Here is a 57,671-nt window from a genome sequence, read left to right as displayed (position 1 = left end):
ATCCCAATCACAAACATAAACAAGACCAGACCAATCTGACTCAATACTTGTAAATTCCCCAAGGAAGCCACCGGAAATAATGCTTCTTTTAATTCCGGAAAATACAGTCCAAACAACGATGGTCCGAGTACAATGCCGGCAATAATTTCACCGATAACGGAAGGCTGGCCTATTTTTCTGAAAATCCAACCAAAAATACGCGCCACAATTACGATGGCGATGATTTGTATGAGCAACAATGCCAACGGATGCTGCAAATTGTGAAACAGTGAACTCAAGAACTGAATCCACTGGCTGTCGGAAGATGTGGGCGAAACAATTTTGCGGCCTACTTCCAATAATTTCCCCTGTTCAATAATCCAATACATTAAGGCTGTAAAACCTCCGGTAATGAATAAATAAAATAAAGTGTTCTTTAAATTTCTCATCCAAAAAAGTAGTGCTTGTGCATACAAAGGTGGTAAAAAGTCACGTATTTTTTTTAACTTTTTTACATCGATAACTATTAATTAAAACAGTCCTTAAATTTAAAGCAAAAATTAAGAAAACTTTACTTTATATCATCCTAATTTTTTGAGGTTTTGATTACCTTTGCAACCCATTTTAGGTTTTATGAAAAAGTTGTTAGGTATTGGTTTTTGGGAATTAATAGCCCGAATTATTCTGAGAAACAGAATTGTCATTTTGGGCAGTATTATTCTGATTACCGTACTGCTTTCCCTACAGTGGAAAAACATCCGTTTTACCCAAACGGAAGCCAACTTGATTCCGGCAGACGATAAAGTAAATGTCGATTATCAAAAATTCCTGAATCAATTTGGCGAAGAAGGCAACTTGATTGTCATTGCCACCAAAGACAATCACTTGTTTACTCCTAAAGTTTATCAAGCCTGGAGCGAGTTGATGACAACCATTAAATCGCACAAAGAAGTGAGTTTGGTGGTTTCGGTAGACAACTTGCAAAAACTCACTAAAAACGATTCGCTGGAAACTTTCGAACTCAAACCTTTGGTTGATTCGAATAAAGTTCAAGATGAAAAGTATCTGAAAACCATCAAAACCGAATTGTATACACGATTGCCGTTTTACGAAGGCTTGCTTTTCAACAAAAAAACCGGCGCCATTCGTTCAGCCATTTACCTCGATAAGAAAATCGTTAATACTAAAGCCAGAAAAGATTACGTTTTAAATGATTTGATTCCGGCAATTGAAAAATTTGAAAAAGCCACCAAGTTAGACCTGCACACCTCGGGCATGCCTTACATCCGAACCTTGAATGCCAAAACCATAATTGATGAAATTGGGTTGTTCATAGGCGCAGCTTTGTTGATTACGTCATTGATTTTCTTCTACTTTTTCCGCTCTTTCCGCGCTACGCTAATCTCGATGATAGTAGTTATTATCGGCGTAATGTGGTCATTCGGATTGATGGGATTATTGGGCTACGAGATTACGGTTTTGACCGCTTTAGTACCAACGTTAGTGATTGTAATCGGGATACCGAATTGTATTTTCTTCATCAACAAATACCATCAGGAATACCACAAACACGCCAACAAAGCCAAAGCCTTACAACGCGTGATTACCAAAACCGGTACGGCCACTTTGATGACCAACATCACTACAGCGGTTGGATTTGCCACTTTCATCGCTACCAATAACGTATTGCTGAGAGAATTCGGTGTAGTTACGACCATTAACATTTTGGCGATTTACACCTTAAGTTTGTTGGTGATTCCAATCTTTTTCAGTTACATTCCTTCGCCTATTCCGAGACATTTAGGCCATTTGGAACGCGAATCGCTGACATCCTTCTTGAAATGGATTGTCAACACCGTAAAATACAACCGATTGGGAGTTTACATCACGGCGATTTGTTTGTTGATTTTTGGTCTTATCGGTATCAACAAGATAAGGATTTCGGGCAGCATCATTGAAGACATGCCTAAGAAAACGGATTTCTTTGAGGACATTCGCTTCTTTGAAAAAGAATTTGACGGCGTTATGCCTTTGGAAATCATGATTGATACCAAGCGCAAAAACGGCGCCATGAAAGGCAGCAACTTACGCAGAATGGAAGAATTGGAGCAAACCATCATCGACATTCCGGAGCTTTCCAAACCCTTGTCGATTGTAAACATTGCCAAAAGTTTCAACCAAGCGTATTACAACGGAAATCCCGATTTTTATACGTTACCGTCTTCAAATGAAGAAATGTTTTTATTGCCTTACATCAAAAATTCGATTAAAAACGCCAAGGACAATCAACTGAAAAGTTATATTTCTTCGGATGGAAGTGTAGCACGCATGACCACTTTTATCAAAGATGAAAACGGCGAAAAAATGGATGCCATCGAAGCACACATTCGCAATAAAGTCGATAAACTTTTCCCTTCGCCCAGATACGAAGTCATCATCACCGGAAAACCATCGGTGTTTCAAAAAGGAACGCAATATTTGCTCGACAACTTATTGTCGTCTTTATTATTCGCCTTTTTCCTTACCGGAGCATTAGTTGCCATTATGTTCCGTTCGTTTAAAATGGTGTTGGTTTCGATTATTCCAAACCTATTACCGCTAATCATGACTGCCGGTTTGATGGGCTTTTTAGATATTCCGTTAAAACCGTCAACCTTATTGGTTTTTGGTATCGCTTTCGGAATGTCGGTCGACGACACACTGCGTTTCTTAGCCCAATACCGTTTGGAATTGTCGCGCAACGATTGGAAAATCAAAAAATCTGTTTTTGCTACCTTTGATGATGCCGGAATCAGTATGTTTTACACGTCAATTGTATTGTTTTTCGGGTTTTCGGTATTCATGTTATCGAGCTTTGGCGGAACGGTCGCTTTAGGCGGATTGGTCGCTTTAACGCTTTCTTTCGGAATGCTGTCTAACTTGGTATTGTTGCCTTCGTTAGTACTGTCGTTAAATAAAACTTTGGCCAATCAGCAAGAATTGCCGGAACCAACCATCGACATCTTAGAACATACCGATGAAGAGATTGATGCACTAGAAAAAAACAATAAATAATTTATATTTGCGTTAAGATTCTAAAATCTACTATTTAAAATTTAATATCTGATATTCTAATGAGACATTCAAAAGTAAAAGACTTACTGAGCAGCGAGAAAACGAATTATGAGGTAACCGTTAAAGGTTGGGTAAGAACTTTTAGAAACAATCAGTTTATTGCTTTAAACGATGGTTCAACCATTCATAACTTACAGTGTGTAGTTGATTTTGAAAACACACCGGAAGCCACTTTGAAAAGAATCAACACCGGAACGGCTGTAGCTTTAACCGGAAAGTTGGTAGAAAGCCAAGGTGCCGGTCAAAAATATGAAATCCAAGTTGCCCAATTGGAAATTTTGGGCGATTGCGATGCGGAGAAATTCCCAATGCAACCTAAGAAACACTCATTGGAATTCTTGAGAGAAAATGCGCATTTGCGTGTACGTACCAATGCCTTCGGCGCTATCATGCGTGTGCGTTCGGTATTGGCACATGCGGTTCACACTTATTTCCAAGACAGAGGTTTTGTGTACGTGAACACGCCGATTATCACCGGAGCCGATGCTGAAGGTGCGGGCGAAATGTTCCAAGTAACCTCTTTGCCATTGGATAACTTGCCTAAAAATGAAGAAGGTAACATCGATTACAAAAAAGATTTCTTCGGAAAACATACCAATTTAACCGTTTCCGGGCAGTTAGAAGGCGAAACCTTCGCTATGGCATTGGGTCAAATTTATACTTTCGGACCAACGTTCCGTGCGGAAAACTCCAATACATCTCGTCACTTGGCTGAATTCTGGATGATTGAGCCGGAAGTAGCATTCAACGATTTGATTGACAATATGGATTTGGCAGAAGATTTCATCAAATTTGTGATCCGATATGCCGTTGACCGTTGCGGAGACGATTTGAAATTCTTAGAAGGCCGATTATTAGACGAAGAAAAACAAAAGCCTCAAGCGGAACGCAGCGAAATGGCCTTGTTAGAAAAATTGAACTTCGTTTTGAACAACGATTTCAAACGTGTTTCTTACACGGAGGCCATCGATATTTTAAGAGATTCAACCCCGAATAAAAAGAAAAAATTCCAATACCTTATTGAAGAATGGGGCGCCGATTTACAAAGTGAACACGAACGTTTCTTAGTAGAAAAACACTTCAAATGTCCGGTAATTTTGTTTGATTATCCGGCGAAGATTAAAGCGTTCTACATGCGTTTGAATGACAATACCGAGCCGGGCAGAGAAACTGTTCGTGCCATGGACATCTTGTTCCCGGGTATCGGAGAAATCGTGGGTGGTTCACAAAGAGAAGAGCGTTACGATGTTTTGGTAGAAAAAATGAAAGCCATCGGCATTGACGAAGAAGAATTGTGGTGGTATTTAGACACGCGTCGATTTGGTTCGGCCGTTCACTCCGGCTTCGGATTAGGCTTTGAACGTTTGGTACTTTTCGTAACCGGAATGACCAACATCAGAGACGTAATTCCGTTCCCGAGAACACCGCAAAATGCAGAATTTTAATAAAAAGGGGCTAAGGTGCTAAGACACTGAAGTTCTGGTATTTAAAATATTAATCAATACGAGAAAATTCAGTCAATCAGCGACTCAGTCACTCAACAACTATAAAAATGTTAAAACAATTTCTAAATCTTAAACTCACTCAGAAATTATCGCCTCAGCAAATCCAGCTGATGAAGTTAATTCAGTTGCCTACGCAAGCTTTTGAACAAAGGCTGAAAGAGGAATTGGTGGAGAATCCTGCTTTAGAAAGCGGGAAAGAAGAAGATGAGTTGTATGAGAAAGACGAATTTGACAACAATGACGACTACGATGAATTCGATGACAATGAAAACATTGATACCGATGAAATTAATATAGACGAGTATTTAAGCGACGACGAAACACCCGATTATAAACTACAAGCCAACAACTACAGCGACGACGATGACGACCGTGAAATGCCGTTTGCAGCACCGGTAAGTTTTCACCAGGATTTGATTAATCAGTTGAATACCTTCATTTTGACAGATGAACAACGCGAGATTGCCGAGTTTTTGGTGGGCAGCATTGATGACGACGGTTATTTGCGTAGAAGTATTCCCGATATGGTAGATGATATGGCGTTTACCCAAGGCATCTATACCGATGAAAAAACGGTGGAAAAGATACTGCATGTAGTACACGAATTAGAACCGGCCGGTGTTGGAGCACGCGATTTACAAGAGTGTTTGTTATTACAACTGAAACATAAAACACCTACCGAATCGGTGGATTTGGCTATCGATATCATCGAAAACCAGTTTGACGCTTTTACCAAAAAACACTACGAAAAACTACTACAGAAATACGAGATTACCCAAGAGCGCTTGAAAAAAGCCATTGAAGAAATCGAAAAACTCAACCCGAAACCGGGTGGCTCTTTTGACAGCAGTAGTCGAGTTATCGAACAAATTGTCCCCGATTTTACCATCAGAATTGTAGATGGTGAATTGGAGTTAACACTTAATGGCAGAAATGCGCCAACCTTACACGTTTCCAAAGATTATCAGGAAATGTTGCAAACGTATAAAGATTCTCGCGATAAATCGCACCAACAAAAGGATGCGGTGCAGTTCATCAAACAAAAACTGGATTCGGCCAAATGGTTTATCGACGCCATTCGCCAACGCCAAGAAACACTTTATGTGACGATGAATGCTATTATGCATTTTCAAAAAGAGTATTTTCTCGATGGCGAAGAAACCAAACTCAAACCAATGATTTTAAAGGATATTGCCGACTTAGTTGGCTTGGATATCTCTACGGTTTCTCGTGTGGCCAACAGCAAATACGTGGATACGCCTTACGGCACTAAACTGATTAAAGAATTTTTCTCGGAAGCGATGAAAAACGACCAAGGCGAAGACGTATCGACTTTGGAAATCAAAAAAATTCTGAAAACGGTAATCGAAGAAGAAGACAAAACCAAACCGCTACCGGACGATCAATTGGCGGAAATCTTAAAAGAAAAAGGCTATCCTATTGCCCGAAGAACGATTGCTAAATACCGTGAATTATTGGATATACCGGTGGCCAGAATGCGCAAGAAAATTTAATCTTCTTTGGTTTTGAACCCGATAGTTTTTCTGGGAGTTTCCTCGTCTTTCTTATCCATCAACTCATCTAAATAATTAAAAACCAGTTCAATATTCTGACTCTGATTAGAAATCTTCTTTTTGATTGCTTCTATTTCCAGTTTCAATTGTAAAGTGTCGGCATAAACTTCTCGTATTTTGGCAAACACCCTAATAATTTGAATGTTTACTTTAATGGCCGTAGGACTGCTCAACACACTTGACAACATAGCCACTCCTTGCTCGGTGAAAGCCATGGGAAGATATTTGGAGTGCTCACCTCTCTTTAAGGTGCCAAATTGGCTCCTTAAAATTTCATATTCGGCTTGAGTCAACTCAAACATAAAATCTTCCGGAAAGCGTTCGATGTTCCTTCTGACCTGTCTTTTGAGTTGTTTAGTATCCACCTGATAAAGTGCTGCTAAATCACTATCCAACATCACTTTCTGATTTCGAATCACGTATATTTTGCTTCCAATGCTGTCATCCGAGACGGTAATTTCGTGTGCCATATCCGACTTTATAATTGTCTTTAATCAAAACAAATATAAATATTTTCTTTCAAATAAATAATTTGGAATGGCTATATTTGTGTTACAACAAAATGACTTTGAAAAAATTCCTGCCGTTTTTCTCGTACGCCCTACACCCTATTTTTGTTCCGCTGTTGGGAACCCTTTTTTATGTTTGGCTCGACTCCCGTTATATGACTTTCGGGCAATACATGGTCTTGTTTTTACAAGTCATCATTATCACTTTCTTTTTGCCTATCGCCTTTTTTTACCTATTGCGAACCTTTGGAAAAATCGATAGCATTATGCTCTCGGATTTGTCACACAGAAAGATTCCGCTGGTGCTGCACATCTGCTTGTTGTCGGTTTTAATTCAAAAAAGCATTACAGCAGAGCTATTCCCTTCGCTACATTATTTCTTTTTGGGAGGAATTGTCAGCGCCGCTCTGGCCTTTTTGTTGTTGTATGCTAAAATCAAAGCTTCCATTCACATGATTGGTATTAGTGCACTGACTGTTTTTGTAATTGGATTGAGCTTGAAAAACGAACTGAATACCGTTAGCCTAGTAGCTTTCTTAGTGGTGCTGAACGGTTTAGTGGCTTCTTCTCGTTTGGTGATGAAAGCACACACAAATAAAGAGTTGGTGATTGGTTTTTTGTGTGGCATTATACCACAAGCCGTGTTGCTGTATTATTGGTTATAAAATGTAGAACATCAAACCAAATTTCGCCGTGTTCATATCGATGGACTGTCCGTTAATTTTGGCATCAGAAGTAAAAATGGGATTAAATCCATAATAGGCGTAAATGTTCCAAGTATTCCATCCGGTAGACAAATAAAGGCCATAATTAAACTTACTCAAGTCGTTTAAATTGCTATTGGTCAAATTTCCGGCAGTAGAAACCAACTTGTATTGATTCGCAACTAAATAACTCAGCTTCACTCCCAAATGCACACGCCAAAAGCGGTGACTGTCCGGTGTAGCGTTACGCCAGCGAAACTCTATGGGCAATTCTACATAATGCAGGGAAAGTTTGTCTTTGGATACCGAAATACCTTCAGCATCTAAAATTTGATAGGTTGTAGCATTATTACTTTCAAAAATCCCTAAATTCTGGTTGTAAACCGCCAACGAGTATCCCAAACCGGCAGCTACAGCAAAGGTTCTGGAGGTATTTATCGGCATGTCGCGTAAAAATCCAACCGAAAATCCGGGCGAAAATTTAGTCTGCTGTAAACCATCAGGAGCTTTTTGTAACGTATTGTAGGTAATGTTCAAATAAAATTGGTCTTCACGAAACAGCGAATCAGGTGCATCAAAATCGGTTTCCACATTCTGAGCCAACGCACTTGCTGCGGAAAACAAGAATAATAAAAGGATTTTGATTCTCATAACTTGAACTTAAGTTTAGCGAATGTACGGCAATTCAACGGAATAAACAATCGATGTATCTTTAGCTTTTGACAATAAACTTCTGCAAAATAAAGAATGCTTTCAAACCTGAAAGCTGACGGGATTACCTGCGGTGATCCGCAATGGGAAAACTGTCGTTGAAAACCTAGCCTTTGGCAATGGCTTTTTTCATTTTACAGAAAAAAAATTAGAAAGTGAACTTTCCATTTTTTTTTCTGTAAAAAGAAAACCGAAGCTTTCGCTTCGGTTTTCATCGCAGAGAGGAAGGGATTCGAACCCTCGATGCAGTTACCCACATACAAACTTTCCAGGCTTGCTCCTTCAACCACTCGGACACCTCTCTAATTTTGTGGTGCAAAGAACAACAAAAAAAATGATTTATAAAAGCGTGTTGCAAAATTCTTATTGCATTTCTCCACGCAAAGCCGTTTCAAAGATGGTCTTGAAAACGCTAGGCGAAACATTTTGTCCTAAAAGATACATCAACTTAGTTATCGCAGCTTCTGTAGTTATGTCTTTCCCCGAAATAATTCCGATATTTTTCAGTTGGGTGCTGGTTTCGTATTGACCCATATTGACACTGCCTCCGGAACATTGGGTAACATTAACCACGTGCAATCCTTGCTTGATAGCCCTCTTCAAAATTTGGATAAACCAATCTTCAGTAGGTGCGTTGCCGGAACCATAAGTTTCCAGTACAATTCCTTTTAAATTGGGAGAAGCCATAATGGCCGACAAGACATTTTCGTTAATACCGGGAAACATTTTGATAATGACTACATCATCATTTAATGATTTATGAACCACCAATTTTTTGTTAGATTGCTTGGCTAAAATCACATTAGGATTTACGTTCAAATGCACTCCGGATTCTGCCAATGGCGGATAATTCGGTGAGGTGAAAGCATTGAAATGTTCGGCACTGATTTTAGTGGTTCGGTTGCCGCGGTAAAGCTTGTATTCAAAATACAAACAAACTTCCTGAATCACCGGTTTGCCTTTGTGTCGTAACGACGCAATTTGAATGGCCGTAATTAAGTTTTCTTTGGCGTCCGTACGTAAATCGCCTATAGGCAATTGAGAACCGGTAAAAACCACCGGCTTGGCCAAATTCTCGAGCATAAAACTCATAGCAGAAGCGGAGTACGACATCGTATCGGAACCGTGTAAAATAACAAAACCATCAAAATCGTTGTATTTCTCTTCGATGATAGTCGCAATTTGAACCCATTTGTCCGGACTCATATTAGACGAATCGATAGGTTTGGCAAAGGAAATGGTTTCTATTTCACAATCCAGTTGCTTGAGTTCAGGGATTTTTTGCAGCAGTTTCTTGAAGTTGAATGCCTTGAGTGCGCCCGTTTCAAAATCTTTCATCATGCCGATGGTACCACCGGTGTAAATGAGTAAAATAGTGGGTTTAGCCTGCGTTTTCATACTTCATTTTATTGACTACCGGATTGGCATACATAGCTAAAAATCCTTCTACCATTTGCGGATTGGTTTCATCAATGCGCATTTCCAAACGTCTTTCAAAAAGTGATTTCTCGTTTTCGGTGTAAAAGGCTTTGAATTGATCCGTTTTAAAAAGCAAATCGTAGGCGATGTAATTGGTAGGCCAAAGCTTGTAAGTCTGCAATATAGAATCGTCTATAACCTGAGCCAAAGCTTGAATTTGCTTATTAGTATTGTCGAATTCACGTGCAATTTCATCGATTTCATTCGTTAAAACTTCACCAACGTGAATGTGAATGTGTTTTTTTTGACCGATGATGCCGCTTAACAGCGTTATAAAATCTTCGTTTTTGTCTTTGATGTATTTTTCTGCATTGGCTTCGGCCATAAGTTGCGGCATTTTTAAAGCATCAGTCGGATCGTATTCATATGAAATCGACACCGGAACAATTTTTAGTTTCTTGAAATAATCAAGCATATTAGCTTCATCGGATGCCATCGCCAACATTTTTAAAACGCCGCTATGGGTAGCATCGTTGCCGTCTTTGGTTCGGCCTTCCCGTTGGGCAATCCATACCGAGCGGTTCTCACGAAGCAACAACTGACCGATGTACTCCGACATCAATTTGGAACTTTCCAACAACTCTCTGGGTGGCAAACCGCGTTGCACTAAAAAGTTACGGTTGAGTTTGGACAAGGTTTTCAAAAAGTCTTTTTTAACCAAATTGTCTCCAATAGCCGAGGCTGTCATAACCAAACCGTGTTCGTGTAAGCAAACATTCAGTAAAGACGTATCTAAAATAATATCGCGGTGGTTGGAAATGAACAAATAAGAAGCGTTAGGTTCTAATTTTTCAAAACCCGAAGTAGAAAGTCCGTCCGAGCTTTTCTCTAAAACTTTTTTAACTGCCTTGTAGGCAAAATTGATTTGGAAATCACGGATGGAATGTGTGCGTTTCAACTGTTCTTTCCAAACCGAATCATCTACATTTTCGTAGGCAAAATTCATCAACGCCTTCATCATCGGATGATTTATCGCTGATAAAATAGCTTGGTTTACCTCAGCATCATAATAAGGTCGGATAGCATCAAACTTTGACATATTGGTATAGGCTTGTTTGTAGAACAAATGAACAAAAAAAATCTCAAATGCCCGTTATAAAATGATTAAATCCCGAAAACGGCTTTGGAATTTTCTGTGGTAATACGTGCAATTTCGGCTACCGGAAGCTCGTAAATTTGAGCTAATTTTTGGGCTACCAGCAAAGTATAACTACTTTCGTTTCGCTTACCACGATGTGGCACCGGTGCCAAATAGGGCGAATCGGTTTCTAAAACAATGTGTTCTAAATCGATGTCCTTCAAAAATTGGTCAATCTTCCCGTTTTTGAAAGTCGCCACTCCACCGATACCTAATTTCATGTTCAAGTTGATGGCGCGTTGTGCCTGTTGAAAATGGCCGGTAAAACAATGAAAGATACCGAACAAATCGGCCGATTTCTCACTTTCCAACACTTCAAAAACTTCGTCAAAAGCATCTCGGCAGTGGATGTTGATGGCCAATTGGTACTTTTTGGCTAATTGAATTTGACGTCGAAACGCTTCCTGTTGGATGGCCAAAGTAGTTTTGTCCCAATACAAATCGATTCCGATTTCGCCTATGGCTTGAAACTTCCTTTTGGACAATTCGGTTTCCACATGTGTTAATTCTGCTTCATAAGATTCGGGTTTCACATAACACGGATGCAATCCCATCATTAAAAAAATGTTTTGTGGAAATTGCGCTTCCAACGCATACATTTTTGAGGTGTAAGTCGAATCGATGGAGGGAACGAAAAAACGAGAGACTCCCGCATCGATAGCTCTTTGAATCATTTCGAATCGATCGTTTTCGAATTCTTCAGAATACAAATGCGTGTGGGTATCAGTAAAAATCATTGGAATTAAAGGCGCTAAGATTTTGAGGTGCTAAGGTACTAAGTTTACAGAGAATTTTCCAGCATAATGGAATTTAGATTACTTTTGGAAACCAATTCAAAGCTATGAAAGACTTGCAGGAAGTACTGAGGAAAGAAAAGTACAAAAAGATCCATTTTAAAGTTTCAAAAACACAACATTTACTGATTAAAGCGAGTATTAACGGCGTTACCGGCAATTTTATTTTAGATACCGGTGCTTCCAACAGTTGTGTCGGTTTTGACAATGTAGACTTTTTTAACCTTACCGCCGGAAAATCGAAAACCAAAGCCGCCGGAGCCGGAGCTACAGGGATGTTTACGCAATTGGCGAAAAACAATAATTTGAAAATAGGGCGATGGAAAACGGAGAATTTTCACTTAATCATCTTCGATATGACTCATGTGAATCAGGCTTTACAACAATACAAAGCCAAACCGGTTCACGGCATTATCGGTGCTGATGTTTTATTAGAAGGGAAAGCGATTATTGATTACTATAATCACTGCCTGTACCTGAAGTAAAGTGTTTCTTCATCGAATAATACGCCAAAATCGTACTGACTAACATCAAAAACCCTCCCAAAATAAAAGGTGCCCCAGGCAATGGAAACGGCGCTTCATCATGGGTGAAAAAGTAAAAAGTGTTCGTCATCATGGGCGGACCTATAATGGCTGAGGCACTCATTAAACTCGCCAATGTTCCTTGAATTTCACCTTGTTCGTTAGCCGGTACTTTTCCGGAAACCTCCGATTGCAATGCCGGTCCGGCTATACCACCCAAACAATACGGCACTAAAAAGGCAAACATCATCCAACTTTGAGTCGCAAAAGCAAACAGTAACATTCCGATAGTATAAAGTGATAAGCCCCAATAAATACTTTTCTGGTTCCCCAAACGCGGACTCGTAAAACGAACCAAACCACCTTGTACAAGACCGACAAGAAGGCCGACTACACCTAGTGAAATTCCCACCATTTTTTCATCCCAACCAAAGCGATACATGGTAAAGAAACTCCAATTGCTATGTACGGCGTGTGAACCGACGTACAACAAGAAAATGGCTAAAATGAGTCCGATTAAAGACGGATATTTTTTCAAATTCAACAAGGCTCCAATAGGATTGGCTCTTTTCCATTCAAAAGCACGACGGTTTTCTTTAGACAACGATTCGGGCAAGATAAAATAGCCGTATAAAAAGTTTAACAAACACAAAACGGCTGCGGCATAAAACGGCACTCTCGAACCATATTGTCCTAACAAACCGCCAAGCACCGGACCAATAATAAAGCCCAAACCAAAAGCAGCACCAATCATTCCGAAGTTTTTAGCGCGATTTTCAGGCGTGCTTACATCAGCTATGTAAGCTGACGCAGTTGTAATGCTGGCTCCAGTTAAACCGGCTATGATTCGGCCCACAAATAACCAAAAGATATTGGGTGAAAAAGCCAACAACAAATAATCCAAGGCAAAGGCAAAAAGCGAAATAAGGATAATCGGTCGTCGCCCGTATTTGTCGCTCAAATTGCCTATCAAAGGAGCGCATACAAATTGTGTTATTGCGTAAGCAAAAGTCAACCAGCCTCCGTATTTGGCTGCTTCGCTGATATCGCCTTGAATCAACTCGGCTATCAATTTCGGAATTACCGGAATAATGATACCCCAACCGGTAATATCGATGAGCATCGTAATAAAAATGAAGCCTATGGCGGCTTGCTTTTTGTTTTTTTTCATAGTTGATTTTTTGGGCGTTACCCTACGGGTCGGGCTTTTCGCAGTACACGGTACTTGCTACAATCCCTAACGCAAACAATATCTTAACACAGACTTATGCAAATAAACGAAAAATCCCGTTTAGAAGACTAAATGGTATTTTAAATATGCAGTTGAAAAATCAGAAACTCCACAGCATCTTCTAAAAAAGCGAAACCCGACTTTTCAGTCGGGACGCTAACCACAATTATTTAAATTCAAAAGGCTTACAGACTTCTTTTTACAAAAATCTTTCTTGCTTCATTCCCATTGCTGGAGTCTTTCATCGTAAAGATTACTTTTCCAATTTCAACCAAAAAAAGTCGTTCCATCCTTCGATAAGTCGGGTTGGATCTGTATTTTTAGTTCTGTCTTGTTCCGGAATCAATACTATTTTTTTGTCTTTAACTGTAAATTTATAAACTCTTGGCTTGGCTTCTCCTTCTACAGTCACTTCGATTCTGTAGCTACCATCGGTTAAATCGGCAAATTTAATTTCGCCAGGCTTACCCACTAATTTGAACGCACACTGAGTTTCGTTCCATTTGGCTTGTTCTACTTGTGCTGTGCTAGGACCGTTACCGTAATGTTGCGCATACAATTTGTTGTCCTTGAACATATTTACCGACCATTTTACACTTTTGGTAGTTTTTCTGCTGTTGGATGGATTCGGCATAAATTCTTCGTGAGTAAGGTAAAACCCAAAAAGAAGATTTCCGCTATCGGCATGATTCAAATATGCGAAGTTATTCCACGGACCACGAACCACATACATTTCATTCATCGCTGCATAAGGATCATTATTGGTCAATTTCACCAATTCAAAATCAAAGGAATAAAACATTTTATCTCCGGCATAAAAATCCAAACGGTAATTTCCCGGACCCCATTGTGTTATAAATGATTCCGAATGTCCTACCCATTCACCATCACGTTGATAGCGACTACTTGGCTCATTGAATTTTGTTTTCTTACCGTCGTCAAAAACTTGGTCACCGGAATACTCAAAATAGTTCATGTATTGGTTGTCTTTAAATACTTTGATTCTTAAATACTCCGATTGATCCGAAAAGGCATGAACCGTTCTTCCGTCAACCGTTTTATTTGGAATAAAAGTAGCTGTATAACTATTGATTAATCCCGGACTGGTCCCTGTTCCGTAAAGAAGAGAGCTCATAGTTATAGCGGGTGTTTGTTTGAAGGTAGTCCAGTCTAATTTTAACCCTGTCGGAAAACCGCCGCCACCGCCTTTTTTCTTTTTATCGCCTTTTTTGACTGCTTCTTTTCCTTTCTCTACAGTCTCAACCACTTCTGATGCTTGATTGGCTGTGTTTTTTGCTTTGTTTAATTTGTTTAATAACTGAGCTTGGCTGTTTACTGTAAAAGCGACGCAAGCCAGCAAAATAATTTTTTTCATCTTTGGTTTTTGTAAAAAATGGTTAATAGTATGGGTTATTCCTTTATAACTTTCAATGTTTTTACTTCGCTGTCAGCGGTTATTTTTATCAAATAAGTTCCTGCTGACAAGTCGGCAACATCTACAGAAGTTTCATTACTTTTTACAGATTTTGACAAAACTTCTTGTCCTAATAAATTGCAAATCGAAACTGTTGTAATCTCTTTATCAAAAGAAAAGTTTAAAATATCTTTAACAGGATTTGGATATACTTTGAATTCCTTTATGGCAAGATCTTCGTTTGAAAGTGTTGAAGGATAGCATGAAATGTAAGTGAATGTATTTTTTTGTACAAAAGTTCCATCACCTATTTGACCTACAACATTACTTCCTGTTCCTCGTATAAAGCCATCACTGTTTTTTACTAAGACATGATAACCTCCTGCGGAAATTTTGTTTGAATCCAGGGAAGTACCGACTTGCGTTGGGATATATACATCAGATGTATTTCCGGATGTTCCAAGACCTAACTGCCCACCATAATTATATCCCCAACTCCAAAAAGAAAGATTGTTTTTGGTGGCAATTGTATAACGAGTACCGGCTGATACATCTAGCCAATCCGTTGCGGTTCCAACCTGAATAGGAGTTGTTCTATAAACAGTTGTTCCATCGCCCAGTTGCCCGGTTGAATTTTCACCCCAAGTCCAAAGTGTTCCGTTAGTCTTTATAGCAGCACAATGGTGTTGACCCCCGGCTAATTTTAGCCAATTGGTATCGGTTCCTATTTGAGTTGGACTATTGTTTTGAGTTGAGGTTCCGTATATATTAAATCTGGAACCCCAAAACCATAAGGTTCCGTCGGTTTTTATGGCAAGAGAATGATATATTCCTGTTGCTATACTTTGCCAATTTGTAGCCGTACCGATTTGTGTTGGAGTAAGTTTATCCACTGTTGTATTATCGCCCAATTGCCCATATTCATTGTCACCCCAAGCCCATAGCGTGCCATCGGTTTTTACAGCAATGGTATGGTACCAACCGTCGCTTACACTAAGCCAATTGGTAGCGGTTCCTATCTGAGTAGGAGTAGGTATAACCCAATTTGTATTTCCTACACCTAATTTTCCTGCACCATTACTGCCCCAAGCCCAAAGTGTGCCATCCGCTTTTATACCATATGAAGAGGAATAACCGGCGTGTACATAAACCCAATTATTGGCTGTTCCTATTTGTGTTGGAATGTTTTTAGTTACATCAGTACCATCGCCTAATTGGTATAATACATTTCTACCCCAAGCCCAAAGGGTTCCGTCATCCTTTACAGCTAAAGAGTGATATTCTCCGGCACTAATGCTTTGCCAGCATTGCGCAAACGTTTGTAATGATAGTAATAGTAATAAGAGAGTAATTGTTCTTTTCATAATTCTGTTTTAGGTGGAATTTGTTGGGGTTAAATTTTGATTTAATTCCCGCCAAAACTATGTGATAAGAACGGTCAGACCAATTTTTTTATCGGACTATTTATAAATAATCAGCTGATGAAACTAAAGCTATTTTATTGATTTTAAAATACTTAATTTGTATTTTCTAACTTTTCAATATAATAATTTGGAGAAAGTCCGGTTTGCTTTTTAAAAACACGGACCAAGGTGTTGGCATCCTTATATCCTACTTCTTCGGCTATGGCTTGCAAGGTATATTTGCGAAAATAAGGAGCGTCAACTAACTTTTGAAGCACATAATGAATGCGCAATTCTTGGGTATATTCTGAAAAGGTTTTTTGCATGACCTGGTTGAAGTATTGTGATAAGTACGCCGTATTCGTATTTAATTTTTTGGCTACAAAAGCCAACTTGAAATTCGGATCCAAGTAAGCTTCTTTCTGCTCTAATTTTTTTAAACCTGATGCCAATTTTTCTACAAGCTCATCATCAATAGTTTGCTTAGGCAGTGGTGCTTCGGTGGTATTGATTTGAGTTTTATCAAGCTCTGAAATTTTAGATTCTTTCAGATTTTGGATAATTTTTAAAAACTGATGGTGCTTTTCTTTCTGATTCTTGTAATAGTAATAAAAACTAAAAACAACAATTCCTAAAACAATTAAAATCCCGAAAAGTGAAATTTTAAAATAATTTTTAGAGGCAATAATCTTATTGGATTCTTCTTTAATAACCGCTAAATCATAATTGTGTAAAAAATTTAAAGATTTGTTTTTAATGCCTTCAATAGATTGGATTAAGGTCAAACTTTTTTGGGCATAGCGGTAGGCGTTTTTGGTATCCTTTTTTTCATTGTAACATTGCGTCATAATGTTATAGGCCATCAACAAGTTTTCATTAGAAACTTTGGTCAACTGATAACTTTGTATGAATTTTTGACCATAGTAAAACGCCGAATCAATTTGCTTTAAATGATAAAAACAATCGGCCATTCCTAAATCAAATACCTGTACGGTTCTGATATGTTCTTGGATAACCGGATACTTTTTCCCTTTTCGGTATAATGATAATGATTGTTGGTAATCTCCCGATAAAGCCGCACTTTTAGCCTCTCGCATATACAATAAGGCTCTGGTATAATCGGGATAAAAGTTATCTTGCAACAACATAGTTGCGGCTATATTAAAGTTGAAATTGGCAGAATCTAAGTAAATCGGTTTCTTGGTTTGTATGTAATACATTTGGAATGCTTCGCCGATAATATTGTGTTTGTCTGCAAACAACTTTTTATTCATCGCTTTCTTTTCTCCTACGCCTAATTTGAGGTGTGGTGACGTTTTTAGCTCTCGTTTCAATAGGGCAATACCATTAACGTAGTCGCCCATGGCCACTTTTATCAAGCCATATTGTTCATTAAAACGATTGTCGGGTAACTGTTTTTTATACTTATCAAGATAAAACAGAGCAGAGTCGTACTCTCCTAAATTTTTATGGATATAAAAAAGTTTGTTGACACACATTCCTATCAAGTCTTGGTAAACTTTGCTCGATTTGGGAGTGTCACTTTTTTCAATATTGCTTATAAGTGAAAGAAGCTTTTTTCTGGAAGAGGCAAAATCGGATTTATTATAATAGTAATTGGCGATGTAATAGTTGCCATAAAAACGAAACAACTCGTTTTTAGAACAACTAACTTCCAATGCTTCAGCATAAGCTTTTTCGGGATTGGCAATAAGGTTTTCTTGTATGCTTCGGGTGATTTTAATTTCAGACTCGCTTAATTCCTGAGCCAATACCGAGGAAAAAGACAATAGTAGGAGACAATGACAAATAATTCTAAACATGAGGAAACCGAAAAATGCAACAAACTTCAAGCCGCTAAAATAAATAATAAACCTTTGCTTTTTATGAATTAGAAGTAAGAATAGTTTTTATGCTCATTTACATTTTTTAAGAACGCACAATTTTTAACAAAAATCCCGTCTCGTTTAGCACAAGACGGGATTTACATATATATAGGCGCCTCATCCGAGGCAGGTAGAAACCCTATAGCTCTAAAGCTTTCTTAGGGTTGTTATTCATCAAAATTTCTACCGGATTTTCCAAGGCTTCTTTTACCGCTACCAAGAATCCAACCGACTCACGTCCGTCTATGATTCTGTGATCATACGATAAAGCCACGTACATTACCGGAGCAATCACGATTTGTCCGTTTCTAACAATAGCTCTTTCCACTACGTTGTGCATTCCTAAAATACCCGATTGCGGTGGATTGATAATTGGCGTAGATAACATACTTCCGAAAACACCACCATTAGAAATGGTAAACGTTCCGCCGGTCATTTCATCTACGGTGATTTGTCCGTCACGGGCTCTTAAGGCCAAACGCTTGATTTCCGCTTCTACACCTCTGAATGATAATGTTTCGGCATTTCTCATTACCGGAACCATTAACCCTTTAGGTCCTGAAACCGCTACGGAGATATCGCAGAAATCAAAAGATATTTTCTCTTGACCGTCAATCATTGAGTTCACATCCGGATATAATTGTAACGCACGAGTAACCGCTTTAGTGAAGAACGACATAAAGCCTAAGCCTAAACCGTGTTTGGCTTTGAATTCCTCTTTGTATTGGTCGCGTAACGCGTAGATATTGGTCATGTCCACCTCGTTGAACGTAGTCAACATAGCTGTTTCGTTTTTAGCCGAAACTAATCTTTCCGCTACTTTACGACGCAACATCGACAATTTGGTTCTTTCGGTACCACGGTTACCTCCTGTTGGTGTTCCCATTGATGGTACAGCGTTTACTGCATCTTCTTTAGTAATGCGTCCGCCTTTTCCGGTACCTACTATATCCGTTGGTTGGATGTTCTTTTCTTCTAATATTTTACGAGCTGCCGGAGAAGGTGCTTGAGCCGCATAAGTAGTGGCCGGAGCCGGAGCTGCTTTTACTTCTTCTTTTTTAGGCGTTTCAGCTTTTGGTGCTTCAGCTTTAACTTCAACTGCTGCCGGAGCGGCACCACTTGGTTTAGCAGCACTGGTATCGATTAAACAAACTACTGCGCCAACCGCTACTGCGTCACCTTCAGAGGCTTTTAGCGTGATAATTCCGCTGGCTTCTGCCGGTAACTCTAAAGTTGCTTTATCTGAATCTACCTCAGCGATGGCTTGGTCTTTTTCAACATAATCGCCGTCTTGTACTAACCAAGTTGCAATTTCTACTTCTTTAATCGATTCTCCCGGTGAAGGGACTTTCATTTCTAAAATCATCTTTTATAATTTTATAGTGTTGTTTTCTACTTTATTTTTAGCCCCGATTCCTGCGGCAGTCACTTCGTTCGTGTGCAGCAAGTATCCTTTTTTATCCATTGCCTCTCGACTGCGCTCGGGGTGACAAAAAAGATACTGCGGAAAGCGGGATTAAGCGCCTAATTATCTAAATAAATTCTTATCGAATACCATTCTAATCGCATCTGCATGACGTCTTCTGTCACGTGTATGACTTCCGGCAGCCGGTGCGGCATAGGCTTTTAACGAAGCTAAACGCCATGGCACTAGGTCGAAATTCATCAACATATAGCTGTAAGCACCCATATTTTTTGGTTCTTCCTGTGCCCAAACAAAATCGTCGGCATTCGGATAACTAGCAATAACGGCTTTTAATTGCTCTGTCGGTAACGGAAACAATTGCTCAATGCGAACCAAAGCTACGTCATTTCTGTCTAAGTTTTCTCTTTCGGCTAAAATATCGTAATAGAATTTTCCGGTACAGAAGACTAAGGTTTTTACTTTTTTCTTATCGATTGACGCATCATCAATTACTTCTTGGAATTGACCGTTGTACAATTCTTCACGAGTCGAAACGCACAATGGGTGACGCAACAAACTTTTTGGAGAGAATACCACCAACGGTTTGCGGAATTTGGTCTTCATTTGACGACGCAACAAGTGGAAGAAGTTGGCCGGCGTAGTACAATCGGCTACGTACATATTGTGCTTAGCACACAACTGCAAGTAACGCTCCATACGCGCTGACGAGTGTTCGGCACCTTGTCCTTCGTATCCGTGAGGCAATAACAATACGATACCGTTTTGGTTGTTCCATTTGTCTTCGCCACAAGAAATGTATTGGTCAATCATGATTTGGGCACCGTTAGAGAAATCTCCGAACTGTGCTTCCCAAATGGTCAAGGCATTCGGATTGGCTAAGGCATAACCATAGTCAAATCCTAAAACACCGTATTCAGAAAGGAACGAGTTGAAAACGTTGAACTTTCCTTTTTTATCTTTTAATGCATTCAATAAGATTACCTCTTCCTCGCTGTCTTCTACTTTTACCACTGCATGACGGTGAGAGAATGTTCCTCTTTCCACATCTTGACCCGACAAACGAATATCGTAACCTTCGGTAAGTAACGAACCATAAGCTAAAGCCTCGGCAGTTCCCCAATCGATGGCGTCGTTATCATACATGGTTTTTCTATCAGTAACGATCTTGGTAATCTTGCTGATAAATTTTTTGTCGGTCGGTAAAGTAGAAATAGTTTCCAAGATGGCGTCTAATTTCTTTTTATCGAAAGTAGTGTCGAACTTTTTCAACATTTCTTCTACCGAAACCTGTTCAAATCCTTCCCAAGCGTCTTGTAAAAATGGCTTGATGATGGTCAAATCCTTTTTACGGGAAGCCTGTAAATTTTCGTCGAGTTTGGCTTTGTACTCATTTTCTATTTTGGTCACATACGCTGCATCTACAATACCGGCAGTGATTAATTTTTCAGCATAAATATCTCTCGGATTTTTGTGACGAGCGATTAATTTGTACAACAACGGCTGGGTAAAACGAGGCTCATCACCTTCATTGTGGCCGTATTTTCTGTAGCCTAACAAATCGATGAATACGTCTCTTCCGAATTGCATACGGAAATCTAAAGCGAATAACATCGCGTGCACTACTGCCTCAGCATTATCCGCATTAACGTGTAATACCGGTGACAAGGTCACTTTAGCAATATCGGTACAATAGGTTGACGAACGCGCGTCTAAATAGTTGGTCGTAAAACCTACTTGGTTGTTAATTACAATATGAATGGTTCCTCCGGTTTTGTATCCGTCTAGTTGGGCCATTTGCACAATTTCGTATACGATTCCTTGTCCGGCTACTGCGGCATCCCCGTGCACGGCGATAGGTAATACTTTGGAGAAATCGTCCGGGAAGTATTTGTCTTGTTTGGCACGAGTAATTCCTTCAATCACAGCACCAACAGTTTCCAAGTGCGAAGGATTCGGCGCCAAGTTGATGTTGATTTTTTTACCGGATTGGGTTTTTCTTTCGGAGGTTAATCCTAAGTGGTATTTTACGTCGCCGTCGAAATACTCTTTGTCGTAATCTTTGCCGTCGAATTCAGAGAAAATGTCTTGGGTTGGTTTTCCGAAGATGTTCGCCAATGTATTCAAACGACCGCGGTGCGCCATTCCCATTACAAAATGCTCCACTCCTCTTTCGGCTGCCGCTTCAATTACCGCATCCAACGCCGGGATAATACTTTCACCACCTTCTAAAGAGAAACGTTTTTGTCCTACATACTTGGTGTGCAAGAAGTTTTCAAAGGAAACCGCTTCATTTAATTTACCCAAAATATGTTTCTTTTGGTCGGCATTAAATTCGGGTTGATTGTCGTTTTTATTGATACGCTCCTGTACCCAATTCACATAAATTGGGTTTTCCATGTGCATGTATTCGATACCAATGTGTTCGCAATACATGCTTTTCAGATGCACTAAAATTTGTTTTAAGGTGGAAGGTTGTTTTCCTAAAATTTTGGCTGCGTCAAACACGGTATCCATGTCTGCAGCTGTCAGGCCAAAATTTTCAATATCTAAATTAGGTTCATATACTCTCCTTTCGCGCACCGGATTGGTTTGGGTGAACAAATGGCCACGAGTCCTGTAACCGTCAATTAGTCGTAATACGTTAAATTCTTTTTGCAATTTATCGGAAACGATACTACAATCTTGATTGTTGTTTGAAGCAAAGGTCACTTGACCTTCGGCTTGCTCTTCATTGTAGGTGGTCATCCCGAAGTCAAACCCTTGAAAAAAGGCTCTCCAACTTGGCTCTACGCTATCGGGATTTTGAAGGTATTGTTCGTATAAATCGGCAAAAAATTCGGTGTGTGCTGCGTTTAAAAAGGAAAACCTATCCATGATTTTAGCTGTAAATATTCTTAGTATTAGAAAATCAATTGCAAAAGTATGACATTTGTAATAATCTTTCAATGTTTTTAGTACATTTATAACGCTAAATAAATATACACATTGCTATGCAAATGAATAGATTAAAAACACTAGGGAAATTATGGCTATTTCTACTGTTTTTGACAGTTTCGAATAAGGGATTTTCACAAGAACAAAATTTGCCCAAAGCGGAAACCGAAAGTTTTTGGGACCATGTGCAATTTGGTGGCGGATTCGGATTAGCCATCGGGAATGATTTTACAGATATTACGATTGCTCCCAGTGCCATTTACAATTTCAACGAACACTTTGCGTTAGGTACCGGTTTGCAATACAGCCGTTTGAAACAGAAAAACTTTTACGCCTCAAATGTGATTGGCGCCAGTCTCATCGGGCTTTACAATCCTATTGAAGAAATTCAGCTTTCCTTAGAATTAGAACAAGTACATGTAAACACTACTTACACCGATTTATACGACAACGTGAAACGCAGTTTTTGGAATACCGGTTTGTATATTGGCGGCGGTTATCGTGCGGACAATGTTACGATTGGCGCGCGATTCAATTTGCTTTTTGATAAAGACAAGGATTTGTATGGCGATGCGTTGATGCCGTTTATCAGGGTTTATTTTTAAGTCATGAAACCGCTTTTATACCTTTCGTTTTTATTGTTCAGCGCTGTAGGATTTTCACAACAGCCGGTTTCGTTGGTTTTGGGAAAGACTAACAGTCCTTTTCCCTCATCTTCTCCAACTTTCAATGGCAAAAACATTTCATTGCGTTGGAATCTTGCCAGTAGTAATAATTTCAGCGACCGCTATTTGGTTGTGGTTTACAATCCGATAACTCGGATGAATGATCATTACGTCAATGTGAGCGACAAATATTATTTAACCAATACCAAATCGTTTCCAATCTATAATTTTGACGGAACAAGAATTGATGCTTTCAATCCAAATGGCGCTAGTGATTTAGGAAGCGGGATTGTCAATGGCTTGGTGAATATGCTCTTGAAGAAATTTTAATACCGGTTTCTAAACCAAACTTTCATCCACTCTCTTCTCAAAATTAAGTAGGCAATTTGCTCGGACAGCTCAGCCGTATCCATGCCTTGCAGTTGTTTGATGTTTTCTTCCGGAACATCGATGATATAGAGCAAATTGAGCAATTCAGTGTATTTGTACTGAATCAAACGATAGATTTTTTCGTGCAATTGCACTTTCAATTCATATGGCGTAGTACTTTGCGGAAAATCAATCGCTTCGTTCGCAAAATTGAAATCCTTATTGAGTTGCTCAATGAGTTTGGCATATAGGTTTTCTTTTTCGGCTTCCGAAAGCAATAAATCGGTATTGATGGGTGCTACAAACAAGTTGATTTATGATTAACGATTAATGATAGCAGAAAGATTAACGTTTAACAAATATAGCAATTCTAACATCACTAATCTTCAATCATCAATCTAAACGTTTCTACTCATCAACTTATTGCCAAATGCCTTTAAGACCACTTTTTTATCTTCGCTGATGAGCATTGCATCCAATGTTTGAAAAGCTTTCTCAGTAAAATCTTGTATGGCTTTTTGGGTAGCGACATCGGCTCCGGTTTGGGTAAAAATTTGTTTCACCGACTGAATTTTATCCGTATTATCAGTTGGATGAATGGAAAACAAATGCAACAATTGCTCTTTTTCTTCGGCTTTGGAAAACTCTAAGGCTTTGAGGTATAAATATGTTTTCTTGTTTTCGATGATATCACCACCTACTTGTTTTCCAAAAGTTTCCGGATTACCAAAAGCGTCTAAATAATCGTCTTGCAATTGAAAAGCAATGCCCAAATTTAATCCGAAATCGTAAATAGCGTCCGCATTTTCGGTTGAAGTTTCGGCTACAATCGCCCCCATTTTCATGGCAGCAGCGACTAAAACCGCAGTTTTGTATTCAATCATTTTCAAGTATTCCGGAATGGTCACATCGTCTCGCGTTTCGAAATCAACATCGTATTGTTGGCCTTCGCAAACTTCTAAAGCGGTTTTGCTGAACAACTTGGCCAAATCTCTAAAGACTTTTGGCTCGTAATTTTCAAAAAACTGATAGGCCAAAATCAGCATCGCGTCGCCGGAAAGTATGCCGGTGTTCAAATCCCATTTTTCGTGAACGGTTTCATTTCCTCTTCGTAAAGGCGCATCATCCATAATGTCATCGTGTATCAACGAAAAATTATGGAATACTTCCACTGCAGTGGCTGCCGGCATTGCTTTTTGAGAATCGGCATCAAACACTTCTGCAGCCATTAAAGTCAGTACCGGTCGCAATCTTTTTCCTCCAAGTGACAAAATGTAACGAATCGGTTCGTATAAATTATTAGGCTCTTTGTTTAATTGTAGTGCCTTAAAGTGGGAGTGAATAATGTCCTGATAGTCGGATATAGCGCGCATAAAATGATTTTGTTTCTTACAATTGGAGAGTTTCGGCTTTGAGACTCAGCGGGCTAATTTAGGCTATTCTGACGGCTTTACAAAAAAGGCCTTTTTTAACGAATGTTAAATTTACGTTAATACTTTGGAAACTATTTTAGTGTTTAAAGTTTCCATTACTACATTTGCATTGAATTTTTGACTATCGGTTTATGACAACTAAAATACTAAATCTGGATGCAACAGCAACAGACCTTTTGTTAAGAGCTAAAAAAAGTGTAATGACTTTCTTGGCTGACAATATTGATGATATTAAAGGAGAAATAACACTGACCAATAATGAACTAACTCATGCTTCTTTGGAACTGCGTTTTGAAGCCGACGAGAACAACGGTGTTATAAAACACTTAAGCAAGCCACAAAAAACCAATCGCTTTCTGGATATCAAGCAAAAACACAGCATTTATTTCAAATCCTTTTCGTTTGAAAAAGTCAGCCTTGAAATTAACTTTTTAAAAGGCTACTTGACCATAAATGATCGAACCAACATCGTCGAATTTGAAGCCAAAATTATTCCGATGGAAAATCAAGACAACACCGACAAAGTTTTGTTTGAAATGTTCGGAAAAATAAAACGTCAGGATTTCGATTTAAACATGAACAATGAGGTGGAGTACAAGAGTTCTTCGGCTAACCAATTCATCAACATTACTGCCAGCTTTTATTTCACAGCCGGTTAAACCTTAAACCAATCTGTTATGAAAAAAAGAATAGTTATAATAGGCGGCGGATTTGCCGGATTGAATTTCGCCAAAGCATTAGCCAACAATGATGCGTTTGAACTTACGCTGGTTGACAAAATAAACTATAACTTTTTCCCGCCTTTGCTCTATCAGGTGGCCACCGGTTTTTTAGAAATCTCGTCCATTAGTTATCCGTTCCGAAAAATGTTATCAGGTTCGAAAAACATTCGCTTTTGGATGGGCGAATTAACCGAAATTGTCAGTCATGAAAACAAAGTGATTTTAAGTAACGGCGAGCTATCTTATGATTATTTAGTCATAGCAACCGGAACAACAACCAACTACTTTGGCATGGAAGGTGTGAAAAAAAATGCCATTCCGATGAAAACTTTGGAGGATGCCCTCAACATGAGAAACATCATGCTGCAAAGAACTGAAGATGCTGCCAATTCAAACCATTTACAAGAACAAGAAGAATTGATGACAATAGTGGTAGCCGGCGGCGGACCAACCGGAGTAGAATTATCCGGTATGTTTGCCGAAATGAGCAAAACCATTATCCAAAAAGAATACCCGGAATTAACCAACGTAAAAAATGCGAAAATCTATTTGGTTGATGGTGGTTCGGCTCTGTTGTCGCCAATGAGCAAAGATTCTCAGGATGAAACCTTTAAACAAATCAAAAAATTAGGTGTTGAAGTAATGCTGAACAAACAGGTGGTAGATTATGACGGACAAACGGTTCAATTTAAAGACGGAACCCTTCTAAAAAGTCGCAATCTCATTTGGGCAGCCGGAGTAACTGCTATGCGATTCAATGGTTTATCTGATGAAATGTTCGGCAGAGGCAATCGCTTGTTGGTGGATGAGTTTAATAAAATCATCGGAACTGAAAACATTTATGCCTTAGGCGACACAGCCTTGATGCTAAGTGACAAAAACTTCCCCAACGGCCATCCGCAAGTGGCACAACCAGCCATGCAACAAGGACGAAATTTAGCTAAAAATTTGATGCTGCTTTCGGCCAACAAACCACAAAAACCATTTCAATACAATGATAAAGGCTCGATGGCCATCATTGGAAGAAACAAAGCCGTGGTAGATATTCCGAAACCCAAATTACACTTTAACGGTTTTCTGGCTTGGCTCGCTTGGTTATTCGTCCATTTAATGTCGCTATCCATGCCCAGAAACAAAGTCAACACACTATACCATTGGGCATTAGCCTATTTTACTAAAAATTCATCGTTGCGCATGATTATTCGCCCGAAAAACCGGTAATAGAGACAAGAAAATCATTAATGTTAAATTTTAGTTAATACTTAGGAAACTATTTTAGTGTTAAAAGTTTCCAATTTATTTTTGCACCTCAATTTTTCAATTCTCATGAAAGATAAAATCATCAAAAAAGCAACGGATATGTTCTTGAAGTTAGGCTTCAAGAGTGTGACTATGGATGATATTGCTTGTGAAATGTGTATTTCCAAAAAAACGATTTACAAATATTTCAGCAACAAAGAAAAACTGATTGAAGAAGGCACTGAAGTGGTTCACCAAAAAATTCACGCCATGATGGATGAAGTAATGGCACAAAACCATAACGCCATCGCCGAAAATTTCCAATTGCTTGAAATGTTCAAACAAATGTTCCAATCTTTTGATCATTCACCGGCTTACCAACTTAAAAAGCATTATCCTGAAATCTACGAAAAAATGATTGCCAATGAAATTGAAGATTGCAGTCAGATGTTCCGCCGCAACATTGAAAAAGGAATTGCCGAAGGTTTATACCGAAAAGAAACCGATATCGAAGCAGCAGTGAAATTTTATTACACCTTAATTTTTTCTATCAATGAAAATACCGTTATGGAAAAAGACGCTCACGAACTCGAACTCAAAGCACTCGAATACCATACCCGAGCCATCGCAACACCAAACGGCATTAAAGAACTCGAAAAACACTTACTTTCTAATCAATAATCATCAATCCATGAAAAAACATGTCATGCTAACCCTGCTCTTGCTTACCAGCAGTCTTTATGCCCAAGACCAAAAAGAGAGCTATTCCTTTAGTCTGCAACAGGCTATAGATCACGCCATTCAAAATAACTATTCGGCTATCAACGCCAATAGAGATATTGATGTGGCCAAACAAAAAAAATGGGAAACTACAGCGGCCGGTTTACCTCAAATTAATGCCGGACTAGATTACCAACACAACTTTGAATTGCAAAAATCGGTAGTTCCGGCGGAATTTTTCGGAGGAAATCCGGGCGAATTCGCTACCGTAGCTTTCGGTACCAAACACAATATGACGGCGCGTTCCAATTTGAGCCAACTCATTTTTGACGGCTCCTACATTGTGGCGCTACAGGCGTCAAAAACGTACTTAAAATATTATGAAAATGCCAAAGTAAAAACCAATTCCGAAATCCGAGAAATGGTTATTAATGCTTACGGCAATGTATTATTGGCGCAAGAGAGCATCAGTATTTTAGAGAAAAACAAAGCTACATTAACTAAAACCTTATTCGATACCGAGCAAACCTATAAAAACGGTTTAATCGAAGAAGAAAATGTAGAACAACTTCAAATTACCTTGGCTACTATCAACAGTAATCTGAACAATACCAAAAGATTATTGGATGTAGCAAATAAAATGTTGAAGTTCACTTTAGGCATCGACATCAATTCGGAAGTGACGTTAACCGATAAATTAGACAGCCTTTCGAGCTCTAACTTAGATTTGGCTTTCGGTCAAAGTGAGTTCTCTGTAACCAATAACATCGACTACTTAATGGCTTCCAACTTTCAGGAGCAAAAAAGCTTAGAATTAAAATTGGAAAGAAGCAAAGCCTTACCGTCACTAGCTGCTAATCTGAATTTTGGATACAACGCTTTCAACAATCAATTTGTTTTTTTTCAAAAAAACCAGCAATGGCTCAACTACTCTAATTTGGGTGTAAGCTTGAATGTTCCTATTTTCAGCAGCTTTGGCAGAAGCGCACGAACACAGCAAGCTAAAATTGCCTTGGAAAAAGCCAAAACACAACTGACCGCAACCGAGCAACAACTGAAATTACAATACGAAAAAGCCAAAAGCGATTTTGAATTCAGCATCGAAGAATATGCCACTTCTAAAAGTAATTTGAACTTGGCCGAGCGTATCGAAAAAAAGCAACAAATCAAATTTGCCGAAGGTTTATCCTCCAGTTTCGACTTCAGTGAAGCCCAAAGACAATTGTACACTGCACAACAAAATTACCTGCAGTCGATGGTGAACATCATCAATAAAAAAGCAACTTTAGAAAAAATCATCAATAAAAACTAATCCATACCAACATGAAGAAGACTGTAATAATTTCCCTTTTAGCTGTAGTATTTTACGCTTGCGGAAACAAAGAAAACGCCCAAACTGTTGACCAACTGATTGCGTCGAAAAACGTAACGGCTTTACAAGCCAAAAAAACAGCTTTACAGGGAGAAATTGCTAAAATTGAAGAAGCGTTAGCGACTTTAGATGTGAAAAAAGAAGAAGCCTTAGTAGCCGTACAAACGGTTAAAGACACTGTATTTACACACTATTTGGATATTCAAGGAAGTGTTGACACTAAAGAAAATATCCTAATCCAACCGGAATACAGCGGAACTTTAACCTCACTAATGGTAAAAGCCGGACAAAAAGTTTCCAAAGGTCAAATCTTAGGTCGCGTAGACGATGCCGGAATGAGTCAACAATTGGCCAGTGCCGAAAACCAATACGCCTTAGCTAAAACCACTTTTGAAAGACAAAAAAACCTTTGGGACAAAAAAATCGGTTCTGAAATTCAGTACTTACAAGCGCAGACTCAAATGGTTTCTGCTCAAAAAGCGGTAGCACAAATCAAAGCACAATTAGCGAAAACCGTTATCCGCGCGCCGTTTACCGGAACCATCGACGAAGTGTTTGTAGAAAAAGGCGAAGTGGTAGCACCTAGCCAACAAGGATTAATGCGTATTGTTAACTTAAGCAATATGTATGTTTCCACCACAGTGCCTGAATCGTATATCGGAAAATTAAAAATCGGCACCGAAGTAGATGTATTCTTGTCTTCTTTAGGAAAAACCTATAAAGGGAAAGTACGTCAAATTGGAAACTTCATCAACCCGAATAACCGTAGTTTCGGCATTGAAGTTAGCGTTCCAAATCCGGAAAACTTATTGAGACCGAATCAGGTAGCGAAGTTAAAAATCATCGATTACGTGAACAAAGAAGCAACTGTGGTACCAACCGGAATCATTCAGGAAGACGGCAACGGAGACAAATTCATTTATACCGTAGAAAACAGCAACGGCAAAACCGGAACCGCTAAAAAAGTAATCGTTACTACCGGAAAATCTTCGGATAACGTAACCGAAATTCTAAGCGGAATTGAACCTAATACTGTTATTGTAACCGATGGCATCAATAACATCTCTGACGGAATGAAACTTAATTTCTAAAATCGTTATAGGTTCTAATTTTAAAGCTTTGGGGGGGTTCTCAATCTTTAACTTATAACTTATAACGCATAACTAATAACTAAACTATATGTCACATCAAAATAAAGAATTCGGAATATCGAGTTGGGCGATAGACAACAGAGTAACGGTGTACATTTTCACCTTGCTGATTGTAGTTACCGGTTTGATTGCCTACATCACCATGCCTCGAGAAGATTTCCCGGAAATCATCGAAAATAAAATATACGTTTCCACTGTATTTCCCGGAAATTCTGCAGAAGATGTAGAAAAACTCATTATCAAGCCACTAGAAAAAGAATTCAAAAACATCAGTGGAATTGATAAAATTACAGCCAGTTCCTTCCAAGATTATGGAATGATTATAGTGGAATTTGGTGATAAAGTAGGAATTGAAGAAGCCAAAACCAAAATCAAAGACAAAGTTGATATTGTAAAAGCCGATACCGATTGGCCTAACTTAGACAACGGCAGTAAAGTAGAACCTAGTGTTTTCGAATTGAACATTTCGGAAGAAGTACCGATTTTGAACATCAACTTAAAAGGAAATTATACCACGCAACAACTTAAAAAATACGGAGAATTGCTTCAAGATGATATTGAAGAAATTGCCGAAGTAAAAAAAGTGGACATCTTGGGGGTTGATGATAAAGAAGTAGAAATTGCGGTGGACATCTTCAAAATGACGGCTGCGCAAGTCTCTTTCGACGACATCCAAAATGCAGTGAAATACGAAAACATGACGCTTTCGGGCGGTAATTTAATTTCTCAAGGGTCGCGTAATAATATCCGAATCGTGGGAGAGATTAAAGATCCTAAAGAACTGGAAAATGTAATCGTGAAATCGTACGGTGGTTCGGTGTACCTAAAAGACATCGCCAAAGTAAGCTTTAAAGAAAAAGAAAAAACCACTTACGCTCGTGAAAAAGGCAAAGAAGTGGTGATGTTGAACGTCAAAAAACGTTCCGGACAAAACATGATTTCGGCCATTGAGCAAGTGAAAGAAAGAATCAAATTGGCACAAGAAAACTACTTGCCGAAAGATTTGAAAATCGACTTGACCAACGACCAATCCTCTCGCGTAGAACACCAGGTTGATGAGCTTTCCAATCATATTATCTTCGGAATTATATTGGTAATGATTGTCTTGATGTTTACCATGGGATTGCGCAACTCGTTATTTGTGGGTGCTGCGATTCCGTTATCCATGTTGATGGCCTTCACCATATTATCCGCCTTTGGAATGACCTTGAACACTATGGTGTTGTTTGGCTTAGTTATGGGATTGGGAATGTTGGTAGACGACGGTATTGTGGTTGTAGACAACGTATTCGCCAACATGAAAAAAGGAATGCCTCGTGTGCAAGCCTCTAAAATTGGTATCGGGGAAATCGCTTGGCCGGTAATCTCTTCAACAGCAACAACCTTAATGGCGTTTTTACCTTTTGCTTTGTGGCCGGGTACAATGGGTAAATTTATGATTTACTTCCCACTAACGCTTTCGGTAACTTTAGGAGCTTCATTGTTTGTAGCAATGATTGTAAACGCTGCCATGACCGGTGGTTCGATGGATATTGAGGACCGAAATGTAAGTAATCGTTCGGCCAAAATGTATACCATCATCTTTGCCGCAATCGGTCTAATTTTTGTCATCATTGGTAATGTATACGATTCCAAATTAGGACGAGGAATTGGGCATTTGGCCATTATTGCCTTAGGGTTGATGTGGTTATATAAATGGAAATTGTACCAATGGACACAAGATTTCCAGCACAATTTCTTCCCAAGAATGGAGGAAAAATACAAAAACTTCTTGGCTAAAATCTTAACCGGAAGAAACGCTTGGTACGCACTTGGTGGTATCATTGCGATGTTATTCTTATCATTTATCTTGTTGGGTATTTTCCCAAGAAAAGTATTGTTCTTCCCGGATAATATTCCGAATCAAGCCATTGTTTACATCGAATATCCGCAAGGAACCGATATTGAAAAAACCAACAAAGCCACTTTATTTGTAGAAAAACAAGTAATTGGCATTTTGGATAAATACGTTGACGAAAAAAATCCAAACGAAAACTTCTTAGCCGAAAGTATTGTTTCGCAAGTAGGTGTTGGCGCAGGAAATCCGAATGTAGATGCCGGTTCCGCCTCAGAAACACCATTCAAAGGAAAAGTGACAGTAAACTTCTCGGAGTTTAAATTCCGTCGCGGTGTAAGTACTGCCGAAGTATTGGAAGAAATTCGAAGCAAAGTAAAAGGCATTGCAGGCGCCATAGTAACGGTAGAAAAAGATGCTAACGGTCCGCCGGCGGGTTATCCGATCAGTATCCAATTAACGGGTACCGATTATGACCAAATGTTAATTGAAGCTGATAAAATGATGGCTTTCATCAACAGCAAAAATATTCCGGGTATCGAAAAATTGAGCGTGGATGTTAACAAACAAAGTCCGGAATTAGAAGTGATTGTCGACCGTGTTAACGCCGGAAGTACCGGAGTTTCTACCGGACAATTAGGATTCAATTTGCGTCGTTCGGTTTACGGTCAAGAAATATCAACTTACAAAGAAGGCGATGACGACTACAACATCGTAGTTCGCATGCAGGAAGACCAACGCAAAAACGAAAACATCTTGTTCAACCAATCGCTGACGTTCAGAAATCAGAACAACGGTCAGATGATGCAGGTGCCGATTTCCGCAGTTTCTAAAACTGAGAAAACGTATACCTATAACCAAATCAAACGCAAAGGATACAAACGCATCATGACGGTGTATTCTAACGTATTGACCGGGTATAACGGAGACGAAATCACCAAGCAAATCGCTACCGAACTGAAAGGGTACAATTTGCCGAAAGGCATCACCTACTCGTTCTCGGGTGTTCAGGAAGAGCAAGGCAAAAACCAAAGCTTCTTGATGTATGCCTTATTCTTGGCCATGGCCGGAATTACCATCATCATTGTATTACAGTTTAACTCGGTTTCTAAAACCATAGTGATTTTATTTACGGTATTGCTGAGTTTTAGTGGTGTATTCTACGGCTACGTAATTGCCAATATGGATTTCGTGATCCTGATGACCATGATGGGAATCATCTCACTAGCGGGAATTGTAGTGAAGAACGGTATCGTATTAATGGACTTCTTCGTCTTGCTTTTAGACCAAAAAGTACGTGAAAAAGAGGTAGAATCGCATGACGATTTGAACTTAGAAGAAATTAAAGAAGTGATTATCGAAAGTGGTAAATCTCGTTTGCGTCCGGTATTGTTAACCGCTTTAACGGCAGTATTAGGTTTGATTCCGTTGGCTATCGGATTAAACTTTGACTTCTTTGGCTTGGTAACTGATTTGAACCCACACTTGTATATGGGTGGCGATAACGTAATTTTCTGGGGACCATTGGCTTGGACCATCATCTTCGGATTGACTTACGCCACTATCTTAACCTTGGTTATGGTACCGGTAATGTTCTTCTTGGTAAAACGCACCAAATACTGGTTGCGTGACCGAAGACTGGCTCGTAAAGCTCTAGAAGCTTAATTTCAGATTTTTAAAACCTAAAAAAGGAACTCGATTTTGAGTTCCTTTTTTTATATTGCGTAAAATTAATCCGATGAAAAAAATACTGCTGCTGATTGCGTTCGTAACTTTCTCTTGCAATGTGAAAGAAGAATTTAAAACAATTACGATTTCCAACAAATACTCACTGGATATTCCGGATAGTTTTGAAAAGGTTGACAACCTAAATGAAGAAGCTACCTTGCAATACCAAAATGTCTTCAAGGAATTTTATGTGATTGTGATGGAAGAACCCAAGGAAACTTTCGACACAGCCGTAATCACCAATGATGTAGATATGACTCCGGATTTGGAAGGCTATTTCAAAGCCATTCAACTCAACCTCAAAGAAGGCGTCAAAAACCTTAAAATTTTCAATCAAAAAAACACCGAAATTAACGGTCGTAAAGCCAAAGTATTTTCAATGACGGGCAATGTCCAAGGATACGACATCTTCTATCGCTATGCTTTAATCCAAGGAAAAAAACATTACTATCAAGTTATGTTGTGGACCGAAAAGAAAAACGGCGAATCGTATTTGGCTGCTATGGACCAATCCATCAACTCTTTCAAAGAATTAATTCGACACGATAAGTTGTACAAAGGACAATAAAAAAGGACTTCCATGGAAGTCCTTTTTAGTGTAACGGATTGATAAATTATTTATTTACGATAGCTTGTTGCGTCCACGACTTAACTGAAGCTACTCTGCTGTCTGAATAATCTACTTCGCTCAAAGAGTCATTGTTCCAAAAGAACCATTTTCCGGTTTTATCACCGTTAACATAGGTTCCGATAGATTTTTTGTTGCCTTGCTCATCAAAGGCAATCCATTGACCGGTTAATTTACCGTCTTTAAAATATCCTTGTTGTTGAATTTTACCATTATCGTAATAATAAGTAGCCTTAACCAAATTTCCTTCTTGCTCTAAAACCGGCTTAGTTGTTTGGGCAAAAGCAACTCCCGATAGTAAAAACACTCCTAAAATCAATATCTTTTTCATAATCGTAGGTTTTAATTGTTTACATTTATCTAAACAAATATAGACATGTATTTTACATTAACCAAACTTTCGCTTAACAATTTGGTAACATTAGGGAAAATTTAACATTGGAAACAAAAAAAGCCTTGTAAAAACAAGGCTTTATATCAATCACTAAATGAAGTAGTTACTTCACTAAGTTATCTAATTGGGTTTTTAATTTAGGATTGGAAGGTCTTGCCGCATCAGCATCAATCACTACACCTTTGGGATCAATTAATATGAATCTCGGAATAGAATCAATTCCGAAAGCTTTGATAAAATCGGAATTCCAGTTTTTATCAGCAAACAATTGGGTACCACCCAATGCCTTTTCGGTTACAAAGGTTTTCCATTTTTCATGGTCTTTATCCACATCTACAGAAATGCTCACAAACTCGATGTTTTTCCCATGGTAACTTTTTTCCAACTCTTTCAAAAACGGAATCTCTGCTCTACACGGTCCGCACCAAGTCGCCCAAACGTCTACATAAACATATTTTCCTTTTAAGCTTTCCAAAGACGTAGTGCCGCCTTTGTGATTCTCATAAACAAAATTAGGCGCTACAGTATTATTAAGCTTTTTATTAGCCATAATTTGAGTGTGGTATTGCTTTAACCCCATCAAATTGGCATTCAAGGTGTTTTTAAACAAATTCCCGAAATTAGTATCCAATGCGGCTTTGTCTAAACGCTCAGCATCGGCAGCTCTTTTCTGTTCAATGGTTTTATCAAAATTGGCTTCATCTAAAGCTAAGATGGCTTCAAAATCAATTTTTTGATCAATCAAAGTTTGTGCGGCCAAGAAATTATTTTCTTTAGCACCGGTACCCGAAAACTGCAAAGTTTCATCAAATTTCGTAGCATCTAAAGTCATTTTTAAGTCGTATCCCGGTTTTAAAAACAACTGTGCGTATTCGTTTCCGTCAAAAAAAGTGTACATACCTTCTTTGATGGCAAAAGTCGATTTGAACACACCCTTGTCATCGGCTTTAATTTCCTGGATGTTTTTTCTGCCTTCACGCAAATAAACCACATCACCTTTACGGTTGGTAATATCAACTTGAATCGTCATAGTTTCCTGAGCGAAAACGGTCATCGAAACAAAAAACAACAAAGCTGCTGAAATCCAATTTTTCATAGTAACAAATTTTTATTTAGAAGAATCAAATATAGCTTTTTTAAAATCTACTGCTGAATTTACTGCCGAAAATTTCGAGTCCATTTTAGACTCTGTAATTGATTTTAGTTTTTTACTTTTGCAACCGTGACCCAAAGGTCAAATTTTAGGAACAAAAAAACAGCCATTTAGATGTATAGAAGTCATAACTGCGGTGCGCTCAACAGCGTTGATATCAATAAAGAAGTTACCCTGGCCGGTTGGGTGCAAAAATCTCGTGACAAAGGATTCATGATTTGGGTGGATTTGCGCGATCGTTACGGTATTACCCAACTCATTTTTGATGAGCAAAGAACGGACAAAGCTGTTTTCGAAAAAGCCAAATCATTGGGTAGAGAATTTGTCATTCAGGTTAAAGGAATTGTTATTGAACGCGAGTCCAAAAACCCGAACATGGCAACCGGTGACATTGAAATATTAGTATCGGAATTAAACATCTTAAATGAAGCTTTACTTCCTCCCTTTACTATTGAAGACGAAACCGACGGTGGCGAAGACATCCGCATGAAGTACCGCTATTTGGACATCCGAAGAAATCCGGTAAAAAACTCCTTATTATTCCGTCATAAAGTTGCGATGGAAGTGCGTAAGTATTTATCCGATTTAGATTTTTGCGAGGTAGAAACACCATACTTGATTAAGTCGACTCCGGAAGGCGCGCGTGATTTTGTGGTGCCGAGCCGAATGAATGAAGGTCAATTTTATGCCTTACCGCAATCGCCTCAAACTTTCAAACAATTGTTGATGGTGGGCGGCATGGACAAATATTTCCAAATTGTAAAATGTTTCCGCGACGAAGATTTGAGAGCCGACAGACAGCCGGAATTCACCCAAATCGATTGTGAAATGGCTTTTGTTGAGCAAGAAGATATTTTAAATGTTTTTGAAGGCTTAACCCGTCATTTATTAAAAGAGTTGAAAGGTGTTGACGTAGCCCAATTCCCAAGAATGACGTACGATTACGCCATGAAAACCTACGGTAATGACAAACCGGATATTCGTTTTGAAATGAAATTCGGAGAGTTAAACGCTGTGGCCCAACACAAAGATTTCGGCGTGTTTAATTCGGCCGAATTGGTAGTCGGCATTGCCGCACCTGGCTGTGCTTCCTACACGCGTAAAGAAATTGACGCCTTGATTGATTGGGTAAAACGTCCGCAAGTAGGCGCTTCCGGAATGGTATATGTAAAATGTGAAGAAGACGGAACGTTCAAATCTTCGGTAGATAAATTTTACGACCAAGACGATTTGAAAAAATGGGCCGAAGCAACCAACGCCAAAGCCGGTGATTTGATTTTAGTACTTTCGGGCAACGCTCATAAAACCAGAACGCAACTTTCTGCCTTGCGCATGGAAGTCGCCACCCGTTTAGGCTTGCGCAAACCGGACGAATTTGCCCCGCTTTGGGTAGTGGATTTTCCTTTGTTGGAATGGGACGAAGAAAGCGGTCGTTACCACGCTATGCACCATCCGTTTACTTCACCTAAGCCCGAAGACATGAGTCTTATTGAAACCGAACCGGGTAAAGTACGCGCCAATGCCTACGATATGGTGTTGAACGGCAACGAAATCGGTGGTGGTTCAATTCGTATACACGACAAAGAATTACAAAGCCGTATGTTCAGTTTGTTAGGCTTTACGAAGGAGCAAGCCGAAGCACAATTCGGATTCCTGATGAATGCTTTCCAGTTTGGCGCGCCGCCTCATGGTGGTTTGGCTTTTGGATTAGATCGTTTGGTGGCTATTTTGGGCGGACAAGAAACAATACGCGACTTTATTGCCTTCCCTAAAAACAATTCCGGACGTGATGTGATGATTGATGCACCATCAACCATTGACGAAGCGCAGTTGCAAGAATTACACATTAAATTGAACCTATCGTAATAAATATCATATTCTCATTTTAACAGAACGCCATCATTTAAAAATTTACAAATGATGGCGTTTTTTGTTTGCATTTTTAGAATATTTCAAATATTTCATTGAAAATCATTCAATTAAAATTTTAATTTATTGTTGTTTTTTTTATTTTTTTTAAGACAATTTGTTGGCTATGTTGCAAATAAGTATATCTTTGAGCATTATTAATTTTTTTTTATTACAAAATGCGCACAGGTAAAGTAAAATTCTTTAACGAATCAAAAGGTTACGGTTTTATTACTGATGACGAATCAGGAAAAGACATTTTCGTTCATGCTACCGGAATCAAATCAGAAGGTTTGAGCGAAGGAGACAAAGTATCTTACGAAGAAGAAGAAGGAAGAAAAGGTAAAGTAGCCGCTCAAGTAGTGACTATCGAAGACTAATATATATTATTTTTTGATTACCTAGGTTTAAAAACGCTCCGAAATTCGGAGCGTTTTTTTTATGAATAACCTCTTATTTATAATCAGTTTAAATAAACCTTTTTAAAGAAATTAATAACAAACGTTTAGCCTTTGATTTTTGCGAATTCAATAATGCAACGTATATTTGTGGCTATTTTAAATACACCTAAATTTTAGCCTTATGCAGTCTAATCAATTAGATTATTTACCAATCCTGATGCAAGCAGGTTTAGCCATTGGATTCGTGGTGTTAACCATAATCGGTTCCAGCTTTTTAGGTCCGAAAAGACATTCCAAAAATAAAGACAAAAACTTCGAATGTGGGATTGAGTCTGTTGGAAACGCCAGAATTCCTTTTTCAGTAAAATATTTCTTGGTTGCCATACTCTTTGTCCTTTTTGACATAGAGGTTATTTTCTTATACCCTTGGGCTATTAATTTCCAAGAATTAGGTATGGAAGGCATGATAAAAATGATCATCTTCATGTCGCTTTTACTAGTAGGTTTCTTCTACATCATCAAGAAGAAAGCGTTAGAGTGGGAATAATTAATATTAAATTTTAGATTTCAAATACTTGAAATGTTTGAAATTCTTGAATAATATCTGTTAAAAATAATATTTGATATTTAATATCTAATATCTGAAATGGAAAATAAAACAAATATGGTTGCTCCACCCGAAGGAGTAGTTGGTGAAGGATTCTTCGCTACTAAGCTGAATGATGTTGTAGGTTTAGCCAGAGCCAATTCACTTTGGCCTTTACCGTTTGCCACCTCTTGTTGCGGAATTGAGTTTATGGCTACTATGGCCTCGCACTACGACTTAGCGCGCTTTGGTTCGGAAAGAGTTAGTTTCTCACCGCGCCAAGCCGATATGCTGATGGTAATGGGAACCATTTCTAAAAAAATGGCCCCTATATTACGCCAAGTTTATGAGCAAATGTCGGAACCAAGATGGGTAATCGCCGTGGGTGCTTGTGCTTCCTCAGGTGGTGTTTTTGACACTTATTCTGTATTGCAAGGGATTGACAAAGTAATTCCGGTAGACGTTTACGTGCCGGGTTGTCCGCCAAGACCGGAACAAATTGTTCAAGGTGTAATGCAATTACAGGAATTGGTGAAAAACGAATCCGTTCGTCGCAGAAACTCTCCGGAATACAAAGAATTATTAGCTTCTTATAACCTATAATATGGCTTTAGAAACGGCTTACATACAAGATAAATTGGCGCAAGCTTTCGGCAACAATGTGCTGAATTTTGAAATGAAACGCGATATTTTCACTTTCGAAGCCACGCCAAACACCATTCACGAAGTGATTCGCTTTTTGAAAGAACAAGAAGATTTGAATTTTCACTTCCTAACCGATTTAGCGGGAATCCATTTTCCGGATAACGATGCCGAACACCAATTTGCGGTTGTCTACCAAATGCACAATTGGATTGAAAATGTGAGAATCCGAATCAAAACCTTCTTGCCTGATCCGGCGGAAGTAGAAACAGTAACCGACTTGTTTTTGTGTGCCAACTGGATGGAAAGAGAAGCCTGGGATTTCTTCGGAATCAACTTCAAAGGCCACCCACAACTCAAACGCATTTTGAACATGGAAGAAATGGTGTCGCATCCGATGCGAAAAGAATTCCCGATGGAAGACAGCGGAAGAACCGACAAAGACGACCGCTTCTTCGGAAGAACACCGGTAAATTCATAATTACGAATTTGAAATTATGAATTACGATTTTAAATATAACAACTAGCGTATCAATAAATAATATATGGAAACAGAATTACAAACTACAATTAAAAGCGACAACCTTTAATTCGTAATTCGTAATTCGTAATTGAACAATATGTCAGATTTATTATTATCACCGGAGCATCGTTATGCTAAAATCATCGAAAACACTCGCAATGAAGACGGAAGCGAGCTCTCTATACTAAACCTTGGTCCAACTCATCCGGCCACACACGGGATTTTCCAAAACATCTTATTGATGGACGGAGAAAGAATTCTCGACGCCGAACCAACCGTAGGTTACATCCACAGGGCTTTTGAAAAAATTGCCGAAAACCGTCCGTTTTACCAAATCAATGTATTGACCGATCGTATGAACTATTGTTCATCGCCTATCAACAATATGGCTTGGTGGATGACTGTGGAAAAACTTTTAAAGATTGAAGTACCGAAACGTGCCCAATACTTAAGAGTTGTGGTAATGGAATTAGCACGTATTGCTGACCACTTAATCTGTAATTCCATTTTAGGTGTAGATACCGGAGCTTATACCGGTTTCTTGTACGTGTTTCAATTCAGAGAAAAAATATACGAAATATACGAAGAAATTTGTGGTGCCCGATTAACGACCAATATGGGAAGAATCGGTGGATTCGAAAGAGAATGGTCTGACGAAGCCTTCAAAAAATTAAATACTTTCCTTGAAGAATTTCCGGTTGCTTGGAAAGAATTTGAAAACCTATTCGAAAGAAACCGAATCTTTATCGACAGAACGGTAAATGTAGGTCCAATTTCAGCAGAAAAAGCGATGCAGTACGGATTTACCGGTCCTAATTTACGTGCCGCCGGTATTGACTACGACGTACGCAAAGCCGCACCGTATTCTTCTTATGAAGATTTCGAGTTCGACATTCCGGTTGGAAAATCAGGAGACACTTACGATCGTTTTTGTGTGCGTAATGCCGAAGTATGGGAAAGTTTACGGATCATCAAACAAGCTTTAGCGAAATTGCCGGAAGGTCCAATTCACGCCGATGTTCCGGATTATTATTTACCACCGAAAGAAGACGTATACACCAACATGGAAAGCTTAATCTATCACTTCAAAATTGTGATGGGAGAAGTACCTGTTCCGGTAGACGAAGTTTATCATGCTGTAGAAGGCGGAAACGGAGAATTAGGATTCTACCTGATTTCCGACGGTAGCAGAACACCTTATCGCTTGAAATTCAGAAGACCTTGTTATATCTATTACCAAGCCTACACTGAACTCATCAAAGGCGGAATGCTATCAGACGCTATCGTTATTTTGTCAAGTTTAAATGTAATTGCCGGCGAATTAGACGCCTAAAGAAAAAAGATTGCAGAATACAGATTTTAGAAAGCAGATTTAAACCATCTATTATCTAAAATTTAATATCTAACATTAAAATGGAAAGATCACACATCAAACAAGAGATCAATATTACTGAACCGTTGATGGCTCGCATCAATGAACTCATCAGTCATTATCCTGCCGATAAAAAGAAATCTGCTTTGTTACCGGTTTTGCACGAAGTACAAGATGCCCACGACAACTGGTTAAGCATCGAGCTGCAAAACAAAGTCGCAGAGATTTTAGAAATATTGCCTATAGAAGTATACGAAGTGGTTACCTTTTATACCATGTTCAACCAAAGACCTATCGGGAAATACATGTTTGAGTTTTGCCAAACTTCACCCTGTTGTCAAAACGGCGTAGAAGACCTGATGGATTACACCTGTGCTAAATTAGGCGTAAAAGTAGGCGAACCTACAGCAGACGGCTTGTTTGAAGTACGCGGTGTAGAATGTTTAGGTGCTTGTGGCTACGCGCCAATGATGCAGTTGGGCGATTTCTACCAAGAACATTTGACGAAAGAAAAAGTGGATCAGTTGATTCAGGATTGCAAAGACGGAAAAATCACTTTACACGATAAATAATATCATGGGAAGAAAAATATTATTAGACAAAATCAATGTTCCGGGGATTAAAACCTATGAAGTATACCGCAGAGAAGGCGGTTACGCTTCAGTTGAAAAAGCCTTGAAAAAAATGACGCCCGATGACGTAGTCGAAGAAGTAAAAACTTCCGGATTACGCGGTCGTGGTGGTGCAGGTTTCCCTGCCGGAATGAAATGGAGTTTCATCGATAAAAAATCGGGCAAGCCAAGACATTTGGTCTGCAATGCCGACGAATCGGAACCGGGTACTTTCAAAGACCGTTTCCTGATGGAATACATTCCGCACTTACTAATCGAAGGAATGATTGTATCAAGTTATGCCTTAGGGGCTAATTTGTCTTACATCTACATCCGCGGAGAATACATGTGGGTGTACAAAATTTTAGAAAGAGCCATAGCCGAGGCCAAAGCTGCCGGTTGGTTGGGTAAAAATATATTAGGTTCGGGTTACGATTTAGACCTGTACGTTCAAATCGGAGGCGGTGCTTACATCTGTGGTGAAGAAACGGCTTTGATTGAAAGTTTGGAAGGTAACCGAGGGAATCCTCGTTTGAAACCACCATTCCCTGCCGTACAAGGTTTGTGGCAAAATCCAACCGTGGTGAATAACGTGGAAACCATTTCTGCAGTGCCTTGGATAGTAAACAATTCGGGTGCAGATTACGCCGCTATAGGTATCGGACGTTCTACCGGAACAAAATTGATTTCTGCTTCCGGAAACATTAAAAATCAAGGCGTTTACGAAATCGAATTAGGATTATCGGTATACGAATTCATGAATTCGGACGAATACTGTGGCGGAATGCAAACCGATAGACCTTTAAAAGCTTTAGTGCCAGGAGGTTCTTCGGTACCGATTTTACCCGCTAACTTAATCTACAAAACAGCCGCAGGCGAAGACCGTTTGATGACTTACGAAAGTTTATCCGATGGTGGTTTCGCTACCGGTTCGATGTTAGGTTCTGGCGGATTTATCGTGTATGACGACCGAGCTTGTATCGTTCGCAATACGTGGAATTTCTCTCGTTTTTACCACCATGAAAGTTGCGGTCAATGTACGCCATGTCGTGAAGGAACGGGTTGGTTGGAAAAAGTATTGTGGAGAATTGAAAACGGTCAAGGACGCGAAGAAGATATCGAATTGTTGTGGAGCATCCAATCTAAAATAGAAGGCAATACGATTTGTCCGCTGGGCGATGCGGCTTCATGGCCGGTGGCAGCAGCCATTCGTCACTTTAGAGACGAGTTTGAATACCACATTCGTTTCCCTGAAAAAGTAAAAAACAGAGACCACTTTGTACACGAACCTTTTGAAAAGGTAAGGCATTTGGTGGGCAAACAAGAAGTTTAAAATAAAGTTTAAACCCACAAGGCATAAACTTAAAACCTGAAAACAATTAATAAAAACTCCGTAGGAGTGCTATATTGGTATGAAAGTAACCATAGACGGTCAAGAAATTGAAGTAGCCCCGGGAACCACCATCCTGCAAGCTGCTCGTATGATTGGCGGAGAATCTGTTCCGCCAGCCATGTGCTATTATTCTAAATTAAAAGGAACCGGCGGTAAATGCCGTTGTTGTTTGGTAGACGTTACTAAAGGTAGCGAAGCCGATCCGCGTCCGATGCCGAAATTGGTGGCCTCTTGTGTAACAGGTTGTCAAGATGGTATGGAAGTGGCCAGCAAATCGTCTGACCGCGTGAAAGAAGCGCGCAAAGCCGTAACCGAATTCCTTTTGATCAATCACCCACTCGATTGTCCGGTTTGTGACCAGGCAGGCGAATGTGATTTGCAAAATTTGAGTTTCGAACACGGCAAACTGCAACAGCGTTTTGTGGAAGAAAAGAGAACGTTCGAACCGGAAGATATCGGTCCATACATCCAATTGCACATGAACCGTTGTATCGTTTGTCAACGTTGTGTGGAAGTAGCCGATCAATTAACCGACAAACGTGTTCACGGTGTTTTGAATCGCGGTGACCACTCTCAAATTTCAACTTGTGTTTCAGCGGCTATCGACAACGAATTCTCCGGAAATATGATTGATGTATGTCCGGTAGGTGCTTTGACAGATAAAACATTCCGATTCAAATCGAGAGTTTGGTTCAACAAACCGTTCAATGCACACAGAGAATGTACTACGCCGGGTTGTTGCGGAAAAACTACACTTTGGATGTTCGGTAACGAAATTCAGAGAGTAACGGCTCGCAAAGATGAATACCACGAAGTAGAAGATTTCATCTGTAACACTTGTCGTTTCGACAAAAAAGACGTTGCGGATTGGGTTATCGAAGGTCCTCGTCAATTCGAGAAAGATTCGGTAATCAACCAAAACAAAAAATACAATACTACCGAAAAAGTGGTTATTGAAACCGAAAAAGGCATTTTGATGGGACGTGATATCGACCGAAAAAAAATCAGTATGGCCGAAATCGATTACAATGAAAAAATTGATGGTAACCCCATAAACACTAAGAATAATGGATAGTGCTTTCATCATAGAAAAGAGTGTGGTTATTGTAACCGTATTCGCCATTACCATGATTATGGCGATGTATTCTACTTGGGCGGAACGTAAAGTAGCTGCTTATTTGCAAGACCGTGTAGGCCCGAACCGCGCCGGTTGGGGTGGTTTATTACAACCTTTGGCCGACGGTATGAAATTGTTTGCTAAAGAAGAATTCGAACCGAATACACCTAACAAATTTTTATTCTTTGTCGGTCCCGCCATTGCGATGAGTACGGCCTTAATGACCAGTGCCGTAATTCCTTGGGGCGATCAACTGGAAATCTTCGGGAGAACCGTAGAGTTACAAGCCACTGATGTGGATGTGGCTTTATTGTACGTTTTCGGAGTGATTTCTGTTGGTGTGTATGGCATCATGATTGGAGGCTGGGCTTCTAATAATAAGTTCTCGTTGATGAGTGCCGTACGTGCTGCTTCCCAAATGGTTTCTTATGAAGTAGCTATGGGATTATCGATGATTGCTTTGCTGATGATGACCGGAACCTTGAGCTTGAAAGAAATCTCGGAACAACAAGCCGGTATGAACTGGAATGTATTCTACCAACCGGTAGGATTCTTAATCTTCTTAATCTGTGCTTTCGCTGAAACTAACAGAACGCCATTCGACTTAGCCGAATGTGAATCGGAGTTGATTGGTGGTTACCACACTGAATATTCATCCATGAAAATGGGCTTCTATTTGTTTGCCGAGTATGCTAACATGTTCATCTCCTCTGCCATTTTAGCCATCTTGTACTTCGGAGGTTACAACTATCCGGGTATGCAATGGATGATTGATAACGTTGGTGTGAATACCGCAAACTTATTGGGAATTGCAGTTTTATTCATTAAAATCTGTTTCTTCATTTTCTTCTATATGTGGGTACGTTGGACCATCCCGCGTTTCAGATATGATCAATTGATGCACTTAGGTTGGAAGGTATTAATTCCGCTTTCTATCGTAAACATCGTAATAACAGGAATTTGCATTTTAGCTTTTAAATAAGAAACTATGTCAACAGCAATACAAAATATATCGCTTTCCGGAAAAAAGAAGCAGGTTTCCAATAAGGAAATGACGTTCTTGGAGCGACTTTATTTGGTGGCCATCGTAAAAGGCTTACTCATAACCATTAAACACTTCTTCCGTAAAAAAGCTACGATTCATTATCCGGAGCAGGTACGTACTTTCAGTCCGGTGTACCGCGGTCGTCACATGTTGAAACGGGATGAACAAGGTCGTGAAAACTGTACCGCCTGCGGATTATGTGCTTTGTCTTGTCCGGCTGAAGCCATCACTATGAAGGCTGCCGAGCGTAAAAAAGGTGAAGAGCATTTGTACCGCGAAGAGAAATACGCCGAAATCTACGAAATCAATATGTTGCGATGTATTTTCTGCGGTTTGTGCGAAGAAGCTTGTCCGAAAGACGCTATTTACCTAACCATTTCTAAAGAATTAGTTCCGGCGCAATACGACCGTGAAGACTTTATTTTCGGAAAAGACAAATTGGTGATGCCGTTGGAAATGGCTATCAAGAATACTCAACTTAAAAACGCTAACTAATGTCGCCTATATTAATTACCTTCTACTTTTTAGCAGCCATTACATTGGCCACGGCGTTTTTAACCATTTACAGTAAAAACCCGATTCACAGTGCGATTTACCTTGTACTTTGTTTCTTTTCCATTGGCGGTCACTACTTGTTGTTTAACGCACAGTTTTTGGCCATCGTACACATTATAGTGTATTCGGGAGCGATTATGGTGCTTTTCCTGTTTACCATCATGTTGATGAATTTGAATAAGGAAAACGAAGTCCACAAACCGCGCATTACCCGATTAGGTGCTATAGTGGTTTTCATCTTGATGAGTATCGTTTTGGTAACCATCTTTATCAATTCGAAAACCATCATGGGCGAATACGATACTTCGGGCGAAGATTTCCAATCGATTAAAACTCTTGGTAAAATATTATTGAACGAATACATGGTGCCATTCGAATTTGCTTCCATCTTATTGTTGGCGGCCATGATTGGTGTGGTTTTATTGTCTAAAAAAGAAAATACGGAGAAAAAATAATGAACAATATTTTAAATCAAATAGGAATAGAAAACTACATCTTCCTTTCGGTACTTTTGTTTTGTATCGGGGTTTTTGGAGTGTTGTACCGCCGAAATGCCATCATCGTTTTCATGTCTATTGAAATCATGTTGAATGCAGTAAACTTATTGTTTGTAGCTTTTTCAACATATCATCAGGACGCCGAAGGACAAGTATTTGTATTCTTCTCGATGGCAGTTGCCGCAGCAGAAGTAGCGGTTGGATTGGCCATCCTAGTTTCGGTATTCCGCAACATAGGATCGATTGATATTGATAATTTAAAGAATTTAAAAGGATAATCGGGAATGGAAACAAATTTAGCTTTAGTATTACTCTTATCTCCATTTGTTGGATTTCTTTTCAATATTTTCTTTGGCAATAAAGTAAGCCGAAACGTATCGGGCGCCATAGGAACGCTGACTGTAGTAGTTTCGTTCTTATTGAGCATTTGCTTTTTTGCCCAATTGACCCAAAACGGAAAACCGTTCGAAATTGCTTTATTCGATTGGATTCAGGTGAGTAATTTCAAATTAGACTTCGGCATTTTATTAGACCAATTGTCCTTATTGTGGTTGTTGTTCGTAACCGGAATCGGTTCGTTAATTCACCTCTACTCTATCAGCTATATGCACGATGACGAGAACATGCACAAGTTCTTTGCTTACTTAAACCTATTCGTTTTCTTTATGATTACGTTGGTTATCGGTAGCAACTTGTTGGTGATGTTCATCGGTTGGGAAGGCGTTGGATTGTGTTCGTATTTGTTAATCGGATTCTGGTACAAAAACCAACCATACAACGATGCGGCAAAAAAAGCCTTCATCATGAACCGTATAGGAGATTTAGGTTTCTTAGTTGGCATGTTCATTTTGGGAGCGATGTTCTCCACTTTAAACTACAACGAAATCAAAACGGCGTTAACAGCCGGTAATGCTGATTCTGCTTTATTAGGTCTAGCGGCTTTGTGCTTGTTTATCGGTGCTACCGGAAAATCAGCGCAATTACCATTGTACACATGGTTACCGGATGCGATGGCCGGACCAACACCGGTTTCTGCATTAATTCACGCCGCGACGATGGTTACCGCCGGTATCTTTATGGTAACGCGCATGAACTTCTTATTCGATTTAACACCGGATATTCAAAATATCATCGCTATTGTTGGAGCCGCCACGGCTTTAGTGGCCGCTTCTATTGGATTACTACAAAATGATATCAAAAAAGTCTTGGCCTACTCTACCGTTTCCCAATTGGGACTAATGTTTTTGGCTTTAGGGCTTGGCGCGTACACGGTAGCGGTCTTCCACGTAATTACTCACGCATTCTTTAAAGCTTGTTTGTTCTTAGGTTCGGGTTCGGTTATTCACGGCTTGCACGGCGAACAAGACATGCGAAAAATGGGTGGTTTGCGCAAAGCGATGCCAATCACTTTCTGGACGATGATGATTTCTACCTTAGCCATTGCGGGTATTTTCCCGTTTGCCGGATTCTGGTCTAAAGATGAAATCCTGATGGTGGCTTTTGAACACAATAAAGTATTATGGGTAGTGGCTTCGATTGCTTCAATTATGACTGCTTTCTATATGTTCCGATTGATGTACCTAACATTCTTCAAAGAATTCAGAGGTACCGAGGAACAAAAACACCACTTACATGAAAGTCCGCGTTTAATCACGATTCCATTAATCATCTTGGCAGTTTTAGCCGTTATTGGCGGTGCTATTAACCTACCGGGCAGCATGTGGTTAAACCATTTCTTGGAACCGATTTTAGTAGCCAAACACGAAGCGCACCATTTAGGCACGCAAGAATTTATGTTGATGGGTATTGCTTTAGCCGGTGCTATCGTTGGGATTATTTGGGCAAATGCCAAATACATCAAAGGTGGCTTTGTACCGAAAGAAGATGCGGATATCAGTGGCTTCAACAAAACAGTTTACAACAAATATTATGTGGACGAATTTTACACCTTCTTAATCGTAAAACCGATCAACGGATTGGCTAATTTCTTCCGTACGACTTTGGAACCGGCTTTAGGCAAAGTGGTTTTCAGCTTCGGAACCTTAGCCAACGGCATCGGAACGCAAGGCAAGAAGTTACACAACGGAAACATCGGATTGTATCTTTTCGTTTTTGTACTGGGTATTTGTGCCATCATCACTTATTTATTTATCGCTCAATAATTTTTACATAATGGATGTAACTACTATATTATTATTACTGCTAATTGGTTCGATTGCTACGTTTTTTGCCGGAGATAAATTAGCTTCAAAAGTGGCCTTGGTATTTAGTTTGGGTGCTTTAGGATTGTCATTGTATTTGTTAAACTTAATGAGTCAAGGCACCCATATCAGTTTTATTGGAGAATGGATTGCCAATCCGAAAGTAACCTTAGCATTCAAAGCCGACGGCTTATCTATGGCCATGGTTTTATTGACCACCGCTTTGACACCCTTAATTGTATTTTCTTCATTTGGAAATAGTTTTAATAACAGTAAAAACTTCTACGCCTTAGTGTTGTTCATGTCGTTTGCCATGACCGGTACTTTCTTGGCTGCAGATGGTTTGTTATACTATATCTTCTGGGAATTGGCTTTGATTCCGATTTACTTTATCGCCTTAATTTGGGGTAACGGTGATGCTGAAGAACGCAAAAAAGCCGTGGTGAAATTCTTCATCTATACTTTGGGAGGTTCTTTGTTTATGTTGATTGCTTTTGCTTATTTGTATGCCAAAGCGGGCAGTTTCCTTTTAGAAGATTTATACCAATTAGAGTTATCCGCTGCTGAAGAATGTTGGATTTTCTTTGCTTTCTTCTTGGCTTATGCCATTAAAATACCGATTATTCCTTTCCACACTTGGCAGGCCAAAGTATACCAAAAAGCTCCAACCGTTGGAACGATGCTTTTATCCGGTATCATGCTGAAAATGGGATTGTACAGCGTTATCCGTTGGCAATTGCCTATTGCGCCAAGTGCTGCTAAAACCTATATGCCGATTCTAATCGGATTGAGTATAGCCGGTGTGATTTATGGTTCTGTAGTGGCTTTACGTCAAAAAGATTTGAAAAAATTATTGGCTTATTCGTCATTAGCACACGTTGGTTTAATTGCCGCCGGTTGTTATACTTTAACGCTTGACGGATTAAGCGGTGCGGTTTCACAAATGATTGCGCACGGTTTTGTAATTGTTGGCTTGTTCTTCGCTGCTGAAGTGATTTACAGAAGATACGAAACCAGAACGATAGCCGATTTAGGCGGGATTCGTTCGCAAACGCCTCAATTCACTTCGATGTTTATGATTTTGGTTTTGGCCTCCGTGGCTTTACCCGGAACCTTTAACTTCGTAGGAGAATTTACTGTGTTGTACAGTTTAAGTCAGGTGAATATTTGGTACGCTGTTTTGGGTGGAACTACCATTATTTTGGGAGCTTACTATATGCTGAAGATGTTCCAAAACGTAATGCTGGGCGAAACCAACACCAAAGTATTTGCCGAAGTTACCACTAACGAAGCTATAACTTTTGTAGCGATTATAGCGTTCTTACTGTTCTTCGGGTTGTATCCGAAACCGATAGTAGATTTGGTAACGCCGAGTTTGAATGAAATTTTAGCCGTAATTAATAAATAATAAAATGCAAGTATTAATAACAATAGTATCATTAGGTGTTTTTTGTCTGTTGGCAGAAATCTTCAATTTAAGAAAACTACTGGTTCCGGTTACTGTCATAGGTTTACTTGCCATTTTAGGAATCTCTTTGAATCTATGGGCTATCGACCCGAGCATCGACTCCAACTATGCGAGCATGATTACCGTTGATAAATTTTCGAACGCTTTCAACTCTTTGTTCATTGTACTGACCGTTTTCTTAATCGCTCTAAGTGGTGATTTTTATAAAGAACATCAAACCAAGATATCCGACTTTATTGCCATCAAAATATTCCTTTTGGCCGGAGCCGTTGCCATGGTTTCGTTTAGCAATTTGGCGATGTTTTTCTTAGGGATTGAAGTCTTGTCGATTTCCTTGTACGTTTTAGCAGCCAGCAAAAGATTGGACATCAAGAGCAACGAAGCCGGAATGAAATACTTCTTGTTAGGTTCATTTGCTTCCGGTATCATTTTATTTGGTATTTGTTTGATTTACGGTGCGACCGGTTATTTTAATGTAGCCGAAATTAAAGACTTGTCTTCGGGTGCCGGGATTCCGGTTTGGTTTCCTATCGGAGTGGTATTGATGATTATCGGAATGTTATTCAAAATTGCTGCCGCGCCATTCCATTTTTGGGCTCCGGATGTGTATGAAGGTTCTCCGTCAACAACAACAGCCACTATGAGTACGTTAGCGAAAGTAGTAGCTATGGCAACACTTTACAAATTGTTGAGCAATTTGAGCACGGAGTTAATCCCAACTTTTGAAATGGTGATTGTAGTGGTTTCTATACTATCGATGACCATCGGAAACATCATGGCGTTACGTCAGGACAATGTAAAACGTATGTTAGCGTTCTCCGGTATTTCACACGCCGGATTCATGTTGATGGCCATCTTAAGTTTATCAACTGCTGCCGGCACCTTGTTATATTATACGGTTGCCTATGCTTTAGCCGGTATCGCTTCTTTCGCCGTAATCATTGCGGTAACCCGTGATCAAGGCAACGAAATAACTGCCAAATTCAACGGTTTAGGCAAAACCAATCCGTTATTGGCCGCTGTATTAACCGCTTCTCTATTGTCTATGGCGGGAATTCCTATTTTCTCCGGTTTCTTTGCGAAGTTTATGTTATTCACAGACGCCATCAAAGCCGGTTATTTGTTCTTAGTGATTGTGGGAGTTATCAACTCCATCATCAGTGTGGGTTACTATTTCAAGTTGATTTTGGCCATGTATACCAAAGAAGCTACAGAAGCCAAAGAGGCCATCCCGATGGTATATTATTTAGTGGCCGTACTCTCTATAGCTTTAAACATTGTTATAGGACTTTATCCTTCCTTAGTTAGCAATCTGTTGCAATAAATAAGACTTACTTTACTATACAGCAACCCATCAACATTATACTTGATGGGTTTTTTGATTTGTTAATCTTTCTCTAAATACTTTTTTACCGTTTGTAAATGGCTTAATTTAGTGCATTACTAATGAATCCCTAAAGCGAATGTCTTCACAACACCTTTCTCCTAAAAAAGAATACTCATGGTATCCGGTGCTGCTCTTGGCTTATCGCCTTGAAGATGCTTTTTTGAAAAGTTCTAAAGACTTTATTTCCTAAGCCCTGCTAAGCCCAGGCAGGGACAATCCTTTCAGAAAAATACTTTACAAACCTTCAATTGTTATTGGTTATGGTCTTATCCGTTATGTCTTGCCATTACGCAAGATTTAAGGGTTGGGCTGTTCATAAAACCATGCCATCTATTGATTTAAAAAATAAAAAAAAATGTCACAATATATCATTTTAACAACCGGAATTTATGATTTAATAAAAGATCATATTCGAAGAAAGAAAGTAAGCGCTGCTGAAGAAGAAATCCTAAAGTTGGAACTTAAAAATGCATCACAAGTTACCCGAAAAAACCTCCCTGAGGATGTGGTTTCCATCAACTCCAGGGTGACCATTAAAGATTGTAACACTAACGAACAAGAGGTACACACCTTTGTAGCGCCGGATAAAGCCAAGCAAAGAAATAATACCAAATCAATACTTTCCCAAATAGGATTAGCTCTGGTAGGCTATAAAGTGGGTGATTTAGTGGAATGGCCGTTTGAAGACGGAATGAGACAGATGGAGATTCTTAAAGTGGAACAACAAGCTTAACTTGAGCAATAACATCAGGAAACTCCAATTTTTGATCTTTAACCTCCAAAACCATCAAGAGCAATTTTGATGGTTTTTTTATAATGAGTAGTCATAATTAAAAACCTATATTTGATTGTCAAATCCAATCCAATATGGAGAATTCCAGCGTATCCTCAGTGCTTCAAAAATTACCCTACGACATCATCGTATTCTTTCTCTTTTGCATGGCTATCAGTTTGTTTAGTTTTTATCTGAATTTAGACATCAACAAAGAACTCAAAACCTCCTTGATTCCTTACACCGGTTGGGGATTTGGCAGAGGCTATATGACGGCCATGCTTTTCATTTTGATTGGCTTGACGGCTGCCAAAGGCTCAACAAGCCGAACACTCCAATTCTTAAGAATCTTTATTATCTTATTAATGTCCGTCAACATTTATGACGGCGTACAAGATTGGCTTAGCATCACTCCGGAGGACTACACCAATCCCAATCCGTATTTGCGCTACGATGCATTGACACCGGTTTACACCATCATTACCCCTTCATTTTGGGTTTTGGTGATGCTGGCTGCTTTAGTTTGGAACTATTTCCAAAACAAAAAAAAGGCAAACTAAAATCAGAATAATGGCTAAAAAGTAACCGTAAAATTAACTTTGGTTCCACCGCAAAATTGTTACTTTTATACCATGTATGCTTTAGTCGATTGCAATAATTTCTATGCTTCCTGCGAGAGGGTTTTTCAGCCGCATTTGGTGGGAAAACCAATAGTGATTTTGTCGAATAACGACGGTTGCATCATTTCCCGAAGCGATGAAGCCAAAGCGTTAGGCATTGCGATGGGCGCGCCCGAATTTAAAGTGCGACAAGAACTCAAGGCCAAAAACATACAGGTCTTTTCCTCAAATTATCCGTTGTATGGCGACATGAGTCATCGGGTAATGAAAATCCTCGAAGGCTTTACGCCGCATGTAGAACCGTACAGCATAGACGAAGCCTTTATGAATTTTGACGGTGTTCCGGTGAGCGATTTTCACGATTATGGTTTGCAAATGAAAAGCCGCATTATGCAATGGCTCAGCATTCCGGTTTCGGTAGGTTTTGCGCCAACCAAAGCGTTATCGAAAGTCGCCAATAAAATTGCGCGTAAGTTTCCCGAAAGAACAAAAGGTGTCTATATCATCGATTCGGAAGAAAAGCGCGTAAAAGCCTTGAAATGGACTAAAATCGGAGATGTTTGGGGTATTGGATTCCGACTGACCAAAAAGATGCAGGAAAGAAACATCAACACGGCTTACGATTTCACGTTGCCGCAACACGAAGCTTATATCAAAAGTACCATGGGCGTAGTGGGTTTGCGTTTGAAATACGAACTCGAAGGCCAATCGGTCTTAGGATTAGAAGAGCCGAAAGACAAAAAAAACATTGCCATCACCCGAAGTTTTGCCGGAAATATTACCACGCTCGATGCCATGAAAGAACGCGTGTCGACTTTTGCCACGGTATGTGCCGAAAAACTCCGCAAACAAAAATCGTGTTGCCAGGGCGTCATTTTGTATTTGAGAAAAGACAAATATAAAGTAGACCGACAGCGCTATAATTTCTACCGTATGGAAACTTTGCCGTATGCTAGTAATTCTTCCATTACCATTAGCAACTTAGCGATAAAGATGCTGAAAGAAGTTTTTGAAGAAGGCGAAATGTATAAAAAAGCGGGCGTCATAGTGACCAACATTATTCCCGAAAGCCAAAAGCAATTCCATTTGTTTGAAGAAGAGAATCCGAAGCACTTGAAGCTCATGCAAGTGATGGACGACTACTATAAAAAAACCGGGGAGCGCAAAATCAAGCTCGCCAACCAAGACTTAAAGCGCACTTGGACCATGAAGCAAGAACATTTGTCTAAAAAATACACTACTGATATCCGTGAAATCTTGACCATAAAATGCCCATGAAGAGTCCGTTAACTTTTTTCAAACCCGATTTCGAAAACTCGAGATCCCTACCCTATTTTGAAGGCGGTATCAAGGCCGGATTCCCCTCGCCGGCTACCGATTTTGAAGGCACGCAGATTAGTTTAGATAAAGTATTGGTGAAAAACTTTGAAGCTACTTTTTACGCCAAAGCCGACGGGACTTCGATGATAGGCGCCGGTATAGACGATGGCGACATCATGGTAATCGATCGCAGTTTGGAACCTACCGACGGGAAAATTGCCGTTTGTTGTATAGACGGCGAATTCACCGTGAAACGCATCAAAGTTGAAAAAGACGCCCTCTACCTAATGCCGGAAAATGCTGCCTTCCAACCGATAAAAGTGACCGAAGAGAACAAGCTGTTGGTTTGGGGCATTGTGACTTATGTAATCAAGAGCGTTTAATTGCTTTTCTATTTGACATAATGTATGTTTTGATATACTACTCATATACTAAGTAGGGCTTTAGTAGGGAGGAGATATGGGGAAGCTGCAAAAGGAATGGGCCGCAGAAGCAATAACACATGTAAAATGACCACAAGACTTTATAACGCTACTTATACTTTTATCCAGATTAAACTTTTATCGGTCCTTCATGTCAAATAACCCAAAGTAAAACTCTATGAGAATATTATACCTTGTAATACTGGTTCTTCTTGGCTGTGAAAAAAACAATCAACCCGAAACTAACGGAGCCTATAGAATTACAAAGAATATTACCTACAATGCCATTAGTCTTGATGTAATCATTGACAAGCCTGTTTCAGACAATCCTGATGTACTTATAGTATTTCACGGCACTGTTCAATCAGACAGCGAAATTATTACCGCAGCCAATACAACTCTTAATAAATTCAAAGGAATTTTGGATAGAGAAAATATGATGATTGTAAGTGTTGCCTATCCTCAAGAGAACCTGCTTTTTGGAGACAATATTGCTCAAGCTGAAGCGGCCTTATTGTGGGTTAAAAACAATGCTAATCAGGAATTAGGCATTACGGTAGGCAAGGTTTTTTTAGCCGGACACTCTCAAGGAGGTTATTTGGTTACACGTTTAAACACCATGTATGAAACTAATGGTGTAATTGCCAATGCTCCCGGCCCGTTAAATCTTGTATACCGATGTGGTCTTGAAGAAAATGAACAAGTGGAATCTAGTGCTGTCTGTATCAAATTACAAAATGTTTATGGTTTAACAACCGTAAATTCAGAGGCCTACTTTGAACGCTCTTTATTGAATTTTACAAATGGCTTTAAATCAGACATCCTCTTTTTTCAGGGACTAAATGATTCTCCGATTCAATTGCATTCATGGCCTATTTTTAAAGAAGATGTTACGAACTGTACCAATTGTCAAAATAGCCAATTTATTGAAATCCCCGGTGGTCATGCCGCTTTATTTGAAAATGCTTCCGCTAAAACTGCGTTTAATCATTTTATTAATAGCAGATAATTCACTTTGATAAAAGAGCGGTGGTAAAAGCGGCAAATAAAAAGGGGATTTCTTTATATGGAAATGATGAGAAGTAATTTTAGAGTACACCTAAAAGTACACCTAAGAAATCAAAAAAGCCCTCACATTGCTGTGAAGGCTTTTTTTTAGTAGCTCCCCCTATTGGAGAAAGTTACAAATTTGATGCGATGATTTCTTATTCAACTCTCTTAAAATTAAACAAGTACAATCTAACAGATTAATTTCATTGTATTTTTTTTAATAGGGCTGTTCTTCAAGTTAAGATATCCGTCAAAAACACAAAACCATTTATTTTAAAAAACTCTGTCAACTATATTTTTAATTCTTTTTCTAATCAATGTTAAATGTTGTTATTAAAAATTTGAAATATTATGCGTAAGTTTGTACCATTAAATAGTTGATAAATAAGGTTTTTTGTTGATAAGTTTGAAATGTTTCGTCTTGCATTTTTGAAATCTTTTTGTTCAACAATTGAAATCTATATATAAAATATATGAGTCAGGCATCTTTTAAACCATATGAATTAAAATTGATTGAACCAAGCTTTGGTTCAAAGCTAACTGATTTAATTATTGAATTGGAACACCTGAGAAAGAAAACATTAGGTGGCTCAACCCATCCACAGGTTTTTTTTCAATTGAAACATTTATTTCACACTTTAGAGAGTATTGGTTCTGCAAGAATTGAGGGAAATAACACAACAATAGCTGAATATATTGAAACAAAATTAGATTCTGGTGATACGGAAAAAAACAAATCACATAGTATAATTGAAATTCAGAATATTGAAAAAGCGATGGAGTTTATTGAATCCACGATTCAAGATTATCCTATCAATAAAACTTTTGTTAGTGAATTACATAAAATTATTGTAAAAGATTTACCTCCACCACCAAATGGTGAAGGCGACTTAACACCGGGAAGTTACAGAAATAAAAATATTAAAATTTTAAACTCTTTGCATTTACCACCTGACTCATTCTTAGTTGACACCTATATGGATGAGTTATTCTCGTTTATAAATAATGAAGATTCTTCTAAATATGATTTATTAAAATCCGCAATTGCTCATCATAGGTTTGTTTGGATACATCCATTTGGTAACGGTAATGGTAGAACGGTTCGTTTATTTACTTATGCAATGCTGATTAAGAATGGATTCAATGTAAATGTGGGTAGGATTATAAATCCAACGGCTGTTTTTTGTAGTAATAGAAATGGTTATTATGATAATCTTGCAAAAGCTGATAATGGGACTGATAGTGGTGTTTTGGAGTGGTGTGAATATGTTTTGAAAGGATTAAAAGAAGAAATTGAAAAGATTGATAAACTAACAGATTATGAATATCTGAAGAAAGAAATTTTAATCCCGGCCATTAACTTTTCATTTGATAGGCAAATCATTACTGAAGTTGAATCTAAAATTCTGAAAGAAACTATTGAAAAACAAGTCGTTCAAAATTTAGACCTGGAGAGGTTTTTTAAAGGAAAAGCAAAATCGGAGATTTCAAGACAAATAAAAAAGTTGATAGATAAGAAAATGTTAATTCCTGAGAGAGATTCAGCAAGAAAATATGTTTTAAGATTTGATAACAATTATTTACTTAGAGGGATTATCAAAATGCTTGATGAAAAAGGTTTTTTGCCAATCCGGGACTAAAATTGAAAATACACAATTATTTAAAACAGGTCAACAATAACGAAAAGGTTTATCCCCGGATAGTTTAATGCAATAACTCATAAAAACGACTTTTCTTCTTTGAGTTATAAATCGCACCACCCTTTCCAAATTTTGTATCATATTCCTTTAGATAAATCCGAGATTCTTTATAGGAATTTGGGTCACATAGTTGGAAAAAACGGTCAAATTGACCACCACTTTCCAGTCCAAATTGACCATCGATTTCGGTGCAAACTGACCACCCAATTCCAGTCCAAATTGACCACCTAAATTTTAGGGTAAATTAGCCATTAAAGACCATTACTTTTTTTCATGTTGTTGACCCATACATTCGTACAAAAAACGGATTATGGCAAATAAAGTAACAGACATGAGTAAGATTAGAAA

Annotated in this window: 52 protein-coding genes and 1 tRNA gene (1 of these 53 running past the window's edge); 36 read left to right on the top strand and 17 right to left on the bottom strand. The window is 39.0% G+C overall.

Features of this window, described 5'->3' with window-relative positions:
- Window positions 1-428, bottom strand: the 5' end (the start) of a protein-coding gene (locus Q0M21_RS09060) for a cation:proton antiporter (protein ID WP_295337323.1). The gene continues 1,849 nt to the left of window position 1, outside the view; the window shows 428 of its 2,277 coding nt (coding positions 1-428); it begins with the start codon at window positions 426-428; its stop codon lies off the left edge, out of view.
- A 184-nt stretch (window positions 429-612) separates the two neighbouring features.
- Between Q0M21_RS09060 and Q0M21_RS09055 the strand changes: the two genes are divergently transcribed.
- The 3 genes from Q0M21_RS09055 (at window position 613) to rpoN (ending at window position 6,112) form a co-directional block, all read left to right on the top strand.
- Window positions 613-3,033, top strand: a complete 2,421-nt coding sequence (locus Q0M21_RS09055) for an MMPL family transporter (protein ID WP_295337320.1) — start codon at window positions 613-615, stop codon at window positions 3,031-3,033.
- A 59-nt stretch (window positions 3,034-3,092) separates the two neighbouring features.
- Window positions 3,093-4,538, top strand: coding sequence for an asparagine--tRNA ligase (gene asnS, locus Q0M21_RS09050; RefSeq protein ID WP_295337318.1), 1,446 nt, complete (start codon window positions 3,093-3,095; stop codon window positions 4,536-4,538).
- Between the two features lie 107 nt (window positions 4,539-4,645).
- Window positions 4,646-6,112, top strand: coding sequence for an RNA polymerase factor sigma-54 (gene rpoN, locus Q0M21_RS09045; protein ID WP_295337316.1), 1,467 nt, complete (start codon window positions 4,646-4,648; stop codon window positions 6,110-6,112).
- Here the strand turns inward: rpoN and Q0M21_RS09040 are convergent.
- Entirely contained in the window at window positions 6,109-6,642 is a 534-nt protein-coding gene (locus Q0M21_RS09040) for an ORF6N domain-containing protein (protein WP_295337313.1), read from the bottom strand. The genes rpoN and Q0M21_RS09040 overlap by 4 nt on opposite strands.
- 92 nt (window positions 6,643-6,734) lie before the next feature.
- Here Q0M21_RS09040 and Q0M21_RS09035 point away from each other — a divergent pair, with 92 nt between their 5' ends.
- Window positions 6,735-7,346: a hypothetical protein gene (locus tag Q0M21_RS09035; protein ID WP_295337310.1), complete on the top strand. Its 612-nt coding sequence runs from the start codon at window positions 6,735-6,737 to the stop codon at window positions 7,344-7,346.
- Here the strand turns inward: Q0M21_RS09035 and Q0M21_RS09030 are convergent.
- The 5 genes from Q0M21_RS09030 to Q0M21_RS09010 all read right to left on the bottom strand — a co-directional run bounded on the left by Q0M21_RS09030 (window position 7,341) and on the right by Q0M21_RS09010 (window position 11,450).
- The gene (locus Q0M21_RS09030) at window positions 7,341-8,036 is read right to left on the bottom strand and encodes a porin family protein (protein ID WP_295337308.1); all 696 of its coding nucleotides are present in this window, start codon (window positions 8,034-8,036) and stop codon (window positions 7,341-7,343) included. The two genes, Q0M21_RS09035 and Q0M21_RS09030, sit on opposite strands and share 6 nt — an antisense overlap.
- 277 nt (window positions 8,037-8,313) lie before the next feature.
- Window positions 8,314-8,400 (bottom strand) — tRNA-Ser (locus Q0M21_RS09025).
- A gap of 59 nt (window positions 8,401-8,459) precedes the next feature.
- Entirely contained in the window at window positions 8,460-9,494 is a 1,035-nt protein-coding gene (locus tag Q0M21_RS09020) for an asparaginase (protein ID WP_295337305.1), read from the bottom strand.
- A complete protein-coding gene (locus tag Q0M21_RS09015) occupies window positions 9,478-10,614 on the bottom strand; it encodes a 1-acyl-sn-glycerol-3-phosphate acyltransferase (RefSeq protein ID WP_295337302.1) in 1,137 nt (378 codons plus the stop codon). The genes Q0M21_RS09020 and Q0M21_RS09015 overlap by 17 nt, the downstream gene beginning before the upstream one ends.
- A 65-nt stretch (window positions 10,615-10,679) precedes the next feature.
- Window positions 10,680-11,450, bottom strand: a complete 771-nt coding sequence (locus Q0M21_RS09010) for a TatD family hydrolase (protein WP_295337299.1) — start codon at window positions 11,448-11,450, stop codon at window positions 10,680-10,682.
- 104 nt (window positions 11,451-11,554) lie between these two features.
- Here Q0M21_RS09010 and Q0M21_RS09005 point away from each other — a divergent pair, with 104 nt between their 5' ends.
- Complete coding sequence (locus tag Q0M21_RS09005) at window positions 11,555-11,992, top strand: retropepsin-like aspartic protease (RefSeq protein WP_295337294.1); 438 nt, start codon at window positions 11,555-11,557, stop codon at window positions 11,990-11,992.
- Here the strand turns inward: Q0M21_RS09005 and Q0M21_RS09000 are convergent.
- The 6 genes from Q0M21_RS09000 to Q0M21_RS08975 all read right to left on the bottom strand — a co-directional run bounded on the left by Q0M21_RS09000 (window position 11,955) and on the right by Q0M21_RS08975 (window position 22,265).
- Window positions 11,955-13,202, bottom strand: a complete 1,248-nt coding sequence (locus tag Q0M21_RS09000; RefSeq protein ID WP_295337291.1) for a TCR/Tet family MFS transporter — start codon at window positions 13,200-13,202, stop codon at window positions 11,955-11,957. The genes Q0M21_RS09005 and Q0M21_RS09000 overlap by 38 nt on opposite strands.
- 313 nt (window positions 13,203-13,515) lie before the next feature.
- Window positions 13,516-14,637, bottom strand: coding sequence for a hypothetical protein (locus tag Q0M21_RS08995; protein WP_295337288.1), 1,122 nt, complete (start codon window positions 14,635-14,637; stop codon window positions 13,516-13,518).
- Between the two features lie 35 nt (window positions 14,638-14,672).
- Window positions 14,673-16,040 (bottom strand): T9SS type A sorting domain-containing protein, encoded by a 1,368-nt coding sequence (locus Q0M21_RS08990; RefSeq protein WP_295337285.1) that lies wholly within the window; start codon window positions 16,038-16,040, stop codon window positions 14,673-14,675.
- A gap of 152 nt (window positions 16,041-16,192) precedes the next feature.
- On the bottom strand, window positions 16,193-17,902 hold the full coding sequence (locus tag Q0M21_RS08985) for an AraC family transcriptional regulator (RefSeq protein WP_295337283.1): 1,710 nt from the start codon (window positions 17,900-17,902) through the stop codon (window positions 16,193-16,195).
- 202 nt (window positions 17,903-18,104) lie between these two features.
- Window positions 18,105-19,331, bottom strand: coding sequence for a 2-oxoglutarate dehydrogenase complex dihydrolipoyllysine-residue succinyltransferase (gene odhB, locus Q0M21_RS08980; protein ID WP_295337281.1), 1,227 nt, complete (start codon window positions 19,329-19,331; stop codon window positions 18,105-18,107).
- A gap of 162 nt (window positions 19,332-19,493) precedes the next feature.
- Entirely contained in the window at window positions 19,494-22,265 is a 2,772-nt protein-coding gene (locus Q0M21_RS08975; RefSeq protein WP_295337279.1) for a 2-oxoglutarate dehydrogenase E1 component, read from the bottom strand.
- Window positions 22,266-22,387: 122 nt separating this feature from the next.
- Between Q0M21_RS08975 and Q0M21_RS08970 the strand changes: the two genes are divergently transcribed.
- Window positions 22,388-22,930, top strand: coding sequence for a hypothetical protein (locus tag Q0M21_RS08970; RefSeq protein WP_295337276.1), 543 nt, complete (start codon window positions 22,388-22,390; stop codon window positions 22,928-22,930).
- Window positions 22,931-22,933: 3 nt separating this feature from the next.
- Window positions 22,934-23,320, top strand: a complete 387-nt coding sequence (locus Q0M21_RS08965) for a hypothetical protein (protein ID WP_295337273.1) — start codon at window positions 22,934-22,936, stop codon at window positions 23,318-23,320.
- Here the strand turns inward: Q0M21_RS08965 and Q0M21_RS08960 are convergent.
- Window positions 23,317-23,667, bottom strand: a complete 351-nt coding sequence (locus Q0M21_RS08960; RefSeq protein WP_295337270.1) for a hypothetical protein — start codon at window positions 23,665-23,667, stop codon at window positions 23,317-23,319. The two genes, Q0M21_RS08965 and Q0M21_RS08960, sit on opposite strands and share 4 nt — an antisense overlap.
- Before the next feature lie 90 nt (window positions 23,668-23,757).
- Window positions 23,758-24,732 (bottom strand): polyprenyl synthetase family protein, encoded by a 975-nt coding sequence (locus Q0M21_RS08955; RefSeq protein ID WP_295337268.1) that lies wholly within the window; start codon window positions 24,730-24,732, stop codon window positions 23,758-23,760.
- A gap of 191 nt (window positions 24,733-24,923) precedes the next feature.
- Between Q0M21_RS08955 and Q0M21_RS08950 the strand changes: the two genes are divergently transcribed.
- The 7 genes from Q0M21_RS08950 to Q0M21_RS08920 all read left to right on the top strand — a co-directional run bounded on the left by Q0M21_RS08950 (window position 24,924) and on the right by Q0M21_RS08920 (window position 34,126).
- Entirely contained in the window at window positions 24,924-25,451 is a 528-nt protein-coding gene (locus tag Q0M21_RS08950) for a YceI family protein (protein ID WP_295337264.1), read from the top strand.
- A gap of 18 nt (window positions 25,452-25,469) precedes the next feature.
- Window positions 25,470-26,735, top strand: coding sequence for an NAD(P)/FAD-dependent oxidoreductase (locus Q0M21_RS08945; RefSeq protein ID WP_295337263.1), 1,266 nt, complete (start codon window positions 25,470-25,472; stop codon window positions 26,733-26,735).
- Between the two features lie 105 nt (window positions 26,736-26,840).
- On the top strand, window positions 26,841-27,434 hold the full coding sequence (locus tag Q0M21_RS08940; RefSeq protein ID WP_295337259.1) for a TetR/AcrR family transcriptional regulator: 594 nt from the start codon (window positions 26,841-26,843) through the stop codon (window positions 27,432-27,434).
- Between the two features lie 10 nt (window positions 27,435-27,444).
- A complete protein-coding gene (locus Q0M21_RS08935; RefSeq protein ID WP_295337256.1) occupies window positions 27,445-28,785 on the top strand; it encodes a TolC family protein in 1,341 nt (446 codons plus the stop codon).
- A gap of 11 nt (window positions 28,786-28,796) precedes the next feature.
- Window positions 28,797-29,936, top strand: a complete 1,140-nt coding sequence (locus tag Q0M21_RS08930; RefSeq protein WP_295337253.1) for an efflux RND transporter periplasmic adaptor subunit — start codon at window positions 28,797-28,799, stop codon at window positions 29,934-29,936.
- A gap of 88 nt (window positions 29,937-30,024) precedes the next feature.
- On the top strand, window positions 30,025-33,495 hold the full coding sequence (locus Q0M21_RS08925) for an efflux RND transporter permease subunit (protein WP_295337251.1): 3,471 nt from the start codon (window positions 30,025-30,027) through the stop codon (window positions 33,493-33,495).
- A gap of 73 nt (window positions 33,496-33,568) precedes the next feature.
- Window positions 33,569-34,126 carry a hypothetical protein gene (locus tag Q0M21_RS08920; RefSeq protein WP_295337248.1) on the top strand — a complete coding sequence of 186 codons (558 nt, stop codon included), beginning with the start codon at window positions 33,569-33,571 and terminating at the stop codon, window positions 34,124-34,126.
- A gap of 46 nt (window positions 34,127-34,172) precedes the next feature.
- Here Q0M21_RS08920 and Q0M21_RS08915 read toward each other — a convergent pair whose 3' ends face one another.
- Both Q0M21_RS08915 and Q0M21_RS08910 read right to left on the bottom strand, forming a co-directional pair.
- Window positions 34,173-34,517: a membrane-binding protein gene (locus tag Q0M21_RS08915; RefSeq protein WP_295337245.1), complete on the bottom strand. Its 345-nt coding sequence runs from the start codon at window positions 34,515-34,517 to the stop codon at window positions 34,173-34,175.
- Between the two features lie 166 nt (window positions 34,518-34,683).
- Window positions 34,684-35,676, bottom strand: coding sequence for a TlpA disulfide reductase family protein (locus tag Q0M21_RS08910; RefSeq protein WP_295337242.1), 993 nt, complete (start codon window positions 35,674-35,676; stop codon window positions 34,684-34,686).
- A gap of 171 nt (window positions 35,677-35,847) precedes the next feature.
- On the opposite strand from Q0M21_RS08910, the gene aspS reads away from it, so the two are divergent.
- From aspS to Q0M21_RS08800, 22 genes are all read left to right on the top strand, one after another.
- Window positions 35,848-37,599, top strand: coding sequence for an aspartate--tRNA ligase (gene aspS / locus Q0M21_RS08905; RefSeq protein ID WP_295337240.1), 1,752 nt, complete (start codon window positions 35,848-35,850; stop codon window positions 37,597-37,599).
- 221 nt (window positions 37,600-37,820) lie between these two features.
- Window positions 37,821-38,021 (top strand): cold-shock protein, encoded by a 201-nt coding sequence (locus Q0M21_RS08900; RefSeq protein ID WP_295337237.1) that lies wholly within the window; start codon window positions 37,821-37,823, stop codon window positions 38,019-38,021.
- 202 nt (window positions 38,022-38,223) lie between these two features.
- Complete coding sequence (locus tag Q0M21_RS08895) at window positions 38,224-38,589, top strand: NADH-quinone oxidoreductase subunit A (RefSeq protein WP_295337234.1); 366 nt, start codon at window positions 38,224-38,226, stop codon at window positions 38,587-38,589.
- Window positions 38,590-38,688: 99 nt separating this feature from the next.
- On the top strand, window positions 38,689-39,231 hold the full coding sequence (locus Q0M21_RS08890; RefSeq protein ID WP_295337231.1) for an NADH-quinone oxidoreductase subunit B: 543 nt from the start codon (window positions 38,689-38,691) through the stop codon (window positions 39,229-39,231).
- A 1-nt stretch (window position 39,232) separates the two neighbouring features.
- Window positions 39,233-39,751, top strand: a complete 519-nt coding sequence (locus Q0M21_RS08885; protein ID WP_295337229.1) for an NADH-quinone oxidoreductase subunit C — start codon at window positions 39,233-39,235, stop codon at window positions 39,749-39,751.
- 139 nt (window positions 39,752-39,890) lie between these two features.
- Window positions 39,891-41,126, top strand: a complete 1,236-nt coding sequence (gene nuoD / locus Q0M21_RS08880) for an NADH dehydrogenase (quinone) subunit D (RefSeq protein WP_295337227.1) — start codon at window positions 39,891-39,893, stop codon at window positions 41,124-41,126.
- 80 nt (window positions 41,127-41,206) lie between these two features.
- Window positions 41,207-41,737, top strand: coding sequence for an NAD(P)H-dependent oxidoreductase subunit E (locus Q0M21_RS08875; protein ID WP_295337224.1), 531 nt, complete (start codon window positions 41,207-41,209; stop codon window positions 41,735-41,737).
- 4 nt (window positions 41,738-41,741) lie between these two features.
- The gene (gene nuoF, locus Q0M21_RS08870; protein ID WP_295337221.1) at window positions 41,742-43,109 is read left to right on the top strand and encodes an NADH-quinone oxidoreductase subunit NuoF; all 1,368 of its coding nucleotides are present in this window, start codon (window positions 41,742-41,744) and stop codon (window positions 43,107-43,109) included.
- Window positions 43,110-43,188: 79 nt separating this feature from the next.
- Window positions 43,189-44,244 (top strand): 2Fe-2S iron-sulfur cluster-binding protein, encoded by a 1,056-nt coding sequence (locus Q0M21_RS08865; protein ID WP_295337218.1) that lies wholly within the window; start codon window positions 43,189-43,191, stop codon window positions 44,242-44,244.
- A complete protein-coding gene (gene nuoH / locus Q0M21_RS08860) occupies window positions 44,237-45,268 on the top strand; it encodes an NADH-quinone oxidoreductase subunit NuoH (RefSeq protein WP_295337215.1) in 1,032 nt (343 codons plus the stop codon). Before Q0M21_RS08865 ends, nuoH begins: the two co-directional genes overlap by 8 nt.
- A gap of 6 nt (window positions 45,269-45,274) precedes the next feature.
- Window positions 45,275-45,826, top strand: a complete 552-nt coding sequence (locus Q0M21_RS08855; protein ID WP_295337212.1) for an NADH-quinone oxidoreductase subunit I — start codon at window positions 45,275-45,277, stop codon at window positions 45,824-45,826.
- Window positions 45,826-46,341 carry an NADH-quinone oxidoreductase subunit J gene (locus tag Q0M21_RS08850; protein WP_295337210.1) on the top strand — a complete coding sequence of 172 codons (516 nt, stop codon included), beginning with the start codon at window positions 45,826-45,828 and terminating at the stop codon, window positions 46,339-46,341. Before Q0M21_RS08855 ends, Q0M21_RS08850 begins: the two co-directional genes overlap by 1 nt.
- Window positions 46,341-46,661 (top strand): NADH-quinone oxidoreductase subunit NuoK, encoded by a 321-nt coding sequence (nuoK, locus tag Q0M21_RS08845; protein WP_295337207.1) that lies wholly within the window; start codon window positions 46,341-46,343, stop codon window positions 46,659-46,661. Before Q0M21_RS08850 ends, nuoK begins: the two co-directional genes overlap by 1 nt.
- 6 nt (window positions 46,662-46,667) lie before the next feature.
- Window positions 46,668-48,545 carry an NADH-quinone oxidoreductase subunit L gene (gene nuoL / locus Q0M21_RS08840; protein WP_295337204.1) on the top strand — a complete coding sequence of 626 codons (1,878 nt, stop codon included), beginning with the start codon at window positions 46,668-46,670 and terminating at the stop codon, window positions 48,543-48,545.
- A gap of 10 nt (window positions 48,546-48,555) precedes the next feature.
- Window positions 48,556-49,992, top strand: a complete 1,437-nt coding sequence (locus tag Q0M21_RS08835) for a NuoM family protein (protein ID WP_295337201.1) — start codon at window positions 48,556-48,558, stop codon at window positions 49,990-49,992.
- A gap of 4 nt (window positions 49,993-49,996) precedes the next feature.
- Window positions 49,997-51,376, top strand: coding sequence for an NADH-quinone oxidoreductase subunit N (locus Q0M21_RS08830; protein ID WP_295337199.1), 1,380 nt, complete (start codon window positions 49,997-49,999; stop codon window positions 51,374-51,376).
- A 418-nt stretch (window positions 51,377-51,794) separates the two neighbouring features.
- Window positions 51,795-52,172 (top strand): GreA/GreB family elongation factor, encoded by a 378-nt coding sequence (locus Q0M21_RS08825; protein WP_295337196.1) that lies wholly within the window; start codon window positions 51,795-51,797, stop codon window positions 52,170-52,172.
- Between the two features lie 134 nt (window positions 52,173-52,306).
- Entirely contained in the window at window positions 52,307-52,771 is a 465-nt protein-coding gene (locus Q0M21_RS08820; RefSeq protein WP_295337194.1) for a hypothetical protein, read from the top strand.
- 72 nt (window positions 52,772-52,843) lie between these two features.
- On the top strand, window positions 52,844-54,109 hold the full coding sequence (locus Q0M21_RS08815) for a Y-family DNA polymerase (RefSeq protein ID WP_295337191.1): 1,266 nt from the start codon (window positions 52,844-52,846) through the stop codon (window positions 54,107-54,109).
- Complete coding sequence (locus Q0M21_RS08810) at window positions 54,100-54,534, top strand: LexA family transcriptional regulator (RefSeq protein ID WP_295337188.1); 435 nt, start codon at window positions 54,100-54,102, stop codon at window positions 54,532-54,534. Before Q0M21_RS08815 ends, Q0M21_RS08810 begins: the two co-directional genes overlap by 10 nt.
- A gap of 217 nt (window positions 54,535-54,751) precedes the next feature.
- Entirely contained in the window at window positions 54,752-55,582 is an 831-nt protein-coding gene (locus Q0M21_RS08805; protein WP_295337184.1) for an alpha/beta hydrolase fold domain-containing protein, read from the top strand.
- Window positions 55,583-56,096: 514 nt separating this feature from the next.
- Complete coding sequence (locus Q0M21_RS08800; protein ID WP_295337181.1) at window positions 56,097-57,263, top strand: Fic family protein; 1,167 nt, start codon at window positions 56,097-56,099, stop codon at window positions 57,261-57,263.
- Window positions 57,264-57,671 lie beyond the last annotated feature (408 nt).

It is taken from the genome of Flavobacterium sp., from assembly GCF_024710485.1.
Classification (GTDB): Bacteria; Bacteroidota; Bacteroidia; order Flavobacteriales; family Flavobacteriaceae; genus Flavobacterium.
This window is presented reverse-complemented; position numbering and strand designations above follow the sequence as displayed.

Bases quoted from the DNA above. Each gene is read 5' to 3' on its own strand.
- nuoL (WP_295337204.1), top strand. From the start codon at position 46,668: ATGGAAACAAATTTAGCTTTAGTATTACTCTTATCTCCATTTGTTGGA.
- Q0M21_RS08955 (WP_295337268.1), bottom strand. From the start codon at position 24,732: ATGCGCGCTATATCCGACTATCAGGACATTATTCACTCCCACTTTAAG.
- Q0M21_RS08810 (WP_295337188.1), top strand. From the start codon at position 54,100: ATGCCCATGAAGAGTCCGTTAACTTTTTTCAAACCCGATTTCGAAAAC.
- Q0M21_RS08945 (WP_295337263.1), top strand. From the start codon at position 25,470: ATGAAAAAAAGAATAGTTATAATAGGCGGCGGATTTGCCGGATTGAAT.
- Q0M21_RS08985 (WP_295337283.1), bottom strand. From the start codon at position 17,902: ATGTTTAGAATTATTTGTCATTGTCTCCTACTATTGTCTTTTTCCTCG.
- nuoF (WP_295337221.1), top strand. From the start codon at position 41,742: ATGGGAAGAAAAATATTATTAGACAAAATCAATGTTCCGGGGATTAAA.
- Q0M21_RS08850 (WP_295337210.1), top strand. From the start codon at position 45,826: ATGTCGCCTATATTAATTACCTTCTACTTTTTAGCAGCCATTACATTG.
- asnS (WP_295337318.1), top strand. From the start codon at position 3,093: ATGAGACATTCAAAAGTAAAAGACTTACTGAGCAGCGAGAAAACGAAT.
- nuoK (WP_295337207.1), top strand. From the start codon at position 46,341: ATGAACAATATTTTAAATCAAATAGGAATAGAAAACTACATCTTCCTT.
- Q0M21_RS08815 (WP_295337191.1), top strand. From the start codon at position 52,844: ATGTATGCTTTAGTCGATTGCAATAATTTCTATGCTTCCTGCGAGAGG.
- Q0M21_RS09030 (WP_295337308.1), bottom strand. From the start codon at position 8,036: ATGAGAATCAAAATCCTTTTATTATTCTTGTTTTCCGCAGCAAGTGCG.
- Q0M21_RS08825 (WP_295337196.1), top strand. From the start codon at position 51,795: ATGTCACAATATATCATTTTAACAACCGGAATTTATGATTTAATAAAA.
- Q0M21_RS09020 (WP_295337305.1), bottom strand. From the start codon at position 9,494: ATGAAAACGCAGGCTAAACCCACTATTTTACTCATTTACACCGGTGGT.
- Q0M21_RS09000 (WP_295337291.1), bottom strand. From the start codon at position 13,202: ATGAAAAAAAACAAAAAGCAAGCCGCCATAGGCTTCATTTTTATTACG.
- nuoD (WP_295337227.1), top strand. From the start codon at position 39,891: ATGTCAGATTTATTATTATCACCGGAGCATCGTTATGCTAAAATCATC.
- Q0M21_RS08935 (WP_295337256.1), top strand. From the start codon at position 27,445: ATGAAAAAACATGTCATGCTAACCCTGCTCTTGCTTACCAGCAGTCTT.
- rpoN (WP_295337316.1), top strand. From the start codon at position 4,646: ATGTTAAAACAATTTCTAAATCTTAAACTCACTCAGAAATTATCGCCT.
- Q0M21_RS08865 (WP_295337218.1), top strand. From the start codon at position 43,189: ATGAAAGTAACCATAGACGGTCAAGAAATTGAAGTAGCCCCGGGAACC.
- Q0M21_RS08965 (WP_295337273.1), top strand. From the start codon at position 22,934: ATGAAACCGCTTTTATACCTTTCGTTTTTATTGTTCAGCGCTGTAGGA.
- Q0M21_RS08925 (WP_295337251.1), top strand. From the start codon at position 30,025: ATGTCACATCAAAATAAAGAATTCGGAATATCGAGTTGGGCGATAGAC.
- Q0M21_RS08895 (WP_295337234.1), top strand. From the start codon at position 38,224: ATGCAGTCTAATCAATTAGATTATTTACCAATCCTGATGCAAGCAGGT.
- Q0M21_RS09010 (WP_295337299.1), bottom strand. From the start codon at position 11,450: ATGATTTTTACTGATACCCACACGCATTTGTATTCTGAAGAATTCGAA.
- Q0M21_RS08835 (WP_295337201.1), top strand. From the start codon at position 48,556: ATGGATGTAACTACTATATTATTATTACTGCTAATTGGTTCGATTGCT.
- Q0M21_RS08995 (WP_295337288.1), bottom strand. From the start codon at position 14,637: ATGAAAAAAATTATTTTGCTGGCTTGCGTCGCTTTTACAGTAAACAGC.
- Q0M21_RS08990 (WP_295337285.1), bottom strand. From the start codon at position 16,040: ATGAAAAGAACAATTACTCTCTTATTACTATTACTATCATTACAAACG.
- Q0M21_RS08910 (WP_295337242.1), bottom strand. From the start codon at position 35,676: ATGAAAAATTGGATTTCAGCAGCTTTGTTGTTTTTTGTTTCGATGACC.
- Q0M21_RS09040 (WP_295337313.1), bottom strand. From the start codon at position 6,642: ATGGCACACGAAATTACCGTCTCGGATGACAGCATTGGAAGCAAAATA.
- Q0M21_RS09005 (WP_295337294.1), top strand. From the start codon at position 11,555: ATGAAAGACTTGCAGGAAGTACTGAGGAAAGAAAAGTACAAAAAGATC.
- Q0M21_RS08940 (WP_295337259.1), top strand. From the start codon at position 26,841: ATGAAAGATAAAATCATCAAAAAAGCAACGGATATGTTCTTGAAGTTA.
- Q0M21_RS08930 (WP_295337253.1), top strand. From the start codon at position 28,797: ATGAAGAAGACTGTAATAATTTCCCTTTTAGCTGTAGTATTTTACGCT.
- Q0M21_RS08890 (WP_295337231.1), top strand. From the start codon at position 38,689: ATGGAAAATAAAACAAATATGGTTGCTCCACCCGAAGGAGTAGTTGGT.
- Q0M21_RS09015 (WP_295337302.1), bottom strand. From the start codon at position 10,614: ATGTCAAAGTTTGATGCTATCCGACCTTATTATGATGCTGAGGTAAAC.
- aspS (WP_295337240.1), top strand. From the start codon at position 35,848: ATGTATAGAAGTCATAACTGCGGTGCGCTCAACAGCGTTGATATCAAT.
- Q0M21_RS09035 (WP_295337310.1), top strand. From the start codon at position 6,735: ATGACTTTGAAAAAATTCCTGCCGTTTTTCTCGTACGCCCTACACCCT.
- Q0M21_RS08970 (WP_295337276.1), top strand. From the start codon at position 22,388: ATGAATAGATTAAAAACACTAGGGAAATTATGGCTATTTCTACTGTTT.
- Q0M21_RS09055 (WP_295337320.1), top strand. From the start codon at position 613: ATGAAAAAGTTGTTAGGTATTGGTTTTTGGGAATTAATAGCCCGAATT.
- Q0M21_RS08920 (WP_295337248.1), top strand. From the start codon at position 33,569: ATGAAAAAAATACTGCTGCTGATTGCGTTCGTAACTTTCTCTTGCAAT.
- Q0M21_RS08875 (WP_295337224.1), top strand. From the start codon at position 41,207: ATGGAAAGATCACACATCAAACAAGAGATCAATATTACTGAACCGTTG.
- Q0M21_RS08975 (WP_295337279.1), bottom strand. From the start codon at position 22,265: ATGGATAGGTTTTCCTTTTTAAACGCAGCACACACCGAATTTTTTGCC.
- Q0M21_RS08805 (WP_295337184.1), top strand. From the start codon at position 54,752: ATGAGAATATTATACCTTGTAATACTGGTTCTTCTTGGCTGTGAAAAA.
- Q0M21_RS08885 (WP_295337229.1), top strand. From the start codon at position 39,233: ATGGCTTTAGAAACGGCTTACATACAAGATAAATTGGCGCAAGCTTTC.
- Q0M21_RS08950 (WP_295337264.1), top strand. From the start codon at position 24,924: ATGACAACTAAAATACTAAATCTGGATGCAACAGCAACAGACCTTTTG.
- odhB (WP_295337281.1), bottom strand. From the start codon at position 19,331: ATGATTTTAGAAATGAAAGTCCCTTCACCGGGAGAATCGATTAAAGAA.
- Q0M21_RS08855 (WP_295337212.1), top strand. From the start codon at position 45,275: ATGTCAACAGCAATACAAAATATATCGCTTTCCGGAAAAAAGAAGCAG.
- nuoH (WP_295337215.1), top strand. From the start codon at position 44,237: ATGGATAGTGCTTTCATCATAGAAAAGAGTGTGGTTATTGTAACCGTA.
- Q0M21_RS08800 (WP_295337181.1), top strand. From the start codon at position 56,097: ATGAGTCAGGCATCTTTTAAACCATATGAATTAAAATTGATTGAACCA.
- Q0M21_RS08900 (WP_295337237.1), top strand. From the start codon at position 37,821: ATGCGCACAGGTAAAGTAAAATTCTTTAACGAATCAAAAGGTTACGGT.
- Q0M21_RS08830 (WP_295337199.1), top strand. From the start codon at position 49,997: ATGCAAGTATTAATAACAATAGTATCATTAGGTGTTTTTTGTCTGTTG.
- Q0M21_RS08915 (WP_295337245.1), bottom strand. From the start codon at position 34,517: ATGAAAAAGATATTGATTTTAGGAGTGTTTTTACTATCGGGAGTTGCT.
- Q0M21_RS08820 (WP_295337194.1), top strand. From the start codon at position 52,307: ATGGAGAATTCCAGCGTATCCTCAGTGCTTCAAAAATTACCCTACGAC.